Origin of the sequence: Xanthomonas sp. NCPPB 1067 (assembly GCF_020783795.1) — a bacterium.
Classification (GTDB): Bacteria; Pseudomonadota; Gammaproteobacteria; order Xanthomonadales; family Xanthomonadaceae; genus Xanthomonas; species Xanthomonas melonis.
On the sequence record NZ_JAJGQG010000010.1, the window covers coordinates 1 to 57,671 of the forward strand.

The 57,671-nt window shown below is 65.6% G+C and carries 51 protein-coding genes, 2 tRNA genes and 1 pseudogene (1 of these 54 running past the window's edge); 46 read left to right on the plus strand and 8 right to left on the minus strand.

The window, feature by feature from the left end; translation table 11 throughout:
* Positions 1-286 precede the first annotated feature (286 nt).
* A complete protein-coding gene (gene greB, locus LL962_RS09725) occupies positions 287-793 on the minus strand; it encodes a transcription elongation factor GreB (RefSeq protein WP_104588809.1) in 507 nt (168 codons plus the stop codon).
* Positions 794-904: 111 nt separating this feature from the next.
* On the opposite strand from greB, the gene LL962_RS09730 reads away from it, so the two are divergent.
* Positions 905-2,371, plus strand: a complete 1,467-nt coding sequence (locus LL962_RS09730; RefSeq protein WP_228316753.1) for a rhomboid family intramembrane serine protease — start codon at positions 905-907, stop codon at positions 2,369-2,371.
* 230 nt (positions 2,372-2,601) lie between these two features.
* Here LL962_RS09730 and LL962_RS09735 read toward each other — a convergent pair whose 3' ends face one another.
* Complete coding sequence (locus tag LL962_RS09735; RefSeq protein WP_228316754.1) at positions 2,602-3,876, minus strand: hypothetical protein; 1,275 nt, start codon at positions 3,874-3,876, stop codon at positions 2,602-2,604.
* A 433-nt stretch (positions 3,877-4,309) separates the two neighbouring features.
* Here LL962_RS09735 and LL962_RS09740 point away from each other — a divergent pair.
* A pseudogene (locus LL962_RS09740) lies at positions 4,310-4,908 on the plus strand (NUDIX domain-containing protein).
* A gap of 198 nt (positions 4,909-5,106) precedes the next feature.
* Here LL962_RS09740 and LL962_RS09745 read toward each other — a convergent pair.
* Both LL962_RS09745 and LL962_RS09750 read right to left on the minus strand, forming a co-directional pair.
* A complete protein-coding gene (locus LL962_RS09745) occupies positions 5,107-5,628 on the minus strand; it encodes a hypothetical protein (RefSeq protein WP_228316755.1) in 522 nt (173 codons plus the stop codon).
* A gap of 26 nt (positions 5,629-5,654) precedes the next feature.
* Positions 5,655-7,160, minus strand: coding sequence for a helicase HerA-like domain-containing protein (locus LL962_RS09750; RefSeq protein ID WP_228316756.1), 1,506 nt, complete (start codon positions 7,158-7,160; stop codon positions 5,655-5,657).
* A 255-nt stretch (positions 7,161-7,415) separates the two neighbouring features.
* Between LL962_RS09750 and LL962_RS09755 the strand changes: the two genes are divergently transcribed.
* Positions 7,416-8,999, plus strand: coding sequence for a transglycosylase SLT domain-containing protein (locus LL962_RS09755; protein WP_146092450.1), 1,584 nt, complete (start codon positions 7,416-7,418; stop codon positions 8,997-8,999).
* A 144-nt stretch (positions 9,000-9,143) separates the two neighbouring features.
* On the opposite strand, the gene asd is transcribed toward LL962_RS09755, so the two are convergent.
* The gene (asd, locus tag LL962_RS09760) at positions 9,144-9,992 is read right to left on the minus strand and encodes an archaetidylserine decarboxylase (protein WP_228316757.1); all 849 of its coding nucleotides are present in this window, start codon (positions 9,990-9,992) and stop codon (positions 9,144-9,146) included.
* On the minus strand, positions 9,989-10,639 hold the full coding sequence (locus LL962_RS09765) for an SCO family protein (protein ID WP_228316758.1): 651 nt from the start codon (positions 10,637-10,639) through the stop codon (positions 9,989-9,991). Before LL962_RS09765 ends, asd begins: the two co-directional genes overlap by 4 nt.
* 80 nt (positions 10,640-10,719) lie before the next feature.
* On the opposite strand from LL962_RS09765, the gene prmB reads away from it, so the two are divergent.
* From prmB to LL962_RS09805, 8 genes are all read left to right on the plus strand, one after another.
* On the plus strand, positions 10,720-11,646 hold the full coding sequence (gene prmB, locus LL962_RS09770) for a 50S ribosomal protein L3 N(5)-glutamine methyltransferase (RefSeq protein ID WP_104588804.1): 927 nt from the start codon (positions 10,720-10,722) through the stop codon (positions 11,644-11,646).
* Positions 11,647-11,656: 10 nt separating this feature from the next.
* Positions 11,657-12,760 carry a chorismate synthase gene (aroC, locus tag LL962_RS09775; RefSeq protein WP_228316759.1) on the plus strand — a complete coding sequence of 368 codons (1,104 nt, stop codon included), beginning with the start codon at positions 11,657-11,659 and terminating at the stop codon, positions 12,758-12,760.
* The gene (locus LL962_RS09780; protein WP_228316760.1) at positions 12,753-13,811 is read left to right on the plus strand and encodes a 2-hydroxyacid dehydrogenase; all 1,059 of its coding nucleotides are present in this window, start codon (positions 12,753-12,755) and stop codon (positions 13,809-13,811) included. The genes aroC and LL962_RS09780 overlap by 8 nt, the downstream gene beginning before the upstream one ends.
* A gap of 84 nt (positions 13,812-13,895) precedes the next feature.
* On the plus strand, positions 13,896-14,921 hold the full coding sequence (locus tag LL962_RS09785) for an aspartate-semialdehyde dehydrogenase (protein WP_228316761.1): 1,026 nt from the start codon (positions 13,896-13,898) through the stop codon (positions 14,919-14,921).
* Positions 14,922-15,281: 360 nt separating this feature from the next.
* Positions 15,282-17,249, plus strand: coding sequence for a FimV/HubP family polar landmark protein (locus LL962_RS09790; protein WP_228316762.1), 1,968 nt, complete (start codon positions 15,282-15,284; stop codon positions 17,247-17,249).
* Entirely contained in the window at positions 17,246-17,629 is a 384-nt protein-coding gene (locus LL962_RS09795) for a VOC family protein (protein WP_228316763.1), read from the plus strand. The genes LL962_RS09790 and LL962_RS09795 overlap by 4 nt, the downstream gene beginning before the upstream one ends.
* Before the next feature lie 170 nt (positions 17,630-17,799).
* Positions 17,800-18,573: a tRNA pseudouridine(38-40) synthase TruA gene (gene truA, locus LL962_RS09800; protein WP_228316764.1), complete on the plus strand. Its 774-nt coding sequence runs from the start codon at positions 17,800-17,802 to the stop codon at positions 18,571-18,573.
* Positions 18,570-19,235 carry a phosphoribosylanthranilate isomerase gene (locus LL962_RS09805; RefSeq protein ID WP_228316765.1) on the plus strand — a complete coding sequence of 222 codons (666 nt, stop codon included), beginning with the start codon at positions 18,570-18,572 and terminating at the stop codon, positions 19,233-19,235. Before truA ends, LL962_RS09805 begins: the two co-directional genes overlap by 4 nt.
* Positions 19,236-19,300: 65 nt before the next feature.
* Here the strand turns inward: LL962_RS09805 and LL962_RS09810 are convergent, their stop codons facing one another.
* Complete coding sequence (locus LL962_RS09810; protein WP_228316766.1) at positions 19,301-20,212, minus strand: LysR family transcriptional regulator; 912 nt, start codon at positions 20,210-20,212, stop codon at positions 19,301-19,303.
* Between the two features lie 106 nt (positions 20,213-20,318).
* Here LL962_RS09810 and trpB point away from each other — a divergent pair, with 106 nt between their 5' ends.
* The 10 genes from trpB to LL962_RS09860 all read left to right on the plus strand — a co-directional run bounded on the left by trpB (position 20,319) and on the right by LL962_RS09860 (position 31,142).
* Positions 20,319-21,536 (plus strand): tryptophan synthase subunit beta, encoded by a 1,218-nt coding sequence (gene trpB / locus LL962_RS09815; RefSeq protein ID WP_104588796.1) that lies wholly within the window; start codon positions 20,319-20,321, stop codon positions 21,534-21,536.
* A 44-nt stretch (positions 21,537-21,580) separates the two neighbouring features.
* The gene (locus LL962_RS09820; RefSeq protein WP_104588795.1) at positions 21,581-21,961 is read left to right on the plus strand and encodes a hypothetical protein; all 381 of its coding nucleotides are present in this window, start codon (positions 21,581-21,583) and stop codon (positions 21,959-21,961) included.
* A gap of 39 nt (positions 21,962-22,000) precedes the next feature.
* On the plus strand, positions 22,001-22,807 hold the full coding sequence (trpA, locus tag LL962_RS09825; RefSeq protein ID WP_228316767.1) for a tryptophan synthase subunit alpha: 807 nt from the start codon (positions 22,001-22,003) through the stop codon (positions 22,805-22,807).
* A gap of 369 nt (positions 22,808-23,176) precedes the next feature.
* Entirely contained in the window at positions 23,177-24,061 is an 885-nt protein-coding gene (gene accD, locus LL962_RS09830) for an acetyl-CoA carboxylase, carboxyltransferase subunit beta (RefSeq protein ID WP_228316768.1), read from the plus strand.
* Positions 24,062-24,136: 75 nt separating this feature from the next.
* Complete coding sequence (gene glmM, locus LL962_RS09835) at positions 24,137-25,486, plus strand: phosphoglucosamine mutase (protein WP_228316769.1); 1,350 nt, start codon at positions 24,137-24,139, stop codon at positions 25,484-25,486.
* Positions 25,487-25,605: 119 nt separating this feature from the next.
* Positions 25,606-26,544 carry an isopenicillin N synthase family dioxygenase gene (locus LL962_RS09840; protein ID WP_228316770.1) on the plus strand — a complete coding sequence of 313 codons (939 nt, stop codon included), beginning with the start codon at positions 25,606-25,608 and terminating at the stop codon, positions 26,542-26,544.
* Positions 26,545-26,783: 239 nt separating this feature from the next.
* Entirely contained in the window at positions 26,784-27,482 is a 699-nt protein-coding gene (locus tag LL962_RS09845; RefSeq protein ID WP_228316771.1) for a methylamine utilization protein, read from the plus strand.
* A complete protein-coding gene (locus LL962_RS09850) occupies positions 27,479-29,845 on the plus strand; it encodes a putative bifunctional diguanylate cyclase/phosphodiesterase (protein ID WP_228316772.1) in 2,367 nt (788 codons plus the stop codon). The genes LL962_RS09845 and LL962_RS09850 overlap by 4 nt, the downstream gene beginning before the upstream one ends.
* Before the next feature lie 23 nt (positions 29,846-29,868).
* Entirely contained in the window at positions 29,869-30,714 is an 846-nt protein-coding gene (locus LL962_RS09855) for a DUF3034 family protein (protein WP_228316828.1), read from the plus strand.
* Positions 30,714-31,142, plus strand: a complete 429-nt coding sequence (locus tag LL962_RS09860) for a group I truncated hemoglobin (RefSeq protein ID WP_104588788.1) — start codon at positions 30,714-30,716, stop codon at positions 31,140-31,142. Before LL962_RS09855 ends, LL962_RS09860 begins: the two co-directional genes overlap by 1 nt.
* An 80-nt stretch (positions 31,143-31,222) precedes the next feature.
* Here LL962_RS09860 and LL962_RS09865 read toward each other — a convergent pair whose 3' ends face one another.
* A complete protein-coding gene (locus LL962_RS09865; RefSeq protein ID WP_228316773.1) occupies positions 31,223-32,023 on the minus strand; it encodes an SDR family NAD(P)-dependent oxidoreductase in 801 nt (266 codons plus the stop codon).
* Between the two features lie 112 nt (positions 32,024-32,135).
* On the opposite strand from LL962_RS09865, the gene tpiA reads away from it, so the two are divergent.
* The 25 genes from tpiA to pnp form a co-directional block, all read left to right on the plus strand.
* Positions 32,136-32,891 (plus strand): triose-phosphate isomerase, encoded by a 756-nt coding sequence (gene tpiA, locus LL962_RS09870; RefSeq protein WP_104588786.1) that lies wholly within the window; start codon positions 32,136-32,138, stop codon positions 32,889-32,891.
* 33 nt (positions 32,892-32,924) lie between these two features.
* On the plus strand, positions 32,925-33,398 hold the full coding sequence (gene secG / locus LL962_RS09875) for a preprotein translocase subunit SecG (protein ID WP_228316774.1): 474 nt from the start codon (positions 32,925-32,927) through the stop codon (positions 33,396-33,398).
* Positions 33,399-33,447: 49 nt separating this feature from the next.
* Positions 33,448-33,532: transfer RNA gene (locus LL962_RS09880), tRNA-Leu, on the plus strand.
* A gap of 105 nt (positions 33,533-33,637) precedes the next feature.
* On the plus strand, positions 33,638-33,994 hold the full coding sequence (locus LL962_RS09885) for an NADH-quinone oxidoreductase subunit A (protein ID WP_011037659.1): 357 nt from the start codon (positions 33,638-33,640) through the stop codon (positions 33,992-33,994).
* Entirely contained in the window at positions 33,985-34,539 is a 555-nt protein-coding gene (locus tag LL962_RS09890) for a NuoB/complex I 20 kDa subunit family protein (RefSeq protein WP_016944318.1), read from the plus strand. The genes LL962_RS09885 and LL962_RS09890 overlap by 10 nt, the downstream gene beginning before the upstream one ends.
* Before the next feature lie 36 nt (positions 34,540-34,575).
* On the plus strand, positions 34,576-35,328 hold the full coding sequence (locus LL962_RS09895) for an NADH-quinone oxidoreductase subunit C (RefSeq protein WP_104588784.1): 753 nt from the start codon (positions 34,576-34,578) through the stop codon (positions 35,326-35,328).
* Complete coding sequence (locus LL962_RS09900; RefSeq protein WP_104588783.1) at positions 35,325-36,632, plus strand: NADH-quinone oxidoreductase subunit D; 1,308 nt, start codon at positions 35,325-35,327, stop codon at positions 36,630-36,632. The genes LL962_RS09895 and LL962_RS09900 overlap by 4 nt, the downstream gene beginning before the upstream one ends.
* Positions 36,629-37,156 carry an NADH-quinone oxidoreductase subunit NuoE gene (gene nuoE / locus LL962_RS09905; RefSeq protein ID WP_104542572.1) on the plus strand — a complete coding sequence of 176 codons (528 nt, stop codon included), beginning with the start codon at positions 36,629-36,631 and terminating at the stop codon, positions 37,154-37,156. The genes LL962_RS09900 and nuoE overlap by 4 nt, the downstream gene beginning before the upstream one ends.
* A 3-nt stretch (positions 37,157-37,159) precedes the next feature.
* Complete coding sequence (gene nuoF / locus LL962_RS09910; protein ID WP_104588782.1) at positions 37,160-38,494, plus strand: NADH-quinone oxidoreductase subunit NuoF; 1,335 nt, start codon at positions 37,160-37,162, stop codon at positions 38,492-38,494.
* Positions 38,491-40,725 (plus strand): NADH-quinone oxidoreductase subunit NuoG, encoded by a 2,235-nt coding sequence (nuoG, locus tag LL962_RS09915; protein ID WP_228316775.1) that lies wholly within the window; start codon positions 38,491-38,493, stop codon positions 40,723-40,725. Before nuoF ends, nuoG begins: the two co-directional genes overlap by 4 nt.
* The gene (gene nuoH / locus LL962_RS09920) at positions 40,722-41,813 is read left to right on the plus strand and encodes an NADH-quinone oxidoreductase subunit NuoH (RefSeq protein ID WP_228316776.1); all 1,092 of its coding nucleotides are present in this window, start codon (positions 40,722-40,724) and stop codon (positions 41,811-41,813) included. The genes nuoG and nuoH overlap by 4 nt, the downstream gene beginning before the upstream one ends.
* A 3-nt stretch (positions 41,814-41,816) precedes the next feature.
* The gene (gene nuoI, locus LL962_RS09925; RefSeq protein ID WP_014508211.1) at positions 41,817-42,305 is read left to right on the plus strand and encodes an NADH-quinone oxidoreductase subunit NuoI; all 489 of its coding nucleotides are present in this window, start codon (positions 41,817-41,819) and stop codon (positions 42,303-42,305) included.
* Between the two features lie 4 nt (positions 42,306-42,309).
* Positions 42,310-42,972 (plus strand): NADH-quinone oxidoreductase subunit J, encoded by a 663-nt coding sequence (locus LL962_RS09930; protein ID WP_228316829.1) that lies wholly within the window; start codon positions 42,310-42,312, stop codon positions 42,970-42,972.
* Complete coding sequence (gene nuoK / locus LL962_RS09935; RefSeq protein ID WP_228316777.1) at positions 42,969-43,274, plus strand: NADH-quinone oxidoreductase subunit NuoK; 306 nt, start codon at positions 42,969-42,971, stop codon at positions 43,272-43,274. Before LL962_RS09930 ends, nuoK begins: the two co-directional genes overlap by 4 nt.
* Before the next feature lie 7 nt (positions 43,275-43,281).
* Positions 43,282-45,429: an NADH-quinone oxidoreductase subunit L gene (gene nuoL / locus LL962_RS09940; RefSeq protein WP_228316778.1), complete on the plus strand. Its 2,148-nt coding sequence runs from the start codon at positions 43,282-43,284 to the stop codon at positions 45,427-45,429.
* 20 nt (positions 45,430-45,449) lie between these two features.
* Positions 45,450-46,952, plus strand: coding sequence for an NADH-quinone oxidoreductase subunit M (locus LL962_RS09945; RefSeq protein ID WP_228316779.1), 1,503 nt, complete (start codon positions 45,450-45,452; stop codon positions 46,950-46,952).
* Between the two features lie 36 nt (positions 46,953-46,988).
* Positions 46,989-48,449 (plus strand): NADH-quinone oxidoreductase subunit NuoN, encoded by a 1,461-nt coding sequence (nuoN, locus tag LL962_RS09950; RefSeq protein ID WP_228316780.1) that lies wholly within the window; start codon positions 46,989-46,991, stop codon positions 48,447-48,449.
* 186 nt (positions 48,450-48,635) lie between these two features.
* Positions 48,636-48,712 (plus strand) — tRNA-Met (locus tag LL962_RS09955).
* A 197-nt stretch (positions 48,713-48,909) separates the two neighbouring features.
* A complete protein-coding gene (gene rimP, locus LL962_RS09960) occupies positions 48,910-49,500 on the plus strand; it encodes a ribosome maturation factor RimP (RefSeq protein WP_104588777.1) in 591 nt (196 codons plus the stop codon).
* Positions 49,501-49,504: 4 nt separating this feature from the next.
* Positions 49,505-51,016, plus strand: coding sequence for a transcription termination factor NusA (gene nusA, locus LL962_RS09965; RefSeq protein WP_104588776.1), 1,512 nt, complete (start codon positions 49,505-49,507; stop codon positions 51,014-51,016).
* A 95-nt stretch (positions 51,017-51,111) separates the two neighbouring features.
* Positions 51,112-53,826, plus strand: coding sequence for a translation initiation factor IF-2 (infB, locus tag LL962_RS09970; RefSeq protein ID WP_228316781.1), 2,715 nt, complete (start codon positions 51,112-51,114; stop codon positions 53,824-53,826).
* Between the two features lie 116 nt (positions 53,827-53,942).
* Positions 53,943-54,335: a 30S ribosome-binding factor RbfA gene (rbfA, locus tag LL962_RS09975; RefSeq protein WP_228316782.1), complete on the plus strand. Its 393-nt coding sequence runs from the start codon at positions 53,943-53,945 to the stop codon at positions 54,333-54,335.
* A gap of 78 nt (positions 54,336-54,413) precedes the next feature.
* Positions 54,414-55,340: a tRNA pseudouridine(55) synthase TruB gene (gene truB, locus LL962_RS09980; RefSeq protein ID WP_228316783.1), complete on the plus strand. Its 927-nt coding sequence runs from the start codon at positions 54,414-54,416 to the stop codon at positions 55,338-55,340.
* Positions 55,341-55,496: 156 nt separating this feature from the next.
* On the plus strand, positions 55,497-55,757 hold the full coding sequence (gene rpsO / locus LL962_RS09985; RefSeq protein WP_003485583.1) for a 30S ribosomal protein S15: 261 nt from the start codon (positions 55,497-55,499) through the stop codon (positions 55,755-55,757).
* A 169-nt stretch (positions 55,758-55,926) separates the two neighbouring features.
* Positions 55,927-57,671: the 5' portion of a polyribonucleotide nucleotidyltransferase gene (pnp, locus tag LL962_RS09990; protein WP_228316784.1), read on the plus strand. 370 nt of this gene lie beyond the right edge of the window; 1,745 of the gene's 2,115 nt are visible here — the first part of the coding sequence; its start codon is at positions 55,927-55,929; its stop codon lies beyond the right edge, outside the window.

The window sequence follows — 57,671 nt, forward strand, 5'->3', positions numbered from 1 at the left end:
GCCGAAGCGTGGGTCTGGTTGACCGAAGCGAGGTTGCTGCTTCGCCGGTTAGTAACTTGATTATGTAAACACCCTCTTAGACGCAGCGGGATGTCGGCTGGACGGTGGCGTTGGCTCCCGCATGTGCCGAACCATCGGCGCCCAGCCTCCAACCGGCAGGCCAGCCACAGGAGCCTGCCCGCGCGCGACGAGGCAGTCCCGGTGGCAATCGGCGTCCAGGCGCTGCATGTCGATAACCGCGGTCACTGATGCCGGCGCCGCGATCACCCTGCGCGCCGTGCACCCACTACAGCGGCGCGTACTGCACCGACACCACCACGAAGGTGTGCCTGCCTGCCGGCAATAGCGCCTCGAACTCGTCGTCCACACGCTTTTTCAGCAGTGCGCGCGCCAGCGGCGAATCGATGCTGATCCAGCCGCGCGCGGCATCGGTTTCGTCTGGGCCGACGATGCGGTAGCGCAGCAGTTCGCCGCTGTCGGCATCCTCCAGCTCCACCTGCGCGCCGAAGAACACCGCCTGCGGGTCGGTGGGCGCGGTGTCCACCACCCGCAGTGCTTCCAGGCGCTTGCTCAGGTAACGCACCCGGCGATCGATCTCGCCGAGCTGCTTCTTGCGATAGGTGTACTCGGCATTTTCCGAGCGGTCGCCCTCGGCGGCGGCCGCGGCCAGGGCGCGGACCACCTCCGGCCGACGCACGCGCCACAGCTCTTCCAGCTCGGCCTTCAGGCGGGCATGCCCATCGGGCGTGATCAGCGCAGTGCTCTTTTCGGCGGGTGGGCGCCAGCGGCTCATGGACGGACCTGGGGGCGAAGGGTGGGGCGCGATGCTAGCGCGCACGACCTACTTGCGCATCTGTGGCCGCACGGCGAAGCTTTGCGCCATTCTTGGGACACGGACGTCGTCATGTTGATCATGCCGCTGCACAAACCCTGGTCGCGCCACAACATCCCGTGGGTCACGCTGCTGCTGGTGCTGATCAATGTCATCGTCTACGTCGGTTACCAGCGCAAGGACGACGACCTGGTCGAAAACGCCGTGCGTTACTACGTCGAGTCCGGGCTGGGCAGGCTGGAAGCGCAGGCGCATGCGCGCTATCTGGAGCGCACCACCGACGCCAGGCTGCGTACCGCGCGCAAGGCCAGGCTGGAATCGGTGCCTGTACCGCAGCGCATCGCCTATCTGGCCCACCTGACGCTGCACGATGTCGCCTTCGGGCAGGCACTGCGCGAAGGCACGCTGTTCAAGGACGACGCGCAGCGGCGCGAGTGGCGCGGTCTGCGTGCGCCCTACGACGCGCGCCTGGCGCGGGTGTTCACCCTGCGCCATCTGCAACGCAGTTCGGAGTGGTCGCCGCAGCGGATGCTCACGGCCACCTTCCTGCACGCCAATGCCGACCACCTGCTGGGCAACATGGTGTTCCTGCTGGCCCTGGGCACCTTGCTGGAAGGCGCGATCGGCAGCGGCTGGTTCCTGCTGCTGTACCTGCTGGGCGGCTTCGGCGCCAGCACGGCCAGCCTGTGGTGGCGTTGGGGCGAGCCCGGTGGTGGGCTGGGGGCGTCCGGCGCGATCGCCGCCCTGATGGGCGCGTTCTGTGTGGTGTGGGGGCGGCGCCGGGTAAGGTTTTTCTACTGGTTTTTCGTGGTGTTCAACTATGTGCGGGGGCCGGCGATCCTGCTGCTGCCGCTGTGGTTGGGCTGGGAGCTGTACAGCTTGCTGGGCAGCGGCAACGCGGGGGTCGCATTCGAAGCGCATGCCGGCGGTCTGATCAGCGGTGCACTGCTCGGCGCATTGCTGGTGGCCGTAAGGCAGACCCGGCCGGACTTCATGGACGAGCAGGATGCCGTACAGCGCGACGACCGTTGGGAGCGCGCGCAACGGCACTTGGGGCGGATGGAAAACCAGGAGGCCGAACGCCTGCTGGCGGAGTTGGCAACCGAGATGCCGCAGAGCCTGGAGATCGCGCTGGCCCGCTATCGCGCCGCGCGGAACGCTGGCCGTCGACAGGAGGCCGTGCGACACGCGCATACGCTGGTGTGTCTGCCCACGCACAATGCCGAGCAGACCCGCCTGCAACTGGGTGTGGCTGCGGAGCTCGGCAAGGACCGCGCCGCGCTGGAGTTGCCGGCGCGGCTGGCCCTGGTGGATGCCTGCCTGCGCACCGGCTTGCTGGCCGATGCCGAGCGCCTGCTGAAGGAGTGCGACAGCACCGCCCCGCGCGCCGAGCTTGCCCAGCGCTGGTTCGTGCTGGCGCTGCGCCATGGTGAATTGCAGGCCGGCGAACAGCGCGCACGCCTGCTAAGGCTGGTGCTGGAGCAGTTTCCCGAGCAGGGGCAGGCGAGCAAGGCGCGCTTTCTGCTGGAGCACGATTAACCTGCGTGTGCATTCCGGTGGATGCAGACTGCCGGTCGTAGGGCTATGCCGGTCACGACGTAGACTGCGGCAACTGCACGCCTGACAGCGCTGCAGTTGCTGTGTGGCGAGGACGTCGGCCCGAGCTCGATGATCGAAAGTGGGGCGAGTGCATCGCTGGTGTCGGCATGCATACCGCGCCCCCCGGGCCGCTTGCTCCGATCGATGCTGGTCGCGCTTCGAATGGCCGCTCAGGCGGGTTGGATCGTCACTGCGCGCAATGCGGTTTCCAGCTTGGCGCGCCGGGCATCGTCGTCGCACTGTTCCAGTGCCTGCTGCAGCACCGCGCGTGCCTGCTCATCGCGGCCGAATCGCTCTGCCAGCATCAGGCCGGCATCCAGCGACCAAGCGGGCAGCATCCGGTCGCGCGGCCAGGCCGCGATGGCGGCGAGCAGGCCGTCGGTCGCGAGCTGGAACTGGCCGGCCATCTTGGCGCGCTCTGCCAGCACAGTGGCCTGCTCGGGTGTCAACGGAGTGAACGCCGCATCCAGATCCAGCGCCTCGCGTTGCAGTGCCAGTGCGCGGCGTTCCTGTTTTTCCTGTAGCAGCCGGTTGATGTACTGGCGGGTGTGTTCGCGCAGCTCGTCGTTGCGATGATGCTGGCGGAGCAGCCGCTGATACAGCTCGTGCACCGCCAGGCTCACCGCGCGCGAACGTACCGCGCCGCGCAAGGCCTGGAAGGCCTCGTCGGCATGACCGTCGCGCAGGTACTGGTCCGCCTCGTCGAGCAGGCGCTGATCGGGATCGCTGCGCTCGTGCGCAGTCCCGCCGCTGGGGACGTAGCCCAACTCCTCGTGGTACTGGTACACCAGATACCCCAGCAGGTGGAAGCTGGCGAACAGGCTCCAGATCGAGGTCATCATCACCGTCGCCTCGCGCACGAGCGGCGGCAGGTACTTCAATGCGAAGAACACCGCGGCCGTGCCGCTGCCCTGGATCACGTAGAGCAAGCCGTAGGCAGCCAGATACGGCCAGCCGATCCGTAGCGCCATGTCGATCGAGACGGCGGGGTTGAGCGCGCGGCGGAGGCTGCCGTCGATGGCCAGCGAGATCAGCATGCCGGGCAGCAGCAACATGCTGCCGAGGTAGGCCAGGGTCAGCCCGAACGGGCCGGCAATCGCGGCGGCCACGCCGATAACGATGCCCAGCGCCACCGCCAGCAGGATCAGGCGCAGCACTGCGCTGTCGAAGCTGTCATAGCCGAGCCGGGGTGCATCGGGTTGGCCATCGGCGGTGTGACGCAGTATGTCGAAGGCATAAGTGTAGGTCGCCATGCCGAGCACGCCGGCAATCACCAGTTTCAGGATCCCCGGCAGCACCAGCAGCGTGCTGCACAGCGTCAGCGCGATCAACGCGTAGAGCGCCGAGCCACGCAGCGGGTAGGTGGCAATGGACGGAATGCGGGTCCAGAACGCTGCGGGCGCAGCCTGCGCGGCAACCTTGCGCGCGCGAAAACGATCTTCCATGACGCTCCCCAAGCGTGTGATGTGAAGGGATTGTGAGGCGATGCGCGGCCGTGCGCAATTGCGGCATCTCCTCTGGCGCGTCTAGGTCCGGTCGAGTGGGGTCGGGGCGCCCGCCTGTGGCCCCGGCGGCTGCCCTGCGCGCAGCGGTGGGCGGCGTGACGCAGGCAACTGGCGGAGGCGGGCCTGCCGGTCGGTCGCGCGAAGCCGTGCCGATGGTGCTGGCACACGCAGTGCTCGCGACGATTGCGATCATCCTGATCATTGCAACCGGCGGGCCGTGGCCGTCATGCCTATCGGCCAGGCATGGACTTCTGCACAGAACCTGTGCCGCTACCTGTTCGCCGCCCGGCATGTGGCGACGTTGCTGCAGGCGGCATGTGCGTGCGTGCAACCGCGAAGGTGTGGCCCGTCCCCTCATTGCAAGGAATCTCGCTTGAATCCATCCGTCGCCGACACCCCGCAGGTTCGAATTCGCAGCATCGATGTGCTGCCGGACAACTGGTATGTGCTGCGCAAGGTCACCTTCGACTTTCAGCGCAAGGACGGCCGCTTGCAGACCTCGTCGCGCGAGGCGTATGACCGCGGCAATGGCGCCACCATCCTGCTCTACAGCCGCGCCAGACAGACGGTGATGCTGGCCCGGCAATTCCGCCTGCCGACGCTGCTCAATGGCAACCCGGACGGCATGTTGATCGAAGCCTGCGCCGGCCTGCTCGACCAGGGTGATGCGCTGACCTGCATCCGCAAGGAAACCGAAGAAGAGACCGGCGGCCGCATCGACAACGTGCGCAAGGTGTTCGAGGCCTTCATGAGCCCCAGCTTGGTCACCGAACGCCTGTGCTTCTTCGTCGGCGAGTATTTCGACGGCGACAAGGTGAGCGCCGGCGGCGGGGTCGAAGAAGACGGCGAAGAGATCGAAGTGCTGGAACTGCCGCTTGACGCAGCGCTGGCATGATTGCGTCCGGCGAAATTGCCGATGCCAAGACCATCATGTTGTTGCAGTACGCCAAGTTGCATGGCGTGCTGAATTAACTTGAAAATTGGCTTCCTCAGAGTACTGGCCTTGCTAGACGGCGCAGGTGTCGCGTCGCAGTCTTGCGATGACCGCAAAATTGCGAGTTTTGCGCAGCAGTGCTAATGGTCCGTAGAAGTAGAGCTGTTTTAGATAGCCAACCCAAAAATACTGGCCTTTACTCGCCACTGTCCCTCGCACAAAAAGGCGTACCGTTGTCAGCGCACCCTTCTAAGCATCTTGTCGTCATATTCCGGGGATCTACCGCTGTGGCAGTTATGGCCGTCTTGAGCGAGGACATAGATGGGATGCTTGTGGTCCGAGGGGAGAGGATCCTCTTCGACAGCAAACCCGTAGATGTTCGGTCCGACCATCGGATCGTCGACGTCCATGAAGTTGAGCACCAGACAGCTACCGCTGGCCTCGTCCATGTCCCAGGCACCGGTAATCGTGCGGGGTGGGCGGTTCAGTTGGTTGCCAGCGATGCAGGTGGTTTTTAACGTGTAGCGCTGCATGTTTCTGCTGGGAGTCGGCATCGAAAGAAAAAGCTCTGCGCGGACAGTTTGACAGTCTTGCGTGTAGGAGCTGAGTTGCCCCGTGTAGGTGCCGGTCAGTACCTGCTGCCGCTTTAGAGGCCAAAGATCACTTTGACCTCTCTGTTCAGCTGAGGCCGTGCTGACGACGACAAGCACGAGGGCAATCGTGCAGGTCAGCAGAGTCTTCTTGGCATCCTTGCTCATGGTGCTTCCTCATTTAATGTCTGGGTTCAACGCTTCCCGCCAAAGATACTGCCGAAAATCCCGCGCACGATCTGCTGCCCGATCTTGCTGCCTATCGTGCGCGAGGTCTGCTTGGCCATGGTTTCGAGCATCCCCTGCCGACGTCCGGTGCCGAATACGGCGTCCTTGACCGCCTTGCCGAAGCCGCTGTCCTGCGCGTCCTCTTCCTGGCGGGTGCGTGCGGGCGGGGCGGCGGTCTGCTCAGCGACCTGTTCGACGCGGCGTGCCAGCCGTTCGGCCGCCGATTCGCGGTTGATGGCCGTGTCGTAGCGCGTGCCGACCGGACTGGCCGCGCGCAGCTGCGCACGTTCGGGCGCGCTGAGGGCACCCATGCGACAACGCGGCGGGGCGATCAGGGTCTGCTGCACCGGCGCCGGCACGCCCTTGCCCTGCAGGGGCGAGACCAGGGCTTCGCCGGTGCCCAGGCTGGAAATGGCGCTCGCCACATCGAGCTTGGGATTGGCCACGAAGGTCTGCGCCGCGGTCCTGACCGCCTTCTGGTCGCGCGGGGTGTAGGCGCGCAAGGCATGCTGCACGCGATTGCCGAGCTGGCCGAGGATGGTGTCCGGGATGTCGTCGGGAAACTGCGAGCAGAAATAGATGCCCACGCCCTTGGAACGGATCAGCCGCACCACCTGTTCGATCCGCTGCACCAGCGCGGCCGGCGCATCGTCGAACAGCAGGTGCGCCTCGTCGAACACGAATACCAGCTTGGGCTGTTCCAGGTCGCCCACTTCCGGCAAGCCTTCGAACAGCTCGGACAGCAGCCACAGCAGAAACGTGGAATACAGCTTCGGCTTGAGCACGAGTTGGTTGGCCGCCAGGATGCCGATCACGCCGCGCCCGTCCGGTGCCACGCGCATCAGTTCGGCAAGTTCCAGTGCCGGTTCGCCGAAGAATTGCTCGCCGCCATCCTGCGCCAGCCGCAGCAGCGCGCGCTGGATCGCTGCCACCGACTGCGCCGATACCAGCCCGTAGCTGGTGGACAGTTCCTTGCGTTCTTCCACCACCAGCGCCAGCAGCGCGCGCAGATCGTCCAGATCCAGCAGCAATAGCCCACGGTCGTCGGCGAGCTTGAACACGATGTCCAGCACGCCTGCCTGGGTATCGTTGAGTTCCAGGATGCGTGCCAGCAGGGTGGGACCCATTTCGCTCACGGTAGTGCGCACCGGGTGGCCGAGCTGGCCGTACAGATCCCAGAACACCACCGGGCTGGCGGCCGGCGCGTAGTCGGGAATGCCCACATCCTTGGCGCGCTGCAGCACGCCGGGTGCGCCGTCGCCGGCCATGGCCAGCCCCGCCACATCGCCCTTCACGTCTGCCAGGAACACCGGCACCCCCAGCTGCGAGAAGCCCTCGGCCAGGGTCATCAAGGTCACCGTCTTGCCGGTGCCGGTAGCGCCTGCGACCAGGCCGTGGCGGTTGCCGAAGCGGCCTTCGAGCATGACCGGGATATCGTCGGTGACGCCTTTGCCGAGCAGGAACGAGGCCATTGCACAGATCCGGTGGGAAAGCCCGATTCTAGCGGGCAACCCGGGCCGGCCAACGTGGCCGCGTCAAAGGGAGCCGCCGATCCGGTGCCACTGGAACAGCTGCGTGGCGCGCCGCCGGATCGTGCGATCGGTCGCTCAGTGCCGCGACCGGCCTGATCGCCAAGCTAACGGCCCACTGACCCTGGCGGGCGCGCCGCCTTGCCCCGGTGTCGCCCCGGCGGCTACCCTGCCTGCCTTTCCGCTGTACTGCCGACGATGCCGCTCGCTCATTCTGGTTTGCGCCCATGGCCTGTGCTGGCCGTGCTGGCGCTGTTGTCCCTCGCTCCCACCGCCCAGGCCCTGTCCAGGCGCGATACCGAGAAGGTCGCCGCGCTGGATGCGCGGATGGCCGCCGCCGAGAAGCGCTACCGCGACGCCCTGGTGCTGGTCAACAACTCCGATCCCAAGGGCACTGCCGAAGGCGACGCCGCGCTGGAAGACATGGAGGACGTGATCGATGCCTGCATCAAGCAGCGCGGTTGCCTGGTCTCCAATCAGCTGGCGACCTACAAGCGCCTGCTCAAGGCACGTGCCGATGCCGAAGCGCCGGCAGCGGAAGATCCGGAAGACGATGACACCCTGCTGCAGGCCGATCCGGACCATCTCGGCCCGGCTGCCAACGGGGTGCCCGAAGCTGCGCGCGCCGCCTCGCTGCTCAACGACCGGCGCCACGAGTTCGACCGGATGGTGCAGTACAACCCGGCGGTGCAGGCCGGTATCCGTCGCTGGCTGACCGACATGCGGCCGGCGCTGATGACCAGCTACGAGAACTACAGCAACCTGCGCGGGGTGATGTGGCCGGAATGGCAGAAGCGCGGCCTGCCCGAGGCGCTACTGTTCGGCATCATGGCCAAGGAGTCCAACGGCAAGGTGCACGCCAACTCGCGCGCCGGTGCCGCCGGGCTGATGCAGTTCATGCCGGCCACCGGTCGGCGTTTCGGGCTGGGCCCGGACGGCACCGGTTTCGACACGCGTTTCGATGCGCGCAGCGCCGCCGAGGCCAGCGCCGCCTACCTCAACGAACGCATGGCCGGGCTCAATCGCAGCATCGAGCTGGCGCTGGCGGCCTACAACGGTGGCGAAGGCCGCGCGGCGCGTGTGTTCGCGCAATCCGGTGGGCGCGGGTTCTGGGAACAGGACGTCTACAACCAGTTCCCGGCCGAAACCAAGGATTACGTGCCGATGGTGATCGCCGCGGCATGGATCTTCCTGCACCCGCGCCAGTACGGCGTGGACTTCGCCAAGCTCGACGCGCAGCCGGCCACGATCAAGCTGGCCAAGTCGACCACCATCTATGAGCTCACCATCTGCCTGGGCAGCATGGGTACGCGCGATGGCTACATGCGCGCGCTGCGCAATCTCAACCCGCGCTACGAGCCCGATGGCTGGATGCCCGCCGGTACCGTCATCAATGCCACCAACCGCATCGCCAGCCTGTACACGCGCTACTGCGTGAGCGGCCCGCGCGCGGATCTGGCGCGCACTTTGATTACCGCCGACCTCAATAGCGCGATTGTCCGTAGCAGCAGCGCTATCGAATACACGCCCAGCGTGGCGGTGGGTGACGTGAGTCCGATGGCCGGCGTACCGACGACAGTGGCCACCGGCGAGCCGGCGGTCGCCAAGCCCAAGGCCAAGCAGGCGCGCAGCTACACCATCGCCAAGGGCGACACGCTGGGCCGCGTGGCGCAGAAGTACCAGTGCGAGATCAAGCAGCTGGCCAAGGCCAATGGCCTGAAGGCGCCGGCGTACGCGCTCAAGCCGGGGCAAAGCATCAAGCTGGCCGGTTGCGATCGCTGAACCGTGCGCCGGCGGTGCCATGCTGGTGGAGTCCTGTGACGACGGCCGCGCGCGAATGCACGACGCCGACTGCGCGCCGGGATGTACGACGCATCGTCGGCAATGCCTGGTCGCGGCCGGGGTCCGCTACCAGCGAGGACTTCGCTAGACGCGTTGCCGGTGTGCAAGTGCCTGGCCAAGGCGGACGGCCGTTTCGGCGGCGAGTCCGGCATCGAGCGTGGCGACAGCTGGCGGCAGCAGCACAATGACCGTGGAGCCGTAGTTGAAACGTGCCATCTCCGCAAACTTCTCCAGCACGATGCCCTTGCCGCGGTAATCCTTGCGCGTGATGCGATCGCCATAGCGCGGAATCTCCTCGCCGCTCCACACCGTCTCCACACCCGAGACCAGCAGCGCGCCGACCATCACCGAGGCCATCGGGCCGAAGTCGGTGTCGAAATGGCAGACCAGGCGCTCGTTGCGCGCGAACAGGCGTGGCACCTTGCGTACCGCATCCGGGCCAACGCTGAACAGGCGGCCGGGCACATGCACGGTTTCGCGCAGGGTGCCGGTCCACGGCATATGCACGCGGTGGTAGTCCTTGGGCGACAGGTACACGGTGGCGAACGAGCCGTCACGGAACGGCGCTGCCGCGGTTTCGTCGCCGAGCAATTCGGCGGCAGTGAACGACTGCCCCTTGGCCTGGAAAATGCGGCCGTTCTCGATCGGCCCGAGCTGGCTGATACGGCCGTCTGCCGGCATCAGCAAGGCGGTCGGGTCGGCGTCGGGCACGCGTGCGCCGGGCTTCAGGGCGCGGGTGAAAAACGCGTTGAAGGTGGGGTAGGCGCGCGGGTCCGGCTCCTGCGCTTCGCTCAGATCCACGCCGAACTTGCGCGTGACCGTGTCGATCAACCACTGCTTGGTGGAGGGCGTATCGGAGTAGGCCAGCGCGCGCGCCAGCGAGGACAGCAACCGGTGCGGCAGCACGTAGGTCAGGGAAGTGACAAGACTCACGGAGCGGTTACCTTGGTCAGCTGTTGGAGGTCGGCGGCAATCGCCTTGGGGTCCAGCGGGGGGCGGATCAGGCCGGCCAGGCGGCCCTGCGGGTCGAGTACGGCGATGCCGGCCGAGTGATCCATGCTGTAGTCGTTGGGGTTCTGATCGAAGTTCTTGCCCGGCACCTTCTGGAACACGAAGCCCAATGCGGTGGCGAAGCGCTCAAGCGCCGGTACGTCGGCGGTGGCGGCCAGCGTGTCCTTGTGGAAGGCGTGCGCGTATTCGCCCAGTCGCTTCGGTGGGTCGCGCTGCGGATCCACCGAAACGAACAGCACACGCGGGCGCAAGCCATCGGGAATGCTTTGCCACTGCTGTTGTGCCACGGCCAGATCGGTCAGGGTGGTCGGGCAGACATCCGGGCAGAAGGTGAAGCCCAGGAACACCAGGGTCCAGTGGCCCTTCAGTTCGCCGGGAACGAGCTGGGTGCCATCGGACTGGCGTAGGCTGAATTGCGGCAGCGGGCGCGGCTGCGGATAAAAGGTGATGGTCTTGGTAGGCGGCCACGGCGAACTGGGCGTCCCACCGAGGAACTTCTGCCCCAGCAACAGCCCCAGGCCGGCGGCCAGCGCCACCAGCAGCACGATGCCGGTATTGCGATTGAACATGGCGGTTTCCAGTGCAACGGACGCTCATGATACCGATCCGGCCTCTATAATCGGGGGCCGATTCCTCTTTAGTTGTTGCCATGACTGCCGCCGCGGCCGACGAACTGCACACCATCATCGACCTGATCCGCTACGGCACCAGCCGTTTCAACGAAGCCGGTCTGACCTTCGGCCACAGCTACGACAATGCGCTGGACGAGGCCACCCAACTGGTGCTGCACAGCCTGCACCTGCCGCACGATCTGGGCCCGGCGTATGGCCAGGCACGGTTGCTGCGGGCGGAAAAGGAGCGGGTGCTGGGCTTGTTCGAGCGCCGTATCACCGAGCGCGTGCCGGCGGCCTATCTCACCGGCGAGGCCTGGTTCGCCGGCCTGAGTTTCAAGAGCGATGCGCGCGCGCTGGTGCCGCGCTCGCCGATCGCCGAGCTGATCGAAGCCGGCTTCGAGCCGTGGCTGGGCGGGCGCGAGGTGACCCGCGCGCTGGACCTGTGCACCGGCTCGGGTTGCATCGCCATTGCGATGGGCCACTACAACCCGCACTGGGACGTGGACGGTGTGGACATCAGCGACGATGCGCTGGCGCTGGCCGCCGAGAACAAGGCGCGCCTGCATGCCGACAACGTCACCCTGCTCAAGTCGGATCTGTTCACCGGCCTGGCTGGCCGCCAGTACGACCTGATCGTGACCAACCCGCCGTACGTCACCAACGACGAAACCGATGCGCTGCCGCAGGAATACTCCTACGAGCCCGAACTCGGCCTGCGTGCCGGCGACGATGGTCTGGATCTGGTGCTGAAGATCCTGCGCGATGCGCCGCAGCACCTGAGCGAAGACGGCCTGTTGATCTGCGAGGTCGGCGAATCCGAACAGCATCTGATCAAGCTGCTGCCGGAAGTGGATCTGGCCTGGGTCGAGTTCAAGGTCGGGCAGATGGGGATCTTCGCGGTGGAATGCCGTGAGCTGATCGCCCACCATGCGCGCATCAGCGAGCTGGCTGCGCAGCGATGAGTCTGCGCGCATGAGTGCCAATTCGTTCGGCAAGCTGTTCACCGTCACCACCTTCGGCGAGTCGCACGGGCCGGCGATCGGCTGTGTGGTCGATGGCTGCCCCCCGGGCCTGGAGCTGGCGCCGGAAGAATTCGCCCTCGATCTGCAGCGGCGTGCCACCGGCAGGAGCCGGCATACGTCCGCCCGCCGCGAAGCGGACGAGATCGAGATCCTCTCCGGCGTCTATGAAGGCCGCACCACCGGCACGCCGATCGGGCTGCTGATCCGCAATACCGACCAGCGCAGCAAGGACTACACCAACATCGCCCAGCAGTTCCGCCCCGGCCATGCGGACTACAGCTACTGGCAGAAATACGGCATTCGCGATCCGCGCGGCGGCGGGCGCTCGTCGGCACGCGAGACCACCATGCGCGTCGCTGCCGGCGTCATCGCCAAGAAGTGGCTCCGGCAGCGTTACGGCGTGCTGGTGCGCGGCTTCCTGTCGCAGCTGGGCGAGATCCGTCCGACCGGTTTCGACTGGGGCGCGGTGGAGGACAACCCGTTCTTCTGGCCGCATGCCGCGCAGGTGCCGGAGCTGGAAAGCTACATGGACGCACTGCGCAAGTCCGGCGACTCGGTGGGCGCGCGCGTGGACGTGGTGGCCGGCGGCGTGCCGCCGGGCTGGGGCGAGCCGATCTACGGCAAGCTCGATGCCGAACTGGCCGCCGCCCTGATGAGTATCAATGCGGTCAAGGGCGTGGAGATCGGCGACGGTTTTGCCAGTGCCGCGCAAAAGGGCACCGAACACCGCGATCTGATCACGCCGGAAGGCTTTCTGAGCAACCATGCCGGCGGCATCCTCGGCGGTATCTCCACCGGCCAGGCGATCACCGCCTCGATGGTGCTCAAGCCCACCTCCAGCCTGCGCTTGCCCGGCGCCACGGTGGATGCCGATGGCCGTATGGTCGATGTGATCACCACCGGCCGACACGATCCCTGCGTCGGAATTCGCGCCACCCCGATCGCCGAGGCGATGATGGCGCTGGTGCTGATGGATCAGGCATTGCGGCACCGCGCGCAATGCGGCGACGTCGGCGAGGTGGCGCCGCGCATTCCCGGTCAGGTCGATGTCTGACGCGCAGCGCGCCAAGGTGTGGGTCAGCCAGCCGCTGTTCGACGATGTCGTCGCGCAGCTGGGCGAACATTTCGAGCTGACCACCACCGAGCGCGTCAGCGCGTATTCGCCGGCCGAGCTGGCCGCGCAACTGGCACCGCTGGACGGCGCCCTGGTCACGCTCAACGAACGCATCGGCACGGCCGAAATCGCGGCGGCGCCGCAGCTGCGCGCCATCGCCAATGTCGGCGTGGGCTACAACAATCTCGATATCGACGCCTTGAGCGCGGCCGGCATCCTGGCCAGCAACACGCCCGACGTGCTCACCGAAACCACGGCCGATCTCGGCTTCGCGCTGCTGATGGCCACCGCCCGCCGCATCACCGAATCCGAGCGCTGGTTGCGCGACGGGCAGTGGGGGCAGTGGTCGTTCAAGACCATGCTCGGCGCCGACATCCACGGCAGCACGCTCGGCATCCTGGGCATGGGCCGGATCGGGCAGGGCATCGCGCGGCGCGGCGCACACGGCTTTGGCATGCGCGTGCTCTATCACAACCGCAGCCAATTGCCGGCCGCCACCGAACAGGCGCTGGGCGCGCAGTACGTGGATTTCGAGACCTTGCTGGCGCAGTCCGATCATCTGGTGCTGGTGCTGCCGTATACGAAGGAGTCGCACCACATCATCGACGCGGCCGCGTTGGGCAAGATGCGCGCCACCGCCACGCTGGTGAACATCGCCCGTGGCGGTCTGGTCGACGAGTGCGCGCTGGCCGATGCGTTGGCCAACGGGCGCCTGGCCGGTGCCGGCCTGGACGTCTACGAGGGTGAGCCCGCCGTGCGTCCGGAACTGCTGGCGCTGCGCAACGTGGTGCTCACTCCGCATATCGGCAGCGCCAGCCTGGCCACGCGCCGCGCGATGGTGCAGCTGGCCGTGGACAACCTGATGGCCGCGTTGGGCAAAGGCCCCAATGCCGGCCATCCGCCGAGCGCGCTCAATGCCGACGCGATTGCAGCTGCCAAACGCGGCGGCGCGAGCGTGGGCGCGAGCAAAACCGACTCGACCAAACGATAGGGAACCTCCGCGGCCAGTGTTGGAGGTTCCCCGAACCCAGCCCGCAGTGCTCTTTCTCTTTCCTTCTTCGATAAAGACAATCTCATGAGCAACGAAAACCGTCGTTTCAACGTCGCGGTCGTGGGCGCCACCGGCGCTGTCGGCGAGACCATGCTGAGCATCCTGGCCGAGCGCCAGTTCCCGGTCGCCACCCTGTACGCGCTGGCGTCCTCGCGCTCGGCGGGCGGGCAGGTCGACTTCAACGGCGGCAAGGTCGATGTGCTGGATCTGGCCGAGTTCGACCCCAGTGGCGTGGACATCGCGCTGTTCTCTGCCGGCGGCAGCGTGTCCAAGGAATACGGCCCCAAGTTCGCCGCGGCCGGTGCGGTGGTGATCGACAACTCCTCGGCCTTCCGTTACGACGACGACGTGCCGCTGGTGGTGTCCGAAGTCAACCCGGAAGCGCTCAAGCAGCGTCCGCGCGGCATCGTCGCCAACCCCAATTGCTCGACCATGCAGATGCTGGTGGCACTGGGCCCGATCCACCGCCAATACGGCATCGAGCGCATCAACGTAGCGACCTACCAGTCGGTGTCCGGCGGTGGGCGTTCGGCGATGGAAGAACTGGGCAAGCAGACCAGCGAGCTGTTGAGCTTCCAGGACATCGACCCGCAGCGCTTCCCGGTGCAGATCGCCTTCAACCTGATCCCGCATATCGACGACTTCCAGGACAACGGCTACACCAAGGAAGAGATGAAGCTGGTGTGGGAAACCCGCAAGATCCTCGGCGACGACAGCATTCAGGTGAACCCCACCGCGGTGCGCGTGCCGGTGTTCTACGGTCACTCCGAAGCCGTGGCGATCGAGACCCGCGACAAGATCACCGTGGAAGCGGCACGCGCGCTGCTGGAAGCATCGCCGGGCGTGGAAGTGGTGGACGAGCGCAAGCCTGGCGGCTACCCGACGCCGGTCACGCATGCCTCCGGCAAGGACGCGGTGTTCGTCGGCCGCATCCGCGAAGACTTCTCGCATCCGCGCGGCCTGAACCTGTGGATCGTGGCCGACAACATCCGCAAGGGCGCTGCGCTCAACGCGGTGCAATTGGCCGAACTGGTCGCGCAGGAGGGCTAGGCCCTCGGTCAGGCGGGACCGGCCTGCGCGATGTGGCCTCTCCTTCGAGGCCGCATCGCGCCTCCCCACGCAAGCTGCGGCACATGCCAGGTCGAGCCCTCGGGCATCGGATGCCTGAGTTCCAAGGCCGCGCGCATGGCCACTCGCGCGCGTGCATTCGCGCTGCCCATAGCACCATGGCGATGGCGCGCTCGAGGTCCGGCGCCGCCGACGCGTTGTCGTTCGAGCCGCCCGGAGGGCCCGTGCGTGTGCATGGATGCCACATTGCGACACGGTCAGCACAGTCACGCCTGGTGACGAACGACTTTCGCTCATTCAGCGGCTATATTGATGCCCATGAAACAGAGGGGCAGGGGCGCGATGCGTCCGACACAAGCACTGGGCGCGTTGCTGCTGCTGGCCTGCAGCGGCGCAGCCATGGCATTGGGGCTGGGCGATATCCGGGTGCTGTCCCGACCCGGGCAGCCGTTGGTGGCCGAGATCCCGGTCATCTCCAACGAGCCGGGCGAACTCGACAACGCGCGCGTGGCCCTGGCTTCGGCCACCACGTTCGCGCGCGTCGGTCTGGAACGGCCGCAAGGCCTGGTGAGCAACCTGCAGTTCCAGTTCGCGCAGGATGTACGCGGGCGCGCGGTGATCCGCGTGACCAGCAGCCAGCCGGTGGAGCAGCCGGCGATCAACTTCCTGATCGAGGTGGAATGGAATCAGGGCCGGCTGGTGCGCGAGTACTCCGCGTTGGTCGATGCACCCAACACCGCGGCCGCCATTGCCGAGCCGGCCATCGACGCGCCGCGCGCCGGCGCCAGCAACACGATTACACGAGAACCCGCCGCTGCGCCCGCAGGTGCGCGTGAGGGGCGGGGTTCGGGCACGGCCGCGTCGTCCGCCCGTCCGGCTGCCGGCGCCGCGGCGGCCACGCAAGCCGGCGATGCGCTGCCGGCGGTGCGCGCGGGGCAGACCTTGTCGGAGATCGCAGCGACGGTCGCGCGCTCCAGCGGGCATTCGCTGGATCAGACCATGCTGGCCTTGCTGCGCACCAATCCGGATGCCTTCATCAACGGCAACATCAACCGCCTCAAGCAGGGCGCGGTATTGCGCACCCCGCAGGAGGACGCGCTGGCCCAGGTGGGTGCCGCCGAAGCGGCAGTGATGGTGCGCGAGCAGGCGGCCCAATGGCGGCAGGCGCGGTCGGCGATTCCGCAGCCGGCCGAGGCTGGTGCCGCGGCAGCGGTGCCTGCGCCTGCCACACCGGCAGCCGCCGCGGCCGGCAGCGGTGCGCGGCTCGAAATCGCCCCGGCAGTGGCGAGTCAGACCAATCAGGCCGGCGCCACGTCCGGCACCAGTGCCGAAGGCGAGGGCGAGATGGCGGCCAACCAACAGTTGCAACAGGCCAAGGAAGACATCGCCACCCGCGATGCCGAATTGCAGGATCTGCGCGCACGCGTCGCCGATCTGGAAAAGCTCAAGCAGCAACAGCAAGCCTTGATCGCCATGAAGGACACCGACCTGGCCGCCGCGCAGAAGCGCCTGGCCGCCGCGCCGCAAGCCGCTGCGCAGGGTGGCGGTGTTCCGATGTGGCTGATCGGCGGGCTGGTGCTGATCGTGGCGGCGGTCGTCGCGTGGCTGGCCGCGCAGCGGCGCAAGCCTTCGCCGTTGCCGCCGCTGCCGCGTCGCCAGTTCGACTTCATGCCTCCCGTTGCTCCTGCCGGCACGGGTGCCGCACCGGATGACCGCCAGGCCACCGTGCCCAGCGAACGCGACGTGGTGCACGAGACCGAGTTCGAACAGGCCGATCTGCGTGAAGACGAGCGCGCGCACGAGGCGCAGCCTGCGCTGTCGGACGTGTTGCGCCGCGAGCCGCAGGCGGCCGACCCGCTGGCTGCACCGGTCACGGTGAACAGCGACGAGTGGCGTGCGTTGCGTGCCACTCCGACGGCCCCTCCGATCGCATCCGAGCCTGCAGGCCATCGGGCCGCTGTGCATCCGGCGCAGCCCGACGCTGCGCATCCCGGCATCGCCGAACCCGGGGCCACGCCCGTCGTGTCGGGCGACCAACAGCAGCGCATGGATCCGGAGCCACTCCCGCAGGCACAGGCCCCGGAGGAGCGGCTGGAGATCGAATCGGCGCCTGCCGTTGCGGTCGCCGCGCCGAACCCTGCCGCGGATCGGCACTTCGCCTCTGCCGGCCGCGATCGCCTGGAACTGGCCGTGGCCTATATGGACCTGGGCGACAGGGACACCGCACGCGGCCTGCTGCTGGAAGTGGCTGCCAGCGGCGACGACGCCACCCGCGCCGAAGCGGCGCAATTGCTGGAGCGCCTGGCATGAGCCCGGCCATGGACAGCCTGGCCACGCGCGAACGCCGGATCGACTACGTGGAATTCGCCTCCATCGACCCGGACGCCAGCCGCGCCTTCTTCGAACGCGTCTTCGGCTGGCAGTTCCAGGCGTATGGTCCGGACTATCTGGCGTTCAACGACGGCCGCCTGGACGGCGGGTTCTACCGCACTGCGGTCGCGGCTCCGGAGGAGGGCGGCCCGCTGGTGGTGCTGTATGCCGACGATCTGGCACCGATGCTCGAGCGCGTGCGCGCGGCCGGCGGCGAGATCGTCAAACCGGTATTCGGTTTCCCCGGCGGCAGCCGGTTTCATTTCCGCGAGCCGGGCGGCAGCGTACTGGCCGTCTGGTCCGAGCGCCCGGCCGCCTAGGCGTGCATCGTGGGAGCGTTCGGCCGGCATGCGCCAACTCGGGCATCGCCGCAGGATGCACTCCGGTGCGCTCGGCCCGGCACGTGCCAACGCTGTGAACCGGTACGGCCTGTGCGCCGTACTGCCGCACCTGCAGCGGTTCCATCGATTCAACCAACAGGCAGGTACCGATGCGTTACGCGCTGGGCGTGGAGTATGACGGCAGCGAATTCCAGGGCTGGCAACAGCTGGGCGAGCATGGCGGGCCCAGCGTTCAGGCCAGCCTGCAGGCAGCGCTGTCGTCGGTGGCCGCTGCGCCGATCCAGGTGGTCTGCGCTGGCCGCACCGATGCCGGCGTGCATGGGCAATGCCAGGTGGTGCACTTCGACAGCGATGCGCGGCGCGAGCCGCGTGGCTGGATGCTGGGCACCACTGCGCGGCTACCCGCATCGATCGCGGTGCGCTGGTGCGTGCCGGCCGCCGACGATTTCCATGCGCGGTTTTCCGCGCGCGCGCGGCGTTACCGCTACCGTCTGCTGAATCGTCAGATCCGTCCGGCCCTGCATCGGCAGACCCTGAGTTGGGAGCGTCGTCCACTCGATGCCGAGGTCATGCATGTGGCCGCGCAGGCATTGCTGGGCGAGAACGACTTCAGTGCGTTCCGCAGCGTGCAATGCCAGGCGTTGCATGCGCGCCGCAATCTGCAGGCGATCAGCGTGCGGCGCGATGGCGAGGTGGTGGAAGTGCAGGTCCAGGCCAATGCATTCCTTCATCACATGGTGCGGAATATTGTGGGTTCGCTGATCCTGGTCGGGTCCGGCGAGCAGCCAGCCGACTGGATCGCGACGCTGCTCGCCGGACGCGACCGCACGGTGGCCGGGCCGACAGCGCCGCCACAAGGTCTGGTGTTTATCGGGCCTCTGTATCCTGCAGAGTGGCATCTGCCTGCCGAGGTGACCCAATGAATCGATCGCTGTACCGCACCCGTATCAAGTTTTGTGGCATGACCCGCGCCGGCGATATCCGACTGGCCGGGGAGCTGGGTGTGGACGCGGTAGGTTTCATCTTCGCGCATGGCAGTCCGCGTCGCGTGGCGCCGGCCGAGGCAAGGGCGATGCGCCAGGCCACTGCGCCGATGGTCGATGTGGTGGCCTTGTTCCGCAATAATTCCAAGGAAGAAGTCCGCGAGGTGGTGCGCACCGTGCGTCCCACCCTGCTGCAATTCCACGGCGAAGAAGACGATGCGTTCTGCCGGAGTTTCAACCTTCCATATCTCAAGGCGGTGCCGATGGGCGGCGGCATGAACGGCGAAGACGCCAATGCGCGCACCTTGCAGCTGGCCTATCCCAACACCGCCGGTTTCCTGTTCGACAGCCATGCGCCCGGCGCCGGCGGCGGCACCGGCAAGACCTTCGATTGGTCGCGTCTGCCGACCGGTTTGCACCGCCCGTTTCTGCTGGCCGGCGGTATCAATGCCGACAACGTGTTCGATGCCATCATCGCCACCTTGCCGTGGGGCGTGGACGTGTCCAGCGGCGTGGAACTGGCGCCCGGCATCAAGGATGGGCACAAGATGCGTAAGTTCGTCGAGGAAGTGCGCCGCGCCGACTGTCACGAGTTGGGGTGAGTGGGACTCGGGACTCGGGAATCGCAAGGCGTTGGACGCCGTTGGCTGATGACGTCGACGGCCGCTCAGGTTCCCGGTGATGTGTGCTGATCCTCGGCGAGTGCGTTGCGTAGCCAGTCGGCCAGTCGCGCGATGCGCGGGTCCGGATTGCGTCTTGCGGCACAGAGCACCCAACGCCCCTTGGTCGGGGTGAATCCCCACGGAGCCAGCAGGCGCCCGGCCGCCAGATCCGCGGCCACCAGCGGCTGTGGCGCGATCGCGATGCCTAGGCCGGCGGCCGAGGCTTCCAGCAGATAGACCAGGTGCTCGAATTCGGTGCCCAGGCGTAATGCCTGTGGCGCCATGCCGTGTGCCTGCGCCCACTCCGGCCACGCCTGCGGGCGCGAGCGGGTGTGCAGGACCGCGTGGTCGCGCAAGGCGGTGGGAGCGCCGCCATCCAGCTGCAGGGCCGCTGCCAGCTGCGGGCTCAGCACTGGGCCGATCCACTCCGCGCCGAGTTCGTACACCTGCCATTCGCCCGGCCATGGCGGCGATTCCAGCAGCAGGGCGACATCCAGGCCGTGCAGATCCGGGCCGGGCGGTTGCTCGCTGGCCGACAGGTGCAGGCGCAGCTCCGGCAGATCGTGCTGCAGCCGACCCAGGCGTGGGATGACCCAGCGCGCCAGCAGGCTGCCCGAACATCCCAACACCAGTGGTGTTTCGCTGGCCGGGCGTCGCAGCGCCGCCCAGGTGTCGCCGATCAGGGCGAAGCCTTCGCCGGTGGCGTCGCGCAGGCGTGCCCCGGCGACGGTGAGCACCAGGCCACGGCCCTGGCGCGCGAACAAGGCCGTGCCCAGCGCCTGTTCCAGCGAACGCACATGGCGGCTGATGGCGCCATGGGTCACGTGCAACTCCTGTGCGGCCCGGCTGACGCTCTGCAGGCGGGCCGCCGCCTCGAACGCGCGCAGTGCAGCCAACGGCGGAAGCGAGAGGGTCATGTGTGAGTCCATATCACAGGTCGCAGCAATCTTATCGATTTATCGCCTGGCCGTCGTGCGATACAGTGACAGCCTCGCATACGTCGCATCGCTGCAGAGGATTCCCATGTCGGCCCAGCCCATCAGTGACTTTTACGCCTATCCGGACGCTGCCGGCCATTTCGGCAAGTTCGGCGGCCGTTTCGTCGCCGAGACCCTGATCGGTCCGTTGCAGGAACTGGCTGCGGCCTACGACCAGGCACGCCAGGATCCGGCGTTCATCGCCGCGTACGACAAGGATCTCAAGCATTACGTGGGCCGCCCCAGCCCGATCTATCACGCCGAGCGGCTCAGCCGCGAGGTGGGTGGCGCGCAGATCCTGCTCAAGCGCGAGGACCTGAACCATACCGGCGCGCACAAGATCAACAACACCATCGGCCAGGCGCTGCTGGCCAGCCGCATGGGCAAGACCCGCATCATCGCCGAGACCGGCGCCGGCCAGCATGGAGTCGCCAGTGCCACGGTGGCCGCGCGGCTGGGGCTGGAGTGCGTGGTCTACATGGGCGCCACCGACATCGAGCGGCAGAAGATCAACGTCTACCGCATGAAGCTGCTGGGCGCGACGGTGATTCCGGTGACGTCCGGTTCGGCCACGCTCAAGGACGCGCTCAACGAGGCCATGCGCGACTGGGTCACCAATGTACACAACACCTTCTACATCATCGGCACCGTTGCCGGCCCGGACCCGTATCCACGCATGGTGCGCGATTTCAATGCCATCGTCGGCCGCGAAGCGCGCGAACAGATGCTGCAGGACTACGGCCGGCTACCGGATGCGATCAGCGCCTGCGTAGGTGGTGGCAGCAATGCCATCGGCCTGTTCCATGCCTTTCTCAATGATCCGGGCGTCAAGATCTACGGCGCCGAGGCGGCGGGCGACGGTATCGCCACCGGTCGCCATGCGGCGTCGATCGCGGCAGGGCGCCCCGGCGTGCTGCACGGCAACCGGACCTACGTGATCTGCGACGACGACGGCCAGATCATCGAAACCCACTCGATCTCCGCCGGCCTGGATTACCCCGGCGTGGGCCCGGAGCACTCCTTCCTGTCCGACAGCGGTCGCGCGGTGTACCAAGGCATCACCGACGACGAAGCGATGGCCGCCTTCCATCTGCTGGCGCATACCGAGGGCATCCTGGCCGCGCTCGAATCCAGCCACGCGGTGGCGCAGTCGATCAAGCTGGCGCGCGAGCTGCCCAAGGACGCGCTGGTGTTGTGCAACCTGTCCGGCCGTGGTGACAAGGATGTGCACACCATTGCCGCGCGCGAGGGTATCGCTCTTTAAGGTGCTTGTGGTTATCGCTTTGTTTGGACGACAGGGACGCAGCGATGCTCGAAGGGATTGTCCAGTTGGTGGCCGAGGTGCTGCTGCAGGCCCTGGCCGAACTGCTGATCGAACTTGGTCTGCACTCGGTCGCCGAATCGTTCGAGCGCAGGCCATCGCCAGCGCTGGCGGCGGTCGGCTATGCGGTCCTGGGTGCGCTGCTTGGCGGCGTCAGTCTCTGGTTGCTGCCGCAGCACCTCACCGCCACCCACGGTGCGCGACTGGCAGCGGTGGTGATCGCGCCGTTGGTCGCCGGTGGGCTGATGGCTGTGCTTGGGGCATGGCGTGCGCGTCGTGGCGACCCGGTGTTCCGCATCGATCGCTTCTCCTACGGCTACCTGTTTGCACTGTGTTTTGCGCTGATGCGTTACTTCTTTGCCACCTGAGATTGCGTGGCGGCTTTCCTCCCTTGTTCGGGTGATTTCATGCGTCGTATCGATTCCCGCTTCGCCGAGCTGCGCGACAACGGTCGCAAGGCACTGATTCCCTTCATCACCGCCGGCGATCCCTCGCTGGAGGCCACCGTGCCGGTGATGCACGCGCTGGTGCGAGCCGGTGCCGACGTCATCGAGCTGGGTGTGCCGTTCTCCGATCCCATGGCCGACGGCCCCACCATCCAGCGCAGCTCCGAGCGCGCGCTGGGCCGCGGCGCCGGCCTGGCTTACGTGCTGGAGGCGGTACACGAGTTCCGTCGCGAGGATGCCGACACCCCGGTGGTATTGATGGGCTACCTCAATCCGATCGAAATCCACGGCACCCGGCGCTTCGCCGAGGCTGCGATCGCCGCTGGCGTGGACGGCGTGCTGCTGGTCGATCTGCCGCCGGAAGAGGCGGACGAGACCCGTGCCATCTTCGGTGAGGTCGGCCTGGCGCTGATCGCACTGGCATCGCCCACCACCAGCGAGCCGCGCCTGGACATGCTGTGCAGTACCGCGCAGGGCTACCTGTACTACGTGAGTTTCGCCGGCGTCACCGGCGCCTCGGACCGGCTCGACACCCAGGCCGCCAGCGACCGCCTGCGCCAGCTGCGCCAACGCGCCGGAGCTCCGGTGGTCGCGGGCTTCGGCATCAACGACGCCGCCAGCGCAGCCGCGATGGCGGTCGATGCCGACGGCGTGGTGGTCGGCAGCGCGCTGGTCGCCGCATTGGCCGAGGCGGGCGATGTGCGCAGTACCCGCGAACGTGCGGAGGCCTTCCTGGCGCCGCTGCGCCAGGCGCTGGATCGACGTTAACGCCAGGCCAAATCGACTCCAGCGTGGATGCCTGTGCTTCGCCCGTACCCTCACCCCAACCTCTCTCCCGGAGGGAGAGGGCTTTCGCTCCCTTCTCCCGTCGGGAGAAGTTGCCCCGCAGGGGCGGATGAGGGTGCGGGCGAAGCCTCGCGCATTCAATCGAATGCGCCGGATCGACGGCGCGTCGAAGCAACCTGCAATCAACCAGCTGCCAGCATTCCGCAACGTCAGGCCACCCCGGGCCGATAAGGGTTGACACGCCCCAGATCCTGCATTCATGACGTCCGCTACCTTGGCATTCCCGCGGCGCGTTAGACTGTCGCCCCTCTGCGGCCCTCGGGGCCGCCCTGCATGGATCGTCACACACGCATGAGCTGGCTCAGCAAATTGATGCCCTCCGGCATCCGCACCGAAAATACCCCGGCCAAGAAGCGCAGCGTCCCCGAGGGCCTGTGGGAGAAGTGCAGCAACTGCGGCAGCGCCCTGTACGGGCCGGAACTCGAGGAGAACCTCGAGGTGTGTCCGAAATGCGACCACCACATGGCCATTCGCGCCCGTGTGCGTCTGAACGCGCTGTTCGACGTCGACGCGCCGATGACCGAGATCGCCGCCCAGCTCGGCCCGGTCGATGTGCTCAAGTTCAAGGACCAGAAGCGCTACGGCGAGCGCATCAAGGCCACCCAGAAGGCCAGCGGCGAATACGACGCGCTGATCGCCATGCGTGGCACCCTCAAGGGCAATCCGCTGGTCGCTGCCGCGTTCGACTTCGCCTTCATGGGCGGCTCGATGGGCTCGGTGGTCGGCGAACGCTTTGCGCGTGCGGCCGAAGTGGCACTGGAAGTGGGCTGCCCGTTCGTGTGCTTTTCCGCCAGCGGCGGCGCGCGCATGCAGGAAGGCCTGTTCTCGCTGATGCAGATGGCCAAGACCTCCGCAGCGCTTGGCCGCCTGCGCGAAGCCGGCCTGCCGTACATCTCGGTGCTGACCCATCCCACCACCGGCGGCGTTTCCGCGTCCTTCGCCATGCTGGGCGATATCAACATCGCCGAGCCGCATGCGCTGATCGGCTTTGCCGGCCCGCGCGTGATCGAGCAGACCGTGCGTGAGACCTTGCCGGAAGGCTTTCAGCGCTCGGAGTTCCTGCTGGAGCATGGCGCCATCGATCAGATCTGCGACCGTCGCGACATGCGCGATCGCCTGGCCGAGCTGACCGCGATGATGATGCGCCAGCCGCGTCCGCAGGAGGCGGCCGCCTAGCACGCCGTCTACGGTGTCATCGTCCTGCCGGTCTTGGCAGGGATTGCTACTACTCCATCAGGCATAACAACAATCATGAGTAACCGTAAGTACTTCGGCACCGACGGCATTCGCGGCCGGGTCGGTCAGGGCGTGATCTCGGCCGATTTCGTGTTGCGCCTGGGCAATGCGCTGGGCCGTGTGCTCACCCAGGGCCGCAGCAAGCGACCGCTGGTGCTGATTGGCAAGGACACGCGCATTTCCGGCTACATGTTCGAAGCGGCGCTTGAAGCCGGGTTGGTCGCGTCCGGTGCCGACGTACAGATGGTCGGGCCGATGCCCACCCCGGCGATCGCGTTCCTGACCACCACCCTGCGAGCCGATGCCGGCGTGGTGATCAGCGCCTCGCACAACCCGCATTACGACAACGGCATCAAGTTCTTCTCCGCAGATGGCGAGAAACTCGACGATGCCACCGAAGCGGCGATCGAAGCGGCGCTGGACGCACCGTTCCATACCGTGGAATCCGAGCGTCTGGGCAAGGCGATCCGTACCCGCGACGCAATCGGCCGCTATATCGAGTTCTGCAAGGCCAGTGTGCCGCGCGGCTTCACCCTGCATGGGCTGAAGATGGTGCTGGACTGCGCGCATGGCGCCACCTATCACATCGCACCGATGCTGTTCCGCGAGTTGGGTGCCGAGGTGGTGGTGATCGGTGCCGCACCGGACGGTCTCAATATCAACGATGGCGTCGGCTCGACGCATATCGACAATCTCGCCGCCAAGGTGCGCGAGAGCGGGGCGCACCTGGGCATCGCCTTCGACGGCGACGGCGATCGCGTGCTCATGGCAGACGATCAGGGCAATCCGGTGGACGGCGACGATCTGCTGTACGTGCTGGCGCGTTCGTGGCATGCCAGCGGGCGGCTTACCGGCACGGTGGTCGGCACCTTGATGACCAACTACGGGCTGGAGCCGGCGCTGGCCCGGCTGCAGATCCCGTTCCAGCGCGCCAAGGTCGGCGACCGCTATGTCCATCAGGCACTGGTCGAAAGCGGCGGCACGCTGGGCGGGGAAACATCCGGCCACCTGCTGTGCCTGGACCGCGCCAGTACCGGCGACGGCATCGTCAGTGCGCTGCAGGTACTCGAAGCGCTGGCGCGCGACGGCCGTAGCCTGCGCGAGGCCTTGAGCGGCCTGACCAAGGTGCCGCAGAAGACCGTGAACGTGCGGCTGGACGGCGGCGCGGCCAAGGCCATCGTGGAAGCGCCCGGCGTGCAGCAGGCCTTGCAGCAGGCGCAGGCGGCGGTGCAGGGGCGCGGCCGCGCCTTCCTGCGTCCTTCCGGGACCGAGCCGGTGGTGCGGGTGACCGTGGAAGCGGACGATGCGGCGCTGATGCAGGACACGCTCGACCGACTTTCGGGCGCGGTGCGTGACGCGGCGTGAGTCGCTGATCATCGGCGTGTGCGTGGTCCTGGCCAAGGCCGCGACGTTCTACCTGTTGTATCGCCTGCTGTCCTGAGCGGCAGGCGCCTTTCCCATCGACTTCGACTGCAGACATCCGTATGAGCGCGCGCATCCCGACCCTGGACATCACCCGTTTCGACAGCGACCGCGAGGCGTTCGTCGCCGAGCTCGGTGCGGCCTACCGGCAGTGGGGCTTTGCCGGCATTCGCAACCACGGCATCGCGCAGGCCGACATCGATGCGGCCTACGAGGTGTTCAAGGCGTTCTTTGCGCTGCCTGAAGAGGTCAAGCGCCGCTATCACGTGCCCGGCAGCGGCGGCGCACGCGGCTACACCGCTTTCGGGGTGGAAACCGCCAAGGACTCCAAACATTTCGATCTGAAGGAGTTCTGGCACATCGGCCGCGAGATTCCCGACGATTCGCCGTATCGCGAGGTGATGGCTCCGAATCTGTGGCCGGAAGAAGTGCCCGGCTTCCGCGAACGCGGCTACCGGCTGTACCAGCAGCTGGACCAGCTCGGCTCCCGCGTGCTCTCGGCACTGGCCCTGCACATCGGTCTGCCGCAGGACTATTTCGTGGACAAGACCAACAACGGCAACTCGATCCTGCGCCCGATCCACTACCCGCCGATCACCAGTGACGATATTCCCAACGTGCGTGCCGGCGCGCATGGCGATATCAACTTCATCACCCTGCTGGTCGGTGCCAGCGCCGCCGGGCTGGAAGTGCGCTCCAACGATGGCGAGTGGGTGCCGTTCACCGCCGATGCCGACACCATCGTGGTCAACATCGGTGACATGCTGCAGCGGCTCACCAACCACGTGTATCCGTCGACGATCCACCGCGTGGTCAATCCCCCGGGCGAAGCTGCGCGCAAGCCCCGCTATTCGGTGCCGTTCTTCCTGCACCCCAACCCGGATTTCCTGATCGACGTGCTGCCCTCGTGCACCAGCGCCGACAACCCCAGCCGTTACCCCGAGGCCATCACCGCACATGGCTTCCTGGAAGAGCGCCTGCGCGAAATCAAGCTGAAGTGACCGCTTGACAGGGGCGTGCTGGCGAGCACCGCCGCCAGCTGGTTCCAACCATGCGGCAGGCGTGTGCGATCGGCGGTCGCGCCTGCACCCCGGGCATGACCGCTGGCACAATTTCGCGCACGCACGCGTGCTTGCGTTTGGTTAAAGCTTGCGTTCACTCAGGCCGATAACCCAGTCTGATCGCTAGCGCGACGTCGGACTCGCCTGGCGCCCGCTACCGAATCGCACGAGGTGGGCGCATGCGGATACGGTGGTTCATACAGTCACGTTCGGCCTGGCTGCTCGCGTTCTGCGTTGCGACGGCCCCGGCGCCGGCAGCCGCTGCATCGGTGGCTGTCAGCGTGAGCGACGCCAATGGCGTGCTGATCGATGCGGTGGTGAGCCTGGAGCCCGCACGTCCTGCCGCCGCCAGCGCCGGCAGGACCGTGCAGATGGATCAGGTCAATTCGCAGTTCGTACCTGCCGTGCTGGCGGTACGCACCGGCACGTCGGTGCGCTTTCCCAACAACGATCAGATCCGCCATCAGGTCTATTCGTTCTCTCCCGCCAAACGCTTCGAGCTGCCGCTGTTCCAGGGCAGCACCGCCGCGCCGGTACGCTTCGATCAAGCCGGTCTGGTGACGGTGGGCTGCAATATCCACGACTGGATGCTGGGCTACATCGTGGTGCTGGATACGCCGTACTTCGGCAAGACCGGCAGCGATGGCCGCGTGCAGATCGACGCGCCGGCGGGCAGCTATACTTTGCGGGTATGGCATCCACGCATCAAGGGAGCGGCGACCAGTGAAACCCTGGTGGTCGGTCGCGATCCGCTGCAGCAGCGGGTGGTGTTGCAGACCACCGGGCCCGCACCGGCGGCAGCGCCGCCGGATGCGCGCGTGCGCGCGCTGCAGGACAAGTTCCGCAACGCGGCCGATCCCAAGAAGGCGCGCCCATGAGGGCGATGCGTCTGCATACCCGAATCGCCGCCCTGGTCGTGCTGGTGGTGCTCGGTACCCAGGCACTGACTTTCGTGGCGGTGCAGATGGCGACCGAGCGCAGCGTCAAGGCGCAGCTGGGCGAAGAACTGCTGATCGGCGAACGGGTCTGGCAGCGCGTCAATCTGCGTCGCGACGAACAATTGCTGCAATCGGCCTCGGTACTGGCCGACGATTTTGGTTTTCGCGCTGCGGTGGCCAGCGGCGATGTCCCCACCATGCAATCGGCGCTGCGTAACCACGCCGCGCGCATGGATGCACCGACGGCCTTGCTGCTGGCGCCCGATGGCCAGTTCCTGACCGGGCTGGAAGATCTGCCGCAGGCCGAGCAGCTGCGGGCGGTACAGACCTTGCTGCTGCAGGCGCAACGCGATGGGCGCGCGGTGGGCCTGGTGGCATTGGACAGACGGGTGGTAAGGCTGGCGGTGGTACAGGTGCTGGCGCCCAACCCGGTGGGCTGGATCGCCATCGGCAACGAATCCGGCGAGGTCATCGTGCAGGACTTCCGCACCATCACCGGCCTGGATGCCACCTTCATCAACGATGCATCGCCGCCGCGCGTGCTGGCCTCGACAATGGAGCCGGCAGTGCGTCGCGATTTCGCCCAGCAACTGCGCAGCATCGAGATCGCCCCGGACCTCGCCATGCCGCTGACGCTGGAGCGGTCGCGTTATCTGCTGAAGCTGCAGCCGGTGCAGGGAGACCGCCATGTGCAGGTGGTCCTGCAGGCGTCGCTGGACCGCGCCATGGCACCCTATCAGGCGCTCAAACTGCGGATCCTGCTGTTGGCGGGGCTGGCCACCGCCGCCGCGCTGGGCGTGGCGGTGTTTCTGGCGCGCAGTGTCAGCAAACCGGTGGCGCAACTGGTGCAAGCCGCCCGGCGCATCCAGCAAGGCGACTACCAGACCGCCGTGCAGGTGCCGGCCGGTCGCGAACTCGGCGAACTGGCGCATAGCTTCGGGAGCATGCAGCAGCAGATCGCCAGCCGCGAACAGCGCATTTTGCACCAGGCGCGACACGACGCGCTGACCGGTCTGCCCAACCGGCTGTGGCTATTGGAACAGCTGCGGCAGGTGGTCGATCAGACCGTGGCCTCCGACGGCACTGCAGCGGTGTTGATCCTGGATCTGGAGCGTTTCAAGGAGCTCAACGACAGCCTGGGCCACGACTTCGCCGACCAGGTGCTGGTCGAAGTGGGGCACCGCCTGGCCGAGGTCGTGCAGTCGCCCAATGTGGTGGGCCGTCTGGGCAGCGACGAATTCATGGTGGTGGTGGCGCAGGCCGACGCCTCCACCGTGCAGCAGGACGCGCAGCGCCTGCTGCTGCAACTGCGCCGCCCCCTGGCGTTGCCGCAGGCGCGCATCCAGCTCGAAGCCAGCATCGGCATCGCCCTGATTCCCGAGCATGGCGAAGACCCGGATACCTTGCTGCGGCGCGCCGACATCGCGCGACGCCAGATCGACAACACCGCCGCCGTCGGCGCCAGCGTGTATCGCATGGGCCAGGACGAACAGCATCTGCGCCGCTTGCGGCTCACCGGCGATCTGCGCCAGGCCATCGGCGACAACGAGCTGACCTTGCGCTTCCAGCCCAAGATCTGCCTGCGTACCGATCGGGTCGAGCAGGTCGAAGTCCTGGTGCGCTGGCACCATCCCGGGCTGGGCCCGATCGGCCCGGACGAGTTCATCCCGCTGGCCGAGCACTCCGGGGTGATCCACCCGCTGACCCGTTTCGTACTGGATCACGCCTTGCGCTGCCAGGCGCAGTGGCGCGCGCAGGGGCTGGAACTGGGCATGGCGATCAACCTGTCCGCGCTGGACCTGTCCGATCCGGGGCTGCCCGATTATGTACGCGCGCGCCTGGAGCAATACGCGGTTCCGGCGCAGTCGGTCACGCTGGAACTGACCGAAAGCGCGTTGATGCGTGATGTGGAATCGGCGCTGCACATGCTGCATCAACTCCGCAGTGTGGGGGTGCGTCTGTCCATCGACGATTTCGGTACCGGCTACTCCTCGTTGGCCCAACTCAAGCGCATGCCGGTGAACGAATTGAAGATCGACAAGAGCTTCGTCATGCAACTGGCCGAAGGCACCGACGATGCCTTCATCGTGCGCAGCACGATCGATCTGGGGCACAAACTCGGCTTGAGCGTGATTGCCGAAGGCGTGGAGAACGATGCCGCACTGACGCTGTTGCGCGGTTACGGCTGCGATATGGTGCAGGGTTATCTGTATGCGCCGCCGCTGGAGCAGGCTGCGCTGGTGGCCTGGTGCCTGCGCCAGCTCGGGACATCGGCATCGGCGCAGGTGGGAGCGGGGCGATGAGCCAGGTCGCATGTCGCTTGATCATGGCCGCTGCGCTCGGTGTTGCGCTGATGCCGGGGCAGGCCTGCGCCGGGAATGGGCGCCTGCTCGCCACCGGCGGCGTGTCCACCATCGAGGGCAGCGGCGGAGGCGGCATCGTGCCGTGGGCAACCTTGTCCGGCTACGGCACCCGTGACGAGCTCGGTGCGGTGGCGTTCGCAACGCATGTCGACAGCGGGGACTACCGGCTCGACGTGCAGGGAGCGGCGTTGACGGTCGGCAACCGCCTGGAACTGTCGCTCGCGCGCCAGCGCCTGGACCTGGGCACCTTGCAGGAGCGCCTGGCGTTGCCGTGGAATGCGCTCGGGCAGGACGTGTTCGGCGCCAAGCTGCGCGTGTACGGCGATCTGGTGTATGGCCGGGGGCCGCAGGTCAGCGTCGGCGTGCAATACAAGCGCCTGCGCGATAGCGCGTTGCCGCTGGCGATCGGAGCCCGCGACGACCACGGCACCGACGTCTACCTCAGCGCCAGCCGCTTGCTGCTGCAGGGCGCCGGCGGCTATCAATTGCTGCTCAATGGCACCTTGCGCGCGACGCGCGCCAATCAGGGTGGCCTGCTCGGCTTCGGCGGCGATCGCCGTGACAGTTATCGGCTGGTCGCCGAGGCCAGCGCCGCGGTGGTGCTGTCGCCATCGTGGGTGGTCGGCGTGGAGTACCGCGACAAGCCGGACAACCTGGGGTTCGCGCGCGAGCAGGCCTGGGCAGACGCCTTCGTCGCCTGGTTTCCGAACAAGCACCTTTCGTTGACCGCCGCGTGGGCCGATCTTGGCGACATCGCCACGCTCGCCGACCAGCGCGGCCCGTATCTCTCCTTGCAGGTGGCGTTCTGATGAATCGACGGCTGCGCTGGTCTCTGCTCTGCATGCTCGGCCTGCTCAACGCCTGCGCCACCACGCAGGCGCCGCCCACGCTCTACGACGAACTGGGCGGCCAGGCCGGTATCGAGGCGCTGGTGGAAACCATGCTGTCGCGCATCGCCGACGACGAACGCATCGTCGACAAGTTCGCCCGCGTCAACATCGTCATGCTCAACGCGCGCCTGGTGCAGAAGTTCTGTCATGTCGCCGACGGCCCTTGCCCGGATACCGCCAAATCGATGAAGCAGGCGCATGCGCACCTGGCCATCCGCGAGGGCGACTTCAATGCCCTGGTCGAAGATCTCAACTGGGCGATGGATCAACGCAAGATTCCCCGCCGCACGCAGAATCGTCTGCTCGCGCGGCTGGCGGCGATGCATGGCGAGATCGTCAATCATTAGGTGGGCGCACGCCGCATACCGGTGAGGCGGCAGAACGGCAGCGGAGATCGCACTGCGTTGCGTGCCGGTCTGTCGCAGGCTCAGTCCAACGGGCGCACCCGGTGCGAGCCTCGTGCCATCAAGCGCAGGGCCACCGCGTGCGGCAGAATGCGCAGGGCCGCATTGACCAGCCGATAGCGCCAACCTGGGACCGCCAGCACCTGCCCGCGCTCCAGTGCGGCGATTCCGTACTCGGCCACGGCATCGGCCTGTAGCCAGGCCCAGGCGGGCAGGGTGGACATCGCCTCGCGGGTGCCGGTGACATCGTGGAACTCCGACCACGCAAATCCCGGGCATAGCGCGCAGACCTTGACTCGGCAGTCGGCATTCTCCAGTGCCAGCGATTCGCTGAAACGCAGCATGAAACTCTTGCTGGCCGCATAGAGTGTCTGTCCATCGGCGCTGGGTGCGAGTGCGGCGAATGAGGCGACGTTGAGAATGCGTCCCTGGCCGCTGGCGCGAATCATCGGCAGCAGCCGCCAGGTGAGCTCGCATACCGCGCCCACCATCACTTGCAGAAAACGCGCATGCGTGGCCCAGTCGTTGCTCAGATAACGGCCCGGCACGCCGTAACCGGCATTGTTGACCAGGGTGCCTACCGTCCAGCCTTCGCGCTGGATCCGCGCAACCAGCGCCTGTACGGCATCGGGGTCGGCCAGATCGGCCGGCAGGACTTCCACTCGCACCTGTGCGCCCAGCTCGGAAGCCAATGCCTGCAGCCGGTCCACCCGCCGCGCGGTCAGAATCAACGGTACGCCCCGCCTGGCGTATGCCCGCGCGATCTCGCGGCCGATGCCGCTGGAGGCGCCGGTGACCAGTGCGAAGACAGGCGAATCGGACATGGTGGGTTCCTGTTGGAAAGGGCATAGGACATCTGTCGGACACAAGTGTGCGGGTTGCCGACAGAGCTTGGGCTATTCTGTCGCCGGTCTTCAACTCAGGAACCTGCGCCTGATGCGTCGTAAAATCGTTGCTGGAAACTGGAAGCTGCATGGCAGCCGCACCTTTGCCACCGAGCTGGTGGGCGAGGTCGCCGCACACATGCCCCTTGACGGTGTCGATGTCGTCATCCTGCCTCCATTGCCCTACCTCGGTGACCTGATCGAGGATTTCGAGGCGCGCCATCTGTCCTTCGGGGCACAGGACGTCAGCTGTAACGAGAAAGGGGCCTACACCGGCGAGGTCTCGGCCACCATGCTGGTGGACGTCGGTGCCGAGTATGGTCTGGTCGGCCATTCCGAGCGTCGCCAGTACCATCAGGAGAGCAGTGAGTTGATCGCGCGCAAGTTCGCCGCGGCCCTCCACGCCGGATTGATCCCGGTACTGTGCGTGGGGGAGTCGCTGCAGCAGCGCGAGGCCGGCCAGACCGAGGCAGTCCTGCGCGCCCAACTCGAGCCGGTGCTTGCCCTGGTCGGCAGCGAAGGTTTCGCGCGGGCCGTGCTCGCTTATGAGCCGATCTGGGCGATCGGCACCGGGCGGACCGCCAGTCCGGCCCAGGCCCAGGCCGTGCACGCCTTCCTGCGTGGCGAACTCGCGAAGGCCGATGCTAGAATCGCCGATTCCCTGCCCATTCTGTATGGGGGCAGTGTCAAGCCCGACAATGCGGCCGAGCTGTTCGCGCAGCCCGACGTCGATGGCGGGCTGATCGGTGGCGCCTCGTTGGTCGCCGCCGACTTCCTGGCCATTGCGCGTGCGGCGGCCGCTCGTTAACCCATTAAGTTTTGTCCGGGGACGGATTTCGAAATGCTGATGTTGATCCTCAATGTGGTCTACGTACTGGTCGCGCTGGCGATGATTGCGCTGATCCTGATGCAGCGTGGCGCAGGTGCCGCGGCCGGGTCCGGCTTTGGTGCAGGTGCCTCCGGCACGGTCTTTGGGTCCCAGGGGTCGTCGAACTTCCTGTCCAAGTCGACCAAGTGGCTGGCTGTGGTGTTCTTCAGCATCAGCCTGTTCATGGCCTGGTACGCCACCCATGGCGCCCGTCCCACCGACCAGAACCTGGGCGTCATGTCGCAGTCGGCAACCCCGGCGCCGGCGGCTGCCGGAGAGCTGACCCAGCCCTTGCCGCAGGCTCCGGCCGCAGGCGCGGTACCGACCGCACCGGCGCAGCCGGCGGCTGACGCCGCGCCCGTGACGGCTCCTGCACAGCCCGCGCCGACGCAGCAGGCGCCTGCGTCGAACGAAGAAAACGCTTCAGAGCCAGCACAAAAACGCTGAAGCCGGTTACAATACGCTGCGCACTGGGATGCCCAGCGGCGCAACGTATGCCCAGGTGGCGGAATTGGTAGACGCACTACCTTGAGGTGGTAGCGACTTAGGTCGTAGGGGTTCGAGTCCCCTCTTGGGCACCATTGTTTGGCTGCAGTTCCTGCGCATTGCGGTTTGCCGCGCGCGGGGTCTGCCTATACCCCATGCCGGCACGCGGCGCGTGCGGGCAGAGGCAAGAGAGAATCGCTGTGCTGGCCGAATATTTGCCGAGTCTGCTGTTTCTGGTTGTCGCCACTGGCATCGGCATCGTGTTGATGCTGATTGGCCGGTTCCTCGCTCCGCGTAGCCCGGACGCGCGCAAGCTCTCCCCGTACGAGTGTGGCTTCGAAGCATTCGAAGACGCGCGCATGAAGTTCGATGTGCGCTACTACCTCATTGCGATCCAGTTCATCGTGTTCGACCTGGAAATCATTTTTATCGTGCCCTGGACGCAGGTGTTCATGGAGATCGGCGCGCGTTCGCTGGTCACCATGGGGCTGTTCGTCGGCATGTTGTTCCTCGGCTTTATCTACGTGTGGAAGAAGGGAGCGCTGGAATGGGAGTGATTCAGACCCTGGATCGTCTGATGACCAACCCGATGCCGGAAGGCCGGGTGGAAGACATCCTGCGCCCGGAAGGCGAAAACCCGCTGCTGGAGAAGGGCTATGTGACCACCAGCGTCGATGCGCTGCTGAACTGGGCGCGTACCGGTTCGATGTGGCCGATGACCTTCGGTCTGGCCTGCTGCGCGGTCGAGATGATGCACGCTGGCGCTGCGCGTCTGGATCTTGACCGGTATGGCGTGGTGTTCCGCCCGTCGCCGCGTCAGTCCGACGTGATGATCGTCGCCGGCACCTTGGTCAACAAGATGGCCCCGGCGCTGCGCAAGGTCTACGACCAGATGCCGGATCCGAAGTGGGTCATCTCGATGGGCAGCTGCGCCAATGGCGGCGGCTACTATCACTATTCGTATTCGGTGGTGCGCGGTTGCGATCGCATCGTGCCGGTGGACATCTACGTCCCGGGCTGCCCGCCGACCGCCGAGGCGCTGGTCTACGGCATCCTGCAGCTGCAGAAGAAGATCTGGCGAACCCAGACCATCGCACGCTGACACCCGTCTTCTCCTACCGAGAGCAGCCAAGCCCCCATGGCAGAGCAAGCATCCTCCTTCACTGACCGACTCGCGGCACGCTTCGCCGGCGCGCAGATCGCCGTGGCACTGCCGCGCGGCGAAGTGACGCTGGAAGTCGCTGCAGCCGATTGGCACGCGACCTGTCTTGCGTTGCGCGACGAGCTCGGTTTCGAGCAGCTCAGCGACCTGTGCGGCGTCGACTACCTGGGATATGGCAGCGACGAGTGGGACACTGCCGATGTGTCCTCGCAGGGTTTCAGCCGCGGCGTCGAGGGCAAGGCCGTCGGCCGTTTCGCCTGGGGCGAGTTCCCCAGCCAAGAAAGTTCCGATGGCGCCCAGCCGCAGCAACTGCCCAAGCAGCGCTTCGCGGTGGTCGCGCAGCTGATTTCCTACCAGCACAACCAGCGTCTGCGTGTGCGTTGCTATGCGCCGGACGAGCAAGTGCCGGTCGTGGCGTCGGTGACCGACATCTGGCCTGGCGTGAACTGGTTCGAGCGCGAAGCCTTCGACCTGTTCGGCATCGTGTTCGCTGGTCACCCGGACCTGCGCCGCATCCTGACCGACTATGGATTCGTCGGTCATCCGTTCCGCAAGGATTTCCCGCTGATCGGCAACGTCGAAGTGCGTTACGACGAAGAACGCAAGCGCGTGGTGTACGAGCCGGTGACATCGGTCGAGCCGCGCGTCGGTGTGCCGCGCGTGATCCGCGACGACGCCCGTTATGAGACTGCCGCCGGTGAAGTGGGCAAGTCGGAGACTGCCAAGTGAGTGAGTTCCGCCAGGCAACCGATGCCTTCGCGAGCAATCCTGTGGAAAGCAAACAGGAAATCCGCAATTACACGATGAACTTCGGCCCGCAGCATCCTGCGGCGCACGGCGTGTTGCGCCTGATCCTGGAAATGGATGGCGAAACCGTGGTGCGTGCCGATCCGCATATCGGCCTGCTGCACCGTGGCACCGAGAAGCTGGCCGAGTCCAAGCCGTTCAACCAGTCGGTGCCGTACATGGACCGTCTGGATTACGTGTCTATGATGTGCAACGAGCACGCCTATGTGCGCGCGATCGAGTCCCTGATGGGAATCGAAGCGCCCGAGCGTGCGCAGTACATCCGCACCATGTTCGACGAGATCACCCGCATCAAGAACCACCTGATGTGGGTGGGCTCCAATGCGCTCGATCTCGGTGCGATGGCGGTGATGCTGTATGCATTCCGCGAGCGCGAAGAATTGATGGACGTGTACGAGGCAGTCAGCGGCGCGCGCATGCACGCGGCGTACTACCGTCCGGGCGGCGTCTACCGCGATCTGCCCGATCGCATGCCGCAGTACAAGGAATCGCGCTGGCACAAGGGCGGGGCGCTGAAGAAGCGCAACGCCGGTCGCGAAGGCAGCATGCTGGACTTCCTGGAGGAGTTCACCAACACCTTCCCGGCCCGCGTGGACGAATACGAAACCCTGCTGACCGACAACCGCATCTGGAAGCAGCGCACCGTCGATGTCGGCATCATCAGCCCGGATCTGGCGCGTGCCTGGGGCATGACCGGCCCGATGCTGCGTGGCTCGGGCATCGAATGGGATCTGCGCAAGAAGCAGCCGTACGCCAAGTACGATGCGGTGGACTTCGACGTCCCGGTCGGCACCAATGGCGACTGCTACGACCGCTACCTGGTGCGCGTGGCCGAGATGCGCGAATCCAACCGCATCATCAAGCAGTGCGTGAAGTGGCTCAAGGCCAATCCCGGTCCGGTCATGGTCACCAATTTCAAGGTCGCTCCGCCAAGCCGCGAAGGCATGAAGGACGACATGGAAGCGCTGATCCATCACTTCAAGCTGTTCAGCGAAGGCTACTGCGTGCCAGCCGGCGAAACCTATAGCGCGGTCGAAGCGCCCAAGGGCGAGTTCGGCTGCTACCTGATGTCCGACGGCGCCAACAAGCCGTTCCGCGTGCACCTGCGCGCGCCGGGTTTCGCGCATCTGTCGTCGATGGATGCGGTGGTGCGTGGCTATCTGCTGGCCGACGTCGTGGCGATGATCGGTACTTACGATTTGGTTTTCGGTGAGGTTGACCGATGAAGGCGACGGGTAATTTCGAAGCGGCGCGCGACGTCGATCCGCAGGTGGTGCTGAGCGACAAGACGCGCGCGCACATTGATCATTGGCTGACCAAGTTCCCGCCCGACCGCAAGCGGTCGGCCGTGCTGCAGGGTCTGCATGCCGCGCAGGAACAGAACCAGGGCTGGCTGACCGACGAATTGATCGTGGGCGTGGCCAAGTACCTGGAGCTGCCGCCGGTCTGGGCCTATGAGGTCGCCAGCTTTTATTCGATGTTCGAGACCGAAAAGGTCGGCCGCCACAATGTGGCGTTCTGCACCAACATCAGCTGCTGGCTCAACGGCGCCGAAGATCTGCTGGCCCACGCGGAGAAGAAGTTGGGTTGCAAGCTGGGTCAGTCGACGGCCGATGGCCGCGTCTATCTCAAGCGCGAAGAAGAGTGCCTGGCGGCCTGCTCCGCAGCGCCGATGATGGTCATCAACGGCCATTACCACGAGCACCTGACGAAAGAGAAGGTCGACGCGCTGCTGGACGGGCTGGAATAAGACATGGCACATCATCACGCACCTACAGGTCCGGTCGGTCCGGCGCCGTTGCCGCATCAGGTCGTCTACACGACCTTGCACTATGACACTCCGTGGTCGTACGAGAACTATCTCAAGACCGGTGGCTACGCGGCGCTGCGCAAGATTCTCGAAGAAAAGATCCCGCCTGCCGACGTCATCGAGATGGTCAAGGCATCGAACCTGCGCGGCCGTGGCGGCGCGGGCTTTCCGACCGGTCTGAAGTGGTCGTTCATGCCCAAGGGCACGATGCAGAAGTACATCCTGTGCAATTCGGACGAATCCGAGCCGGGCACCTGCAAGGACCGGGACATCCTGCGCTACAACCCGCATTCGGTGGTGGAGGGCATGGCGATCGCCTGCTACGCCACCGGCTCGACGGTGGGCTACAACTACCTGCGCGGCGAGTTCCACCACGAGCCATTCGAAAACTTCGAGCTGGCACTGGCCGATGCGTACGCCAATGGCTGGCTGGGCAAGAATATTCTCGGCAGCGGCGTGGATATCGACATCTACGGCGCGCTGGGTGCCGGTGCCTACATCTGCGGCGAAGAAACCGCATTGATGGAATCGCTGGAAGGCAAGAAGGGGCAGCCGCGCTACAAGCCGCCGTTCCCGGCCAACTTCGGCCTGTACGGCAAGCCCACCACCATCAACAACACCGAGACCTATGCGTCGGTGCCGGCGATCATTCGTAACGGCCCGGAGTGGTTCCTGGGCCTGAGCAAGACCAAGAACGGCGGCCCGAAGATCTTCTCGGTGTCCGGTTGCGTGCAGAAGGGCGGCAATTTCGAAGTGCCGCTCGGCACCACCTTCGACGAACTGCTGGAAATGGCCGGTGGTCTGCGCCCGGGTCGCAAGCTCAAGGGCGTGGTGCCCGGCGGTGTGTCGATGCCGGTGCTCAAGGCCGATCAGGTCGCCGGTCTGCAGATGGACTACGACACCCTGCGTGCGCTGGGCACTGGTCTGGGTTCGGGCGCCATCGTGGTGCTGGACGACAGCGTCTGCTGCGTACGTTTCGCCTGCCGCATCTCGCAGTTCTTCCACAAGGAATCCTGCGGCCAGTGCACCCCGTGCCGCGAGGGCACCGGCTGGATGCACCGCGTGCTGGAGCGCATCGTCGCCGGCAAGGCCACGATGGAGGACCTGCACCAGCTGCGCACCGTCGCCGGCCAGATCGAAGGTCACACCATCTGCGCCTTCGGCGAAGCGGCGGCTTGGCCGATTCAAGGCTTCCTGCGTCAGTTCTGGGACGAGTTCGAGTACTACATCGTCAACGGTCGTTCGATCGTCGATACGCAAGTCGGAGTGGCTGCATGAGCGCCCAACCAGTGAATCCGAACGTGCCACCGGACCATGTCACCGTCGAGATCGACGGGCAGTCCCTGGTGGTGCCGAAGGGCTCGATGATCATCCAGGCGGCCGACAAGGCCGGCATCCCGATCCCGCGCTTCTGCTACCACGAGAAGCTGCCGATCGCGGCCAATTGCCGTATGTGCCTGGTCGACGTCGAAAAGTCGCCGAAGCCGTCGCCCGCCTGTGCAACGCCTGTGATGGATGGCATGAAGGTCACCACGCGCAGCGAAAAGGCGCTGAAGTATCAGCGCAGCGTGATGGAATTCCTGCTGATCAACCATCCGCTGGACTGCCCGATCTGCGATCAGGGCGGCGAGTGCGAATTGCAGGACGTGTCGCTCGGCTACGGCCGCTCGGTAAGCCGTTTCAACGAGCGCAAGCGCGTGGTGCCGGATGAGGACATCGGCCCGCTGGTCGCCACCGAGATGACGCGCTGCATTCAGTGCACGCGCTGCGTGCGCTTCACCGCAGATATCGCCGGCACCTACGAGCTCGGCGGCATGTATCGCGGCGAGAACCTGCAGATCGGAACCTATGACGGCAAGCCGCTGACCACCGAGATTTCCGGCAACGTCATCGACGTGTGTCCGGTGGGTGCGCTGACCAACAAGGTGTTCCAGTTCCGTGCGCGTCCATGGGAGCTGACCGCGCGTGAATCGCTGGGTTACCACGATGCGATGGGCTCTAACCTGTTCCTGCACGTGCGTCGCGGCGAAGTGCTGCGCAGCGTGCCGCGCGAGAACGAGGCGGTCAACGAATGCTGGCTGTCCGATCGCGACCGTTACTCGCACCAGGGCCTGTACGCCGAAGACCGCGCGGTCAAGCCGCTCAAGAAGGTCAATGGCGCATGGACTGAAGTGAGCTGGACCGAAGGCCTGGCTGCCGCGACGCAGATCCTGCGCGAGAACGCCGGCGATGCGCTGGGCGTGCTGGTGCATCCGTCCACCTCGAACGAAGAGGGCGCCTTGCTGGCGCGGCTGGCCGAAGGCCTGGGCAGCGGCAACCTGGATCACCGCCTGCTCAATCGCGATTTCTCCGATGCTGCCGTGGCGCAGGCCTTTGCCACGCCACTGGCCGAGATCGAACAGGCCGATGTGGTGGTCTTGTTCGGTACCAACGTGCGACACGAGCTGCCGCTGCTGCATGCGCGGCTGCGTAAGGCGCACATCCAGAACGGTACGCGGATCCACTCGGTAAATCCGGTCGATTTCGATTTCGCCTTCACCCAGGCCAGTCGCGCCGTGGTCGCGCCCTCGCAGCTGGCCGGCGCCCTGGACGACGTCACGCTGCGCGATGCAGTCAAGGGCGCAAGCCGCGCCGTGATCGTGGTTGGCGCGCTGGTCGAGAACCATCCGCAGGCGGCAACGCTGCGCGCCGCAGCGCGTGACTTCGCCGCGGCCACCGGCGCTTCGCTGTGCCGTATTCCGCAGGGTGCCAACGCGGTGGGTCTGGTGTCGCAAGGTGTGCTGCCGAGCGCACGCGATGTCGCCGGCATGCTGGCGCAGCCGCGCCAGGCGTATGTGCTGTACGGCATCGAGCCAGGGCTGGATTTTGCCGATGCCGCCGCTGCGCGCAGCGCGCTGGCCGGCGCCAAGGTCGTTGCCTTCAGCCAGTTCGCCTGTGCGTCCACGCGCGATGTGGCCGACGTGATCCTGCCGATCGGCGCACTGCCGGAAATCGACGCCTCGCTGACCAACCTCGATGGTCGCGTGCAGACCGCACGTGCCGCAGGCCGCCTGCCGGTCGAAGCGCGCGAAGGCTGGCGGGTGCTGCGAGCACTCGGCGGCGAGCTGGGCCTGCCCGGTTTCGAGTTCATCGACCTGGTCGGCCTGCGTGCCGGTATGCAGAACCGTTCGGTGACTCCGGCCGGTTCGCCGCAGCCGGTCGCTGCGAACGAAGGCCTGGAAGTGGCAGCGACCGCTGCGATCTACCGCACCGATGCCGTGGTGCGTCGTGCCGCCGCGCTGCAATCGCACCCGCTCAACATTGCCCCGTGCGTGGCGATGCATCCGGAGCAGGCCGCGCAGTTGCAGGTCGCCGAAGGGCAGATGGTCAAGGTCGGTACCGACGCCGGTAGGGCGACGTTGCCGGTGGTGCTGGACAAGCGCGTCGCACCGGGCACGGTGTGGATCGAATCCGGCCACGGCGCAACCGCGCCGCTCGGTGCCGGTCGTGTAACGGTGGTGGGTGCATGAACGAATTGCTGTTGAACGTGGTCGATCCCCTCCACCAGTGGTTTCTCGGACTGGGTGACGGCGGCGTGGTCCTGTGGACCGTGCTGAAGATCCTGCTGATCGCCGTGCCGGTGATCGTGGCAGTGGCCTTCTATGTGGTCTGGGAACGCAAGCTGATCGGCTGGATGCATGTTCGCCACGGGCCCATGTACGTGGGCATGGGCATCTTCCAGGCCTTCGCCGACGTCTTCAAGCTGCTGTTCAAGGAAATCCTGCAGCCGGCCAGCTCGCACAAGGCGATGTTCGTCATCGCGCCGCTGCTGACGCTGGCCCCGGCATTCGCCGCCTGGTCGGTGGTGCCGTTCGATGCGCAGCTGGTGTTGTCCAATGCCAACGTGGGTTTGCTGTACCTGCTGGCCATGACCTCGCTGGGCGTGTACGGCATCATCCTGGCGGGTTGGGCGTCCAACTCCAAGTACGCGTTCCTCGGCGCCATGCGTTCGGCTGCGCAGGTGGTCAGCTACGAAATCGCGATGGGCTTCGCGCTGGTCGGCGTGATGATCGCCGCCGGTAGCGTCAATCTCAGCCAGATCGTGTTCGCGCAGGCAGGCAACTCCGGATTCTTCGATTGGTTCCTGCTCCCCCTGTTCCCGTTGTTCATCGTGTACTGGGTGTCCGGTGTCGCCGAGACCAACCGCGCACCGTTCGACGTGGTGGAAGGCGAGTCGGAAATCGTCGCCGGGCACATGGTGGAGTACTCGGGCGGCGCATTCGCGCTGTTCTTCCTGGCCGAATACGCCAACATGATTCTGGTCAGCTTCCTGATCTCGATCTTCTTCCTCGGCGGCTGGCTGAGCCCGATCCAGGGTTGGGTCAGCGCAGACATCTCGCCGTGGATCGACTGGGTATGGAAGGGCGGTTGGCCGTGGCTGCTGATGAAGGTGTTCTTCTTCGCCAGCGCCTACATCTGGTTCCGTGCCAGCTTCCCGCGTTACCGCTACGACCAGATCATGCGTCTGGGCTGGAAGGTCTTCATTCCGCTCACGATCGTATGGATCGCAGTGACGGCGTTGATGGTGTTTTACGGTGTGATCCAGAAGGGCGTGTAATCGATGAACAAGATCACCCATTATTTCAAGAGCCTGCTGCTGCTCGAATTGCTCGGTGGCCTGTGGTTGACGTTGAAATACACGTTCAAGCCCAAGTACACCGTGCTGTACCCGATGGAGAAGTTCCCGCAGTCGCCGCGTTTCCGTGGCCTGCATGCACTGCGGCGCTATCCCAACGGCGAAGAACGCTGCATCGCCTGCAAGCTGTGCGAGGCGGTGTGCCCGGCGCTGGCGATCACCATCGACTCGGCCAAGCGCGAGGACGGCACCCGCCGCACCACGCGTTACGACATCGATCTGTTCAAGTGCATCTTCTGTGGCTTCTGCGAAGAAAGCTGCCCGGTGGACTCGATCGTCGAGACGCACATCCTCGAGTACCACTTCGAGAAGCGTGGCGAGAACATTGTCAACAAGCCGCAGCTGCTGGCGATCGGAGACCGGCTGGAAGCCGAGATCGCCGAGCGTCGCGCTGCCGATGCCGCCTTCCGTTGAGGTCATGATGGACTGGGTCTCTATTGCTTTCTACGCCTTCTCCGCCATCGCGGTCGTCTCTGCCGGTGCGGTGATCAGTGTGCGCAACCCGGTGTATGCGGTGCTGTGCCTGATCCTCACCTTCTTCTCGATGGCCTGCATCTGGCTGTTGGTCGGCGCGGAGTTTCTCGGCGTCACGCTGGTGCTGGTCTACGTCGGTGCGGTGATGGTGTTGTTCCTGTTCGTGGTGATGATGCTGGACATCGATACCAGCCGCCTACGCGAGGGCTGGGTCAAGTATCTGCCGGTCGGTGTCATCGTGGCAGTGGCGATGCTGGTGCAGATGGTCACCCTGATCGGCGTCAAGGCACGCAGCGCCGCGCCGTTCCCGGCCGATAATGCCGCAGCGACGGCCGCCGACAGCTCGAATCTGACCTGGTTGGCCAAGAGCCTGTACACCGAATTCCTGCTGCCGTTCGAATTCGCCGCGGTGATCCTGACCGTAGCGGTGGTGGCCGCCGTGATGCTGACCTTGCGCAAGCGCACCGGCGTCAAGATGCAGAACGCATCCGAGCAGTCGCGGGTCAAGGCTGGCGATCGTTTGCGCATGGTCAAAATGGCGGTCGAAAAGCCGGTGCGGGTCGCGCCGCAGGCGGATGCGATCGACGGACAGGAGGCGAAGTCTTGATTACCTTGGGCCACCTGCTTGGACTGGGCGCGCTGCTGTTCTGCATCTCCCTGGCCGGCATTTTCCTCAATCGCAAGAACGTCATCGTGTTGCTGATGTCGATCGAGCTGATGCTGTTGTCGGTCAACGTCAACTTCATCGCGTTCTCGCGCGAACTCGGCGACACCGCCGGTCAGTTGTTCGTGTTCTTCATCCTGACCGTCGCCGCCGCGGAGGCCGCCATCGGTCTTGCGATCCTGGTGACTCTGTTCCGTACGCGCCGCACGATCAATGTGGCCGAAGTCGACACGTTGAAGGGCTGACCCGTAGATGGAAATCACTCTCTCCAAGAGTCTGCTGATCGCAGTGGTGCTGGCACCGCTGGTCGGCAGCATCATCGCCGGCCTGTTCGGTCGCCAGGTGGGGCGCAAGGGCGCGCAGTACGTCACCATCCTCGGCGTGGCAGTCAGCTGCGTGTTGTCGTGCATGACGCTGTACCAACTGGCGGAGCAGGGCGCCAGCCCGTTCAACCAGAACCTCTATACGTTCTTCGATGTCGGTAACTACTCCGCGCACGTCGGCTTCATGGTCGATCGCCTGACCGCGATGATGATGGTGGTGGTGACCTTCGTGTCGTTGCTGGTGCATATCTACACCATCGGCTACATGGAAGAAGACCCGGGCTACCAGCGCTTCTTCAGCTACATTTCGTTGTTCACCTTCTCCATGCTCACCCTGGTGATGAGCAACAACTTCCTGCAGCTGTTCTTCGGCTGGGAAGCGGTGGGCCTGGTGTCCTATCTGCTGATCGGTTTCTGGTTCAAGCGCCCGACTGCAGTGTTCGCCAACATGAAGGCGTTCCTGGTCAATCGCGTCGGCGACTTCGGCTTCATTCTCGGCATCGCCGGCGTGCTGCTGTGGTTCGGCTCGCTGGATTACTCCACCGTGTTCGCCAACGCGACCACCATGGCCGGTGCCAAGGTGCAGCTGTTCGCCGGTCACGAGTGGAGCGTGATGACGATGATCTGCATCTGCCTGTTCATCGGTGCGATGGGCAAGTCGGCGCAGGTGCCGTTGCATGTGTGGTTGCCCGACTCGATGGAAGGCCCGACGCCGATCTCGGCGCTGATCCACGCAGCGACCATGGTCACTGCCGGCATCTTCATGGTGGCGCGCATGTCGCCGCTGTTCGAATTGTCGGAGACTGCGCTGAACTTCATTCTGTTCATCGGTGCGACCACGGCCTTCTTCACCGGCCTGATCGGCATCGTGCAGAACGACATCAAGCGCGTGGTTGCGTATTCCACGCTGTCGCAGCTGGGTTACATGACCGTGGCGCTGGGCGTATCCGCGTATTCGGCAGCCGTGTTCCACCTGATGACGCACGCGTTCTTCAAGGCGCTGCTGTTCCTCGCTGCTGGTTCGGTCATCATCGGCATGCACCACGAGCAGGACATGCGCAAGATGGGCGGCCTGCGCAAGTACATGAAGGTGACCTACTGGACCAGCGTGATCGGTACGCTGGCGTTGGTAGGTACGCCGTTCTTCTCGGGCTTCTACTCGAAGGACACCATCATCGAGGCCGCCGCGCACCATGCGCATGAGTCGCATAGCTGGATCGCGACCTACGGCTACTGGGCGGTGCTGGGTGGCGTGCTGGTCACCAGCTTCTACAGCTTCCGTCTGCTGTTCCTGACCTTCCACGGCAAGGAGCGTTTCCGCGATGCCCATGCGCACGACGCGCATGCCCATCACGACAGCGCGCATGCCGAGGCCCATGCGCACGACAGCCACGCGCATGACGCCCATGGCCACGACGATCACGGACATGGGCACCATGGCGCCCACGAACCGCACGAGTCCAAGTGGGTGGTGACGTTGCCGCTGATCCTGCTGGCGATCCCGTCGATCGCGGTCGGCTTCTTCACCATCGGTCCGATGTTGTTCGGTACCGACTGGCAAGGCCACCATGCCGCGCACGCGCTCAAGGGCCAGGCAGTCTCGTTCTTCACCGGTATCGTCGATTTCTACGATCCGGCACGCGATACCGTGGGTGCGCTGGCCGAAGAGTTTCATGGTCCTGTCGCATTCGCGCTGCACGGCATGACCGCCGCGCCGTTCTTCCTGACCGTTGCCGGCCTGCTGCTTGCCGCGCTGTTCTACCTGTGGAAGCCGGAGCTGGCCACCAAGTCGCGCAAGGCGTTCGCGCCGCTCGTGTGGTTGCTGGAGAACAAGTACGGTTTCGACAAGCTGTGGATCAATGGCTTCGCCGGCGGTGGCGTTGTCCTTGGCAAGGCGTCACGTGCAGTCGATACCCACGTGGTCGACGGTGCGGTCGTCAATGGTTCGGCCCGACTGATCGACCTGGCGGCACATCTGCTGCGTCGCACGCAATCCGGTTTCCTCTATCACTACGCCTTCGCAATGATCATCGGTTTGATCGCCTTGTTGGCGGTACTGATGCATTTCTGGCGTTGACCTGTACGGAATAAGAAAACGTGTCGAACTGGCCTTTACTGTCTATCCTGATCTGGCTGCCGATTATCGGTGGCGCCCTGATCCTTGCGTTGCGCAACGCCGAGACTGCCCGCTGGGCATCGCTGGCGGTGGCGGTGGCGACCTTCGTGCTGAGTCTGCCGCTGCTGGGCTACGACACGGCAAACGACGCCCTGCAGTTTGTCGAACTGCACGCCTGGATCCCGGCCTACAACATCGGCTACAACCTGGGCGTAGACGGCATTGCGGTCGCGCTGATCGTGCTGACCACGTTGGTGACGGTGCTGTCCCTGATCGGCGCCTGGCGATCGATCGACAAGCGCGTCAACCAGTACGTGGCAGCCTTCCTGATCCTGGAAGGCGTCACCGTCGGCATCTTCGCCGCCACCGACGCGATGTTGTTCTACGTGTTCTTCGAGGCCATGCTGATCCCGATGTTCCTGATCATCGGTGTCTGGGGCGGCCCGCGGCGCATCTACGCGGCAATGAAGTTCTTCCTGTACACCTTCCTCGGCTCGGTGCTGATGCTGGTGGGCCTGGTCTACTTGTACCTGAAGGGCGGCAGCTTCCAGCTCGCCGACCTGTATGCGATGCAGTTGAGCGCCAAGGAACAGACCTGGATCTTCTTCGCCTTCCTGATCGCGTTTGCGGTCAAGGTGCCGATGTTCCCGGTACACACCTGGCTGCCGGACGCGCACGTCGAGGCACCGACCGCCGGTTCGGTGATCCTGGCAGCGATCGCACTGAAGATCGGCGGCTACGGTTTCCTGCGCTTCAACCTGCCGATCGTGCCGGATGCCAGCCATGAGTTCGCCTGGCTGGTCATTGCACTGTCGTTGATCGCCGTGATCTACGTCGGCCTGGTGGCGCTGGTACAGGAAGACATGAAGAAGCTGGTGGCGTACTCGTCCATCGCGCACATGGGCTTCGTCACCCTGGGCACCTTCATCGCGTTCACCCTGGTGCGCGAATACGGCAGCACCGACGCGGCCCGTCTGGGCCTGCAGGGCGCAATGGTGCAGATGATTTCGCATGGTTTCGTGTCCGGTGCGATGTTCTCCTGCATCGGTGTGTTGTACGACCGCATGCACACCCGCCGCATCGCCGACTACGGCGGCGTGGTCAATTTGATGCCGTGGTTTGCGACCTTTGCGATGCTGTTCTTCATGGCCAACGCGGGTCTGCCGGGTACCAGCGGCTTCGTGGGCGAATTCATGGTGATCCTGGCCAGCTTCCAGAAGCATCCGCTGATTGCCCTGGCTGCTGCGACCACCCTGGTGATCACTGCCGCCTATACGTTGTGGCTGTACAAGCGCGTGTTCTTCGGCGAAGTGGCCAACGCGCACGTGGCCGAGCTGAAGGACATCAATGGCCGCGAGGCGTTAGTGCTGGGGGTGTTCGCCGCCGGCGTGCTGGCCCTGGGCATATACCCGAAGCCGCTGACCGATCTGATGGAACCGTCGATCGCCAAGCTGGCGACCCAGATTGCAACGACCAAGCTCTGACAGCTTGCCGTCCGTACCGATTTTCAGGATTTGATGATGACCACGCCAACGCTCGCGCCGTTGACCACCGCCGACCTGGCTCCGCTCGTACCGGAGCTGGCGCTGATCGGCGGCGCCTTCGCTCTGCTGATGCTCGACCTGTTCGTGAGCCAGCGGAACAAGGTCTGGACCCACCTGTTCTCCGTCGCCGTCCTGGCCGTGGTCCTCGTGCTGCTGGCGACCGGAACGGGCGGGCAGGGCGAGATCTTCGGCGGCATGTTCGTGCGCGACACCGCCGCCGACGTGATGAAGACCGTGATCGTGCTCGTCAGCGGCCTGAGCCTGGTGTACGGCTGGACCTACCTGCGCGAACGCAACCTCTACCAGGGCGAGATTCCGGTGCTGGTGTTGTTTGCCACTGCCGGCATGATGTTGCTTGCCTCGGCCGGCAGCCTGCTGATGGTCTACCTGGGTCTGGAACTGCTGGCGCTGTGTTCGTACGCACTGGTTGCCTCCAACCGCGACAACGGCCTGGCCACCGAAGCGGCGATGAAGTACTTCGTGCTGGGTTCGCTGGCGTCTGGCCTGTTGCTGTACGGCATGTCGCTGGTCTACGGTGCCACCGGCACGCTGAGCCTGGCCGGCATCCACGAGGCCATCGACGGTTCCGGCGAGCGTACCCTGCTGCTGACCGGCACCATCTTCATGATCGCCGGTGTTGCCTTCAAGCTGGGCGCTGCGCCGTTCCACATGTGGCTGCCTGACGTCTACCAGGGCGCGCCTGCACCGATCGCGCTGTTCATCAGTTCGGCGCCCAAGCTGGCGGCTTTCGGCATGGCTTACCGCCTGCTGGAGGTAGGGATGGGGCCGCTGTCGCCGCAATGGCACCTGTTGATCGGGGGACTGTCGGCGGTATCGCTGGTGATCGGCAACCTGATGGCCATTGCGCAGAGCAATCTCAAGCGCATGCTCGCCTACTCGACGGTGTCGCATATCGGCTTCCTGCTGATGGGCGTGGCCGGTGGCGGCGAGGAGGGCTATGCGGCCGCGATGTTCTACGCGGTGAGCTACACCATCATGTCGACCGCCTCGTTCGGCGCCATCATCGCGCTGTCGCGCAATGGCTTCGAAGCCGAGAACATCGACGACTTCAAGGGCCTCAATGCGCGTAACCCGTGGATGGCCGGGCTGGTGCTGTGCATCATGGCGTCGCTGGCGGGCATTCCACCGTTCCTCGGCTTCTGGACCAAGCTGGCCGTGCTCGGCGCGGCGGTGAAGGGCGACATGCTGTGGCTGGCACTGGTCGGCGTGATCTGCGCGGTGATCGGCGCGTATTACTACCTGCGTGTCATCAAGGTCATGTACTTCGACGAGCCGGTGGGCGAGCCGCTGCCAGCCAACAACGATCGCGTGCTGGGGACCGTGCTGGGCGTGAACGCGTTGGCCCTGCTGGCGCTTGGCCTGGCGTGGAGCCCGATCATGGCGTGGTGCCAGCGCGCGTTCGCCGGTCTGACCTGAGGCAGGCGTGCGCGCTCCATGCCGGCCGTATGGCGGCAGGGAGAGCGAATAGGGATCGTAGCTGTTTCGTTTTTGTTGCATTGCGGGTATCATTCGCCGCGACGTTGAACAGCCGCCACGCTGTTCAACAGATGAAAAACTAGGGCTTGCAATTTTCGCTCCAGTTCTTCATAATTCCGCTTCTGCTGCGGGGTGGAGCAGTCTGGCAGCTCGTCGGGCTCATAACCCGAAGGTCGCAGGTTCAAATCCTGCCCCCGCTACCAAGTTTCGAATTGTTGCTTCATCGCAGTGATTCAGCTTCTTGGATCGTAAGGACGTTTGTTCCCGTCTTTACGCCGACCCGGAGAGGTCGGGCTTTTTTTACGCAAGGGGCCCATCGGGCCCCTTGTTTTTTCCGGAACCGGAAAGTTTGCTGCCGGTTGCCGGGGTCCTACTGGCAATCATCTGATCAGGGCAGTCTGTGAGCGAAAAGGCGACCGAAATCGCGAATCTGCTGAGTCCAACGGTGGAGTCCTTGGGGCTCGAGCTGTTGGGGGTGGAATATCTTCCCGCTCCGGGCGGCGCGACGCTGCGTTTGTACATCGATGTGCCGTTGGTCGAGCAGCCCGAGCGCATGGTCAATGTCGACGATTGCGAACGCGTGAGTCGTGAAGTCTCGGCCCAGCTCGACGTCGAGGATCCGATCAGCGGTAACTACACGCTGGAAGTGTCTTCGCCGGGTGTCGATCGTCCCTTGTTCACCCTCGATCAGTTCGCGCGCCACACTGGCGAGTCGGCCAAGATCGTGTTGAAGCTGGCGCAGGAGGGGCGGCGCCGCTTCCAGGGACAGATCGTGCGGATCGAGCCGGAGGCCGACGCGGTGGTGTTTGCCGTCGACGGCAAGGATGTGCAGATCGGGTTCGACAATATCGACAAGGCGCGCATCGTGCCGGATTGGGTCGCGCTGGGCCTGGCACCGCAAAAACCGAATAAGCCCGGCCCGAAAAAGCCCGGGCACGACAAGAAGAAACCATCCAACGAGTCGGCGGCCGGCAAGCCGCGCGCGGAGTGACGAAATGAGCAAGGAACTTTTGCTGGTAGTGGATGCGGTCGCCAACGAAAAAGGCGTGCCGCGCGAAGTGATCTTCGAGGCGATCGAGGCCGCGCTGGCGTCCGCAGCGAAGAAGCGTTATCCCGACCAGGACGTGCTGACGCGCGTGACCATCGATCACAAGGACGGTAACTACGAGACCTTCCGCCGCTGGGAAGTGGTTGCCGACGATGTGGTGATGGAATCGCCGGATCGCCAGGTGCGCCTGATGGATGCCGTCGACGAGGCCGATGGCGTCGAGGTCGGCGATTACATCGAGGAGCAGATCGAGAACCCGGATTTCGGCCGCATCGCCGCGCAGGCCGCCAAGCAGGTGATCGTGCAGCGTGTGCGCGAGGCCGAGCGGCAGCAGGTGGTCGATGCCTGGAAGGATCGGGTCGGCGAGCTGATCACCGGCGTGGTCAAGCGCGCCGAGCGCGGCAACATCTTCGTCGATCTGGGTGGCAACGCCGAAGCCTTCATTCCCAAGGACAAGGGCATTCCGCGCGATGTGCTGCGGCCGGGCGATCGGGTCCGCGGCTATTTGGCGGAAGTGCGCTCCGAGCCACGCGGGCCGCAGCTGTTCATCAGCCGCGCTGCGCCGGAATTCATGATCGAGTTGTTCAAGCTGGAAGTGCCTGAAGTCGGTCAGGGCCTGGTCGAGATCAAGGCCTGCGCACGCGATCCGGGCGATCGCGCCAAGATCGCCGTGATCGCGCACGACACCCGTACCGACCCCATCGGCGCCTGCATCGGCATGCGCGGTTCGCGCGTGCAGGCGGTGTCCAACGAGCTCAACGGCGAGCGTGTGGACATCGTGTTGTGGAACGAGAATCCCGCCAACTTCGTGATTAACGCCATGGCGCCTGCCGAAGTGCAGTCGATCATCGTCGACGAAGAAAAGCATGCGATGGACCTGGCGGTGGCCGAAGACCGCCTGGCCCAGGCGATCGGCAAGGGCGGCCAGAACGTTCGGCTCGCCAGCCGCCTGACCGGTTGGCAGCTCAATGTGATGACTGCCGACCAGGTGGCTGCGAAGTCGGAGGCCGAGCAGGCATCGGCGCGCCAGCTGTTCATGGACCGCCTGGAAGTGGACGAGGAAATCGCCGCCATCCTGGTGTCCGAAGGCTTCAACACGGTCGAGGAAATCGCCTACGTGCCGGTCGGCGAGCTGCTGGCGGTGGAGGGCTTTGACGAAGACATCGTCGAGGAACTGCGTGCCCGCGCGCGCGATGCGCTGCTCAATGCCGCGCTGGCCGAGGAAGAAGGCCTGGAAGGAACTCAGCCCACCGAGGACCTGCTGGCGCTGGAGGGGATGGACGAGGAGACGGCGTTTGCGCTGGCCGAGCACGGCGTGCGTACCAGTGAGGACTTGTCCGACCTGGCGGCGGACGAGATCGTCGACTTCGGCATCGAGGGCATGACCCAGGAGCGCGCCGCGGCGCTGATCCTGGCCGCCCGCGCCGAGGAGATCGCCCGTTTGGAGCGCGGCGAATGAGCCGGCAATGAACCGCGCCCTGACCCCATCAGGGCTTAGAATCAGCGTATCCCTTGCTCTGGGCGAGGGGGCGCCAACCAGATCATAGGATCCGAATGTCGCAGCAAACCACCATCCGCAAGCTTGCCGAACTGGTCAACACGCCGGTCGATAAACTGCTGGTTCAACTGGCCGAGGCCGGAATGAAGTTCAGCGGTCCCGACCAGGTCGTGACCAGCACCGAGAAGATGAAACTGCTTGGCTTCCTGCGCCGCACGCACGGCAAGGCCGACACGCCCGCCGACGCGGCGAGCGAAGCAGCCAAGAAGATCACGCTCAATCGGCGCAAGCTGCAGGAAGTCACGGTCAACGCCGGCCGCACCAAGACCACGGTCAACGTGGAGGTGCGGCAGAAGCGCACGTACGTGAAATCCGAGAACGAAGGCAACGGCCGCCCTGCGGCGATGACGCCGGACGAAGAGCGCGCCGACATCCTGCGCAAGCTCGAGGAGTCGCGTAAGCGCAATCTGGACGAGCAGCAGCGGCTTGCCGAAAGCGACCGCGTGCGCGACGAGGCGATTCAACGCAAGCGCGAAGAAGAGCAGGCCGCAAAGGACCGTGCCGAAGCCGAGCGCAAGGCTGCCGAGGAAGCTGCTGCGGCTGCCAGCGCGCCGCCGCCGGCCGCCGCCGAGCCGGCCGCGTCTGCCGCACCGTCCGCACGTGCGCCATCCGCACCGTCCTCCGCGCCCCGTACGGCACGTCCCGCGGGTAGCGCAGCGCCGGCCTCGCGTCCGGCTGCGCCGGCACGTGCGGACGACCGCAACAACGCGGCCAAGCACAAGACGCGCGGTTCGCACGTCATGGTGGCAGGCGTCGAAGACGACGATGCGACCAAGCGGTTTGCTGGTCAATTGCATCTGTCGGCGGCCGATCGTGCGCGCCGTTCGAACGTGCGCGGCAAGCCGGCCGGCCGGCCGGGCTCGTCGTCGTCGCGTCGCGGCAACGACGGTGGCCGGGGTGGCAGCCAGGGTAATAGCGGTCCGCACGGTTTCGAACGTCCCACCGCACCGGTGGTGCGCGAAGTGGCGATCGGCGACACCATCACCGTGGCCGATCTGGCGCAGAAGCTCGCGCTCAAGGGCGGCGACGTGGTCAAGGCGCTGTTCAAGATGGGCGTCATGGCGACCATCACCCAGACGATCGACCACGACACCGCGGCGCTGGTGACCGAAGAACTCGGCCACAAGGCCGTGCGTGCCGACAATGCCGACTTCGAGGATGCGCTGCTGGCGCACGCCGAAGACGCGCAGGGCGAAGCTGCGCCGCGTCCGCCGGTGGTGACCATCATGGGCCACGTCGATCACGGCAAGACCTCGCTGCTGGATTACATCCGTCGTACCAAGATCGCCTCCGGCGAAGCGGGCGGCATTACCCAGCACATCGGTGCGTACCACGTGGAAACCGACCGTGGCGTCATCAGCTTCCTGGATACGCCCGGCCACGCCGCGTTTACCTCGATGCGCGCGCGCGGTGCCAAGATCACCGACATCGTGGTGCTGGTGGTCGCGGCCGACGATGGCGTGATGCCGCAGACCAAGGAAGCGGTGGCGCATGCCAAGGCGGCGGGCGTTCCGTTGATCGTGGCGGTGAACAAGATCGACAAGGCTGGCGCCGATCCGTTGCGGGTCAAGAACGAATTGCTGGCCGAAGACGTGGTGGCCGAAGAGTTCGGCGGCGACACCCAGTTCATCGAGGTGTCGGCCAAGATCGGCACTGGCGTCGACACGCTGCTGGACGCGATCTCGTTGCAGGCCGAAGTGCTGGAACTCAAGGCGGTGGCCGAAGGCCGCGCCAGCGGTACCGTGATCGAATCGTCGCTGGACAAGGGCCGCGGCCCGGTCGCCACGGTGCTGGTGCAGCAGGGCGCGCTCAAGCGTGGTGACTACCTGGTGTGCGGTATCCAGTACGGCCGTGTGCGTGCGCTGTTCGACGAAACCGGCCATCAGCCGGCCTCGGCGGGTCCCTCGATTCCGGTGCAGGTGCTGGGCCTGTCCGGCGTGCCGGAGGCCGGCGACGACTTCGTGGTCGTCGACGACGAGCGTCTGGCCAAGGACGTGGCGCAGCAGCGCGAAACCAAGCGCCGCGAATCGCGTCTGGTGGCCTCGGCCACCAACCGCATGGAAGACATCCTGGCCCAGATGGGCAAGGGCGAAGGCCAGCAGGTGTTGAACCTGGTGATCAAGGCCGACGTGCAGGGGTCGGTGGAAGCGCTCAAGCAGTCGCTGGTGGCCTTGTCCAACGAAGACATCCGCATCAACGTGATCCACTCCGGCGTGGGCGGCATCACCGAGTCCGATGCGAATTCGGCTGCAGCCTCCAAGGCGACGGTGATCGGCTTCAACGTGCGTGCGGATGCGTCGGCACGCAAGATCGTCGAGTCCAACGGCATCGACCTGCGCTACTTCTCGATCATCTATGACGTGATCGATCAGGTGAAGCAGGTGGCGTCCGGTCTGCTCGGCGTGGAGATCCGCGAAGAGATCATCGGCATCGCGCAGGTGCGCGACGTGTTCCGCAGCTCGAAGTTCGGCGCGGTGGCCGGCTGCATGGTCGTCGAAGGCGTGGTCAAGCGCAGCAAGCCGATCCGTGTGTTGCGCGACAGTGTCGTGGTGTTCGAAGGCGAGCTGGAATCGCTGCGCCGCTTCAAGGAAAACGTCGAGGAAGTGCGCAACGGCACCGAATGCGGTATCGGCGTGAAGGCCTACAACGACGTCAAGGCGGGCGATCAGATCGAGTGCTTCGAGCGTATCGAAGTGGCGCGCACGCTGTAACGAAGACGGGACCGGGACTCGGGGCCCGGAACCCGGGAGAAGCGAAGGCCACGGCTCTTGTCTCTTCCGGGTCCCGGGTCCCGGGTCCCGGGTCCCGAACCAAAAGGTTCCCGACCATGCCAACCAAATCCTTCCACCGCACCGACCGCGTTTCCGCGCAGGTGCGTCGTGATCTCGGCACCATCGTGCACGCCGCCGTGCGCGATCACGGCCTGCCGTCGGTCAGCGTGTCCGATGTCGAGATCAGCCGCGACCTGGCGCATGCCAAGGTCTTCGTCACCGCGCTGCAACAGGAACGCTCGGCCGAAGCGGTCAAGGGGCTCAAGGAAATCGCCGGGCAGCTGCGCACGCAGCTGGCGCGTGCGATGAAGCTGCGCCACGTGCCTGAGCTGCATTTTCATTACGACGATTCCGTCGATCGCGGCGAGCACATCGACAAATTGCTGCGCGACCTGGACGATGTCGGTCCCGATGCCGCCTCCGGCGACGACGAGGACGACCGGCGCTGAGCGCCGTGTGAGTAGGGCACCCTTGCAGGAGCCCTGGTTTTCTGCGGCTGCCTGCACGCCCGATTCGAGTCCGATCTTTTGAAACCCCGCATCGTCTATCGCCCGCTGCACGGCATCCTGTTGCTGGACAAGCCGGCCGGGCTCAGTTCCAACAACGCCTTGCAGGCCGCGCGCCGCTTGCTGCGCGCGGAGAAGGGTGGCCACACGGGCAGCCTGGATCCGCTGGCCACAGGCCTGCTGCCGTTGTGCCTGGGTGAGGCAACCAAGATCGCCGGCCTGTTGCTGGGTGCGGCCAAGGCCTACGACGCCGAGGTGGTACTGGGCGTCACCACCGATACCGATGATGCCGATGGCGTGACGCTGCGCGAACGCGCGGTGCCCGAGCTGAGCGACGAAGCGCTACGCGAGGCGCTGCTGCCGTTCATCGGCTGCATCCGACAGCAAGCTCCGATCTATTCGGCGCTCAAGCAAGGCGGCGAGCCGCTCTACGCCAAGGCGCGCCGCGGCGAGACGATCGAGGCGCCCGTGCGCGATATCGAGGTGCATGCCATCGAGGTCCTCGGCTATCGGGCGCCCCGCCTGCAACTGCGGGTGACCTGCGGCTCGGGCACGTACATCCGCAGTCTCGCCCGCGATCTGGGCGAGGCGCTGGGCTGCGGCGCGCATATCGCCGCACTGCGGCGGCTGTGGGTCGAGCCGTTCCGCGCCCCGCAGATGATCACCCTGGAGGCCCTGGCCCTTGCGATGGACGCCGGCACGCCAGCCGAGCAACTGCTGCTGCCGATCGCCGCCGGATTGGCCGACTTCGCGCAGATCACGCTCGACCAGGCCCACGCCACCCGGTTCCGGATGGGCCAGCGTCTGCGCGACGAGGCCTTCCCGCCGGGTCAGGTCGCGGTGTTCGAACCGGACGGAACGCCCGCCGGACTGGGCCTGGTGGATGCCCAGGGGCGGCTATCGCCGCAACGCCTGTTCAACGGGCTGAACGATCGTTCGGGTTGTTAAGGTTTAGTCAACTTGTTCCCCGGGCCGCACGACGTTACACTTTCGCGGCCCCGATCGGGGCACTTCTGCGCCAAGCGCGCTCATCCCAAGCAAACGGCGAGTCCGACGGTGCGTCATGCACGTTCCTGTCGACCACGCATCTATCGAGAAATCACCATGTCCGTCGATACCCAGAAAGTCATTGAAGATAACAAGCGCAGCGCCCAAGACACCGGTTCGCCGGAAGTGCAGGTCGCGCTGCTGACCGCACGCATCGAGCTGCTGACCGGCCACTTCAAGACCCACAAGAAGGATCACCACAGCCGTCGCGGCCTGCTGCAGATGGTCAACCGTCGCCGCAGCCTGCTCGACTACCTGAAGAAGAAGGACAACGAGCGTTACAAGTCGTTGATCGAGAAGCTCGGCCTGCGCCGCTGATCGAGTCCTACCGCCGCGGCGCAGCGATGCGCCGCGGTTTTGTTTTGGCCTTTCGCAACGCACTACAACGCACTACCAAGTACATGGGCCGGAGCCTCCCGGCCGCCCGTTCTCGGCATGGGTCGACGACGGTCCAACGCAGACAGTTTCAGCTAAGGAAAAAACCCTCGTGGCAAAAATCACCAAAACCTTCCAGTACGGCAAGCACACCGTCACCCTGGAGACGGGCGAAGTCGCTCGCCAGGCGAGCGGTGCCGTCATCGTCAAGATGGACGACACCGTACTGCTGGTCACCGCCGTCGCCGCAAAATCCGCGCGCGAAGGGCAGGACTTCTTCCCCCTGACGGTCGATTATCAGGAGAAGTTCTACGCCGGCGGCCGCATCCCGGGCGGCTTCTTCAAGCGCGAAGGACGTGCGACCGAGAAGGAGACGTTGATCTCGCGCCTGATCGACCGTCCGATCCGTCCGTTGTTCCCCGAGGACTACAAGAACGAAGTGCAGATCATCGCCACCGTGATGTCGATGAATCCGGACATCGATGGCGACATCGCCGCGCTGATCGGCGCGTCGGCTGCGCTGTCGCTGGCGGGCACTCCGTTCAACGGCCCGATCGGCGCCGCCAAGGTGGGCTACAAGAACGGTGAGTACATCCTCAACCCGACCGTCACCGACCTGAAGGACTCGCAGCTGGAACTGGTGGTCGCCGGTACCGCCAATGCCGTGTTGATGGTGGAATCCGAAGCGGCGCTGTTGTCCGAGGAAGTGATGCTGGGTGCGGTCACCTTCGGTCATCGCGAAATGCAGAAGGTCATCAACGCGATCAACGAACTGACCGTCGAAGCCGGCACCAAGCCCAGCGCCTGGGTTGCGCCTGCCAAGAACACCGCGCTGATCAACGCGCTGAAGGAAGCGGTCGGCACCCAGCTGGCCGGCGCCTTCCAGGTGCGCGACAAGCTGCAGCGTCGCGACGCCATCTCCGCCATCAAGAAGGACGTGCTGGAGTCGCTGGCCGGCCGCGTCGCGTCCGAGGGCTGGAACGCTGCCGAGCTGGCCAAGGAATTCGGCGAGCTGGAGTACCGCACCATGCGCGACTCGGTGCTGGACACCAAGGTGCGTATCGATGGCCGTGCACTGGATACCGTGCGCCCGATTTCGGTGCAGGCCGGCGTGCTGCCGCGTACCCACGGCTCGGCCCTGTTCACCCGCGGTGAGACGCAGGCGATCGTGGTCACCACGCTGGGCACCGCCCGCGACGGCCAGGTGATCGACGCGGTCAGCGGCGAGTACAAGGAAAACTTCCTGTTCCATTACAACTTCCCTCCGTATTCGGTGGGCGAGTGCGGCCGTTTCGGTGCGCCGAAGCGTCGCGAGATCGGTCACGGCCGTCTGGCCAAGCGCGGCGTGCTCGCCGTGATGCCGAGCCTGGAAGAGTTCCCGTACACCATTCGTGTTGTCTCGGAAATCACCGAGTCCAACGGTTCCTCGTCGATGGCCTCGGTGTGCGGCTCCTCGCTGGCACTGATGGACGCCGGCGTGCCGGTCAAGGCGCCGGTGGCGGGTATCGCCATGGGCCTGGTGAAGGAAGACGACCGTTTCGTGGTGCTGTCGGACATCCTGGGTGACGAAGATCACCTGGGCGACATGGACTTCAAGGTGGCCGGTACTGCCGAAGGCGTGTCCGCGCTGCAGATGGACATCAAGATCGAAGGCATCACCGAAGAGATCATGAAGCAGGCATTGCAGCAGGCCAAGGCTGGCCGTCTGCACATCCTGGGCGAGATGTCCAAGGCGCTGACCACCCCGCGTCAGGAGCTGAGCGATTACGCGCCGCGCCTGCTGACCATCAAGATCCACCCGGACAAGATCCGCGAAGTGATCGGCAAGGGCGGCTCGACCATCCAGGCGATCACCAA

Coding starts and splice junctions, on each gene's coding strand:
- greB (WP_104588809.1), bottom strand. CDS start 793: ATGAGCCGCTGGCGCCCACCCGCCGAAAAGAGCACTGCGCTGATCACG.
- LL962_RS09730 (WP_228316753.1), top strand. CDS start 905: ATGTTGATCATGCCGCTGCACAAACCCTGGTCGCGCCACAACATCCCG.
- LL962_RS09735 (WP_228316754.1), bottom strand. CDS start 3,876: ATGGAAGATCGTTTTCGCGCGCGCAAGGTTGCCGCGCAGGCTGCGCCC.
- LL962_RS09745 (WP_228316755.1), bottom strand. CDS start 5,628: ATGAGCAAGGATGCCAAGAAGACTCTGCTGACCTGCACGATTGCCCTC.
- LL962_RS09750 (WP_228316756.1), bottom strand. CDS start 7,160: ATGGCCTCGTTCCTGCTCGGCAAAGGCGTCACCGACGATATCCCGGTC.
- LL962_RS09755 (WP_146092450.1), top strand. CDS start 7,416: ATGCCGCTCGCTCATTCTGGTTTGCGCCCATGGCCTGTGCTGGCCGTG.
- LL962_RS09765 (WP_228316758.1), bottom strand. CDS start 10,639: ATGTTCAATCGCAATACCGGCATCGTGCTGCTGGTGGCGCTGGCCGCC.
- prmB (WP_104588804.1), top strand. CDS start 10,720: ATGACTGCCGCCGCGGCCGACGAACTGCACACCATCATCGACCTGATC.
- aroC (WP_228316759.1), top strand. CDS start 11,657: ATGAGTGCCAATTCGTTCGGCAAGCTGTTCACCGTCACCACCTTCGGC.
- LL962_RS09780 (WP_228316760.1), top strand. CDS start 12,753: ATGTCTGACGCGCAGCGCGCCAAGGTGTGGGTCAGCCAGCCGCTGTTC.
- LL962_RS09785 (WP_228316761.1), top strand. CDS start 13,896: ATGAGCAACGAAAACCGTCGTTTCAACGTCGCGGTCGTGGGCGCCACC.
- LL962_RS09790 (WP_228316762.1), top strand. CDS start 15,282: ATGCGTCCGACACAAGCACTGGGCGCGTTGCTGCTGCTGGCCTGCAGC.
- LL962_RS09795 (WP_228316763.1), top strand. CDS start 17,246: ATGAGCCCGGCCATGGACAGCCTGGCCACGCGCGAACGCCGGATCGAC.
- truA (WP_228316764.1), top strand. CDS start 17,800: ATGCGTTACGCGCTGGGCGTGGAGTATGACGGCAGCGAATTCCAGGGC.
- LL962_RS09805 (WP_228316765.1), top strand. CDS start 18,570: ATGAATCGATCGCTGTACCGCACCCGTATCAAGTTTTGTGGCATGACC.
- LL962_RS09810 (WP_228316766.1), bottom strand. CDS start 20,212: ATGACCCTCTCGCTTCCGCCGTTGGCTGCACTGCGCGCGTTCGAGGCG.
- trpB (WP_104588796.1), top strand. CDS start 20,319: ATGTCGGCCCAGCCCATCAGTGACTTTTACGCCTATCCGGACGCTGCC.
- LL962_RS09820 (WP_104588795.1), top strand. CDS start 21,581: ATGCTCGAAGGGATTGTCCAGTTGGTGGCCGAGGTGCTGCTGCAGGCC.
- trpA (WP_228316767.1), top strand. CDS start 22,001: ATGCGTCGTATCGATTCCCGCTTCGCCGAGCTGCGCGACAACGGTCGC.
- accD (WP_228316768.1), top strand. CDS start 23,177: ATGAGCTGGCTCAGCAAATTGATGCCCTCCGGCATCCGCACCGAAAAT.
- glmM (WP_228316769.1), top strand. CDS start 24,137: ATGAGTAACCGTAAGTACTTCGGCACCGACGGCATTCGCGGCCGGGTC.
- LL962_RS09840 (WP_228316770.1), top strand. CDS start 25,606: ATGAGCGCGCGCATCCCGACCCTGGACATCACCCGTTTCGACAGCGAC.
- LL962_RS09845 (WP_228316771.1), top strand. CDS start 26,784: ATGCGGATACGGTGGTTCATACAGTCACGTTCGGCCTGGCTGCTCGCG.
- LL962_RS09850 (WP_228316772.1), top strand. CDS start 27,479: ATGAGGGCGATGCGTCTGCATACCCGAATCGCCGCCCTGGTCGTGCTG.
- LL962_RS09855 (WP_228316828.1), top strand. CDS start 29,869: ATGGCCGCTGCGCTCGGTGTTGCGCTGATGCCGGGGCAGGCCTGCGCC.
- LL962_RS09860 (WP_104588788.1), top strand. CDS start 30,714: ATGAATCGACGGCTGCGCTGGTCTCTGCTCTGCATGCTCGGCCTGCTC.
- LL962_RS09865 (WP_228316773.1), bottom strand. CDS start 32,023: ATGTCCGATTCGCCTGTCTTCGCACTGGTCACCGGCGCCTCCAGCGGC.
- tpiA (WP_104588786.1), top strand. CDS start 32,136: ATGCGTCGTAAAATCGTTGCTGGAAACTGGAAGCTGCATGGCAGCCGC.
- secG (WP_228316774.1), top strand. CDS start 32,925: ATGCTGATGTTGATCCTCAATGTGGTCTACGTACTGGTCGCGCTGGCG.
- LL962_RS09890 (WP_016944318.1), top strand. CDS start 33,985: ATGGGAGTGATTCAGACCCTGGATCGTCTGATGACCAACCCGATGCCG.
- LL962_RS09895 (WP_104588784.1), top strand. CDS start 34,576: ATGGCAGAGCAAGCATCCTCCTTCACTGACCGACTCGCGGCACGCTTC.
- nuoE (WP_104542572.1), top strand. CDS start 36,629: ATGAAGGCGACGGGTAATTTCGAAGCGGCGCGCGACGTCGATCCGCAG.
- nuoF (WP_104588782.1), top strand. CDS start 37,160: ATGGCACATCATCACGCACCTACAGGTCCGGTCGGTCCGGCGCCGTTG.
- nuoG (WP_228316775.1), top strand. CDS start 38,491: ATGAGCGCCCAACCAGTGAATCCGAACGTGCCACCGGACCATGTCACC.
- nuoH (WP_228316776.1), top strand. CDS start 40,722: ATGAACGAATTGCTGTTGAACGTGGTCGATCCCCTCCACCAGTGGTTT.
- nuoI (WP_014508211.1), top strand. CDS start 41,817: ATGAACAAGATCACCCATTATTTCAAGAGCCTGCTGCTGCTCGAATTG.
- LL962_RS09930 (WP_228316829.1), top strand. CDS start 42,310: ATGATGGACTGGGTCTCTATTGCTTTCTACGCCTTCTCCGCCATCGCG.
- nuoL (WP_228316778.1), top strand. CDS start 43,282: ATGGAAATCACTCTCTCCAAGAGTCTGCTGATCGCAGTGGTGCTGGCA.
- nuoN (WP_228316780.1), top strand. CDS start 46,989: ATGACCACGCCAACGCTCGCGCCGTTGACCACCGCCGACCTGGCTCCG.
- nusA (WP_104588776.1), top strand. CDS start 49,505: ATGAGCAAGGAACTTTTGCTGGTAGTGGATGCGGTCGCCAACGAAAAA.
- infB (WP_228316781.1), top strand. CDS start 51,112: ATGTCGCAGCAAACCACCATCCGCAAGCTTGCCGAACTGGTCAACACG.
- rbfA (WP_228316782.1), top strand. CDS start 53,943: ATGCCAACCAAATCCTTCCACCGCACCGACCGCGTTTCCGCGCAGGTG.
- rpsO (WP_003485583.1), top strand. CDS start 55,497: ATGTCCGTCGATACCCAGAAAGTCATTGAAGATAACAAGCGCAGCGCC.